Annotated in this window: 53 protein-coding genes and 2 riboswitches (2 of these 55 running past the window's edge); of the genes, 33 read left to right on the top strand and 20 right to left on the bottom strand. The window is 68.5% G+C overall.

The features are described from left to right. From asnB to DFJ65_RS14280, 3 genes are all read left to right on the top strand, one after another. On the top strand, nt 1-1,200 hold the final stretch of the coding sequence (gene asnB / locus DFJ65_RS14290) for an asparagine synthase (glutamine-hydrolyzing) (protein ID WP_115923594.1). 1,446 nt of this gene lie to the left of the window's left edge; only the last 1,200 of its 2,646 coding nucleotides appear in the window; its start codon lies beyond the left edge, outside the window; it ends in the stop codon at nt 1,198-1,200. A 136-nt stretch (nt 1,201-1,336) separates the two neighbouring features. After that, on the top strand, nt 1,337-1,612 hold the full coding sequence (locus tag DFJ65_RS14285) for a F0F1 ATP synthase subunit epsilon (RefSeq protein ID WP_115923593.1): 276 nt from the start codon (nt 1,337-1,339) through the stop codon (nt 1,610-1,612). A 7-nt stretch (nt 1,613-1,619) separates the two neighbouring features. After that, entirely contained in the window at nt 1,620-2,045 is a 426-nt protein-coding gene (locus DFJ65_RS14280; RefSeq protein WP_170144105.1) for a DUF2550 family protein, read from the top strand. A gap of 68 nt (nt 2,046-2,113) precedes the next feature. Here DFJ65_RS14280 and DFJ65_RS14275 read toward each other — a convergent pair whose 3' ends face one another. After that, nucleotides 2,114-2,812, bottom strand: coding sequence for a cob(I)yrinic acid a,c-diamide adenosyltransferase (locus DFJ65_RS14275; RefSeq protein ID WP_115923591.1), 699 nt, complete (start codon nt 2,810-2,812; stop codon nt 2,114-2,116). 207 nt (nt 2,813-3,019) lie between these two features. Between DFJ65_RS14275 and DFJ65_RS14270 the strand changes: the two genes are divergently transcribed. Beyond that, the gene (locus DFJ65_RS14270; protein ID WP_170144104.1) at nt 3,020-3,397 is read left to right on the top strand and encodes an STAS domain-containing protein; all 378 of its coding nucleotides are present in this window, start codon (nt 3,020-3,022) and stop codon (nt 3,395-3,397) included. Between the two features lie 107 nt (nt 3,398-3,504). On the opposite strand, the gene DFJ65_RS14265 is transcribed toward DFJ65_RS14270, so the two are convergent. Together DFJ65_RS14265 and nucS are read right to left on the bottom strand one after the other, a co-directional pair. After that, nucleotides 3,505-5,049 carry a gamma-glutamyltransferase gene (locus DFJ65_RS14265; RefSeq protein ID WP_115923589.1) on the bottom strand — a complete coding sequence of 515 codons (1,545 nt, stop codon included), beginning with the start codon at nt 5,047-5,049 and terminating at the stop codon, nt 3,505-3,507. Then, nucleotides 5,049-5,744, bottom strand: coding sequence for an endonuclease NucS (gene nucS / locus DFJ65_RS14260; protein WP_115923588.1), 696 nt, complete (start codon nt 5,742-5,744; stop codon nt 5,049-5,051). The genes DFJ65_RS14265 and nucS overlap by 1 nt, the downstream gene beginning before the upstream one ends. 99 nt (nt 5,745-5,843) lie before the next feature. On the opposite strand from nucS, the gene DFJ65_RS14255 reads away from it, so the two are divergent. Both DFJ65_RS14255 and DFJ65_RS14250 read left to right on the top strand, forming a co-directional pair. Further along, nucleotides 5,844-7,469: a 3-hydroxyacyl-CoA dehydrogenase family protein gene (locus DFJ65_RS14255; protein WP_115923587.1), complete on the top strand. Its 1,626-nt coding sequence runs from the start codon at nt 5,844-5,846 to the stop codon at nt 7,467-7,469. Between the two features lies 1 nt (nt 7,470). After that, nucleotides 7,471-7,770, top strand: a complete 300-nt coding sequence (locus DFJ65_RS14250) for a hypothetical protein (protein ID WP_115923586.1) — start codon at nt 7,471-7,473, stop codon at nt 7,768-7,770. 34 nt (nt 7,771-7,804) lie between these two features. Here the strand turns inward: DFJ65_RS14250 and DFJ65_RS14245 are convergent, their stop codons facing one another. Beyond that, entirely contained in the window at nt 7,805-8,506 is a 702-nt protein-coding gene (locus DFJ65_RS14245; protein WP_115923585.1) for a response regulator, read from the bottom strand. A 141-nt stretch (nt 8,507-8,647) separates the two neighbouring features. Next, nucleotides 8,648-9,100 (bottom strand): methylmalonyl-CoA epimerase, encoded by a 453-nt coding sequence (gene mce / locus DFJ65_RS14240; protein ID WP_115923584.1) that lies wholly within the window; start codon nt 9,098-9,100, stop codon nt 8,648-8,650. A 67-nt stretch (nt 9,101-9,167) separates the two neighbouring features. On the opposite strand from mce, the gene DFJ65_RS14235 reads away from it, so the two are divergent. From DFJ65_RS14235 to DFJ65_RS14225, 3 genes are read left to right on the top strand one after another with little or no spacing between them, the layout of a single operon-like run. Next, a complete protein-coding gene (locus DFJ65_RS14235; protein WP_115923583.1) occupies nt 9,168-10,370 on the top strand; it encodes an acetyl-CoA C-acetyltransferase in 1,203 nt (400 codons plus the stop codon). Between the two features lie 29 nt (nt 10,371-10,399). Next, the gene (gene meaB, locus DFJ65_RS14230) at nt 10,400-11,359 is read left to right on the top strand and encodes a methylmalonyl Co-A mutase-associated GTPase MeaB (RefSeq protein WP_115923582.1); all 960 of its coding nucleotides are present in this window, start codon (nt 10,400-10,402) and stop codon (nt 11,357-11,359) included. Between the two features lie 17 nt (nt 11,360-11,376). After that, nucleotides 11,377-13,140 carry an NAD(P)/FAD-dependent oxidoreductase gene (locus DFJ65_RS14225; protein WP_211308452.1) on the top strand — a complete coding sequence of 588 codons (1,764 nt, stop codon included), beginning with the start codon at nt 11,377-11,379 and terminating at the stop codon, nt 13,138-13,140. A 70-nt stretch (nt 13,141-13,210) separates the two neighbouring features. On the opposite strand, the gene DFJ65_RS14220 is transcribed toward DFJ65_RS14225, so the two are convergent. The 5 genes from DFJ65_RS14220 to DFJ65_RS14200 are packed head-to-tail and all read right to left on the bottom strand — an operon-like array spanning nt 13,211 to nt 17,977. After that, nucleotides 13,211-14,320: an LLM class flavin-dependent oxidoreductase gene (locus tag DFJ65_RS14220; RefSeq protein WP_115923580.1), complete on the bottom strand. Its 1,110-nt coding sequence runs from the start codon at nt 14,318-14,320 to the stop codon at nt 13,211-13,213. Next, a complete protein-coding gene (locus DFJ65_RS14215) occupies nt 14,317-15,123 on the bottom strand; it encodes a DUF1684 domain-containing protein (RefSeq protein ID WP_115923579.1) in 807 nt (268 codons plus the stop codon). Before DFJ65_RS14215 ends, DFJ65_RS14220 begins: the two co-directional genes overlap by 4 nt. 25 nt (nt 15,124-15,148) lie before the next feature. After that, nucleotides 15,149-16,135 carry a transporter substrate-binding domain-containing protein gene (locus tag DFJ65_RS14210; protein WP_115923578.1) on the bottom strand — a complete coding sequence of 329 codons (987 nt, stop codon included), beginning with the start codon at nt 16,133-16,135 and terminating at the stop codon, nt 15,149-15,151. A 25-nt stretch (nt 16,136-16,160) separates the two neighbouring features. Beyond that, the gene (locus DFJ65_RS14205; protein ID WP_115923577.1) at nt 16,161-16,919 is read right to left on the bottom strand and encodes an amino acid ABC transporter ATP-binding protein; all 759 of its coding nucleotides are present in this window, start codon (nt 16,917-16,919) and stop codon (nt 16,161-16,163) included. Further along, a complete protein-coding gene (locus tag DFJ65_RS14200; protein WP_115923576.1) occupies nt 16,916-17,977 on the bottom strand; it encodes an amino acid ABC transporter permease in 1,062 nt (353 codons plus the stop codon). Before DFJ65_RS14200 ends, DFJ65_RS14205 begins: the two co-directional genes overlap by 4 nt. Before the next feature lie 72 nt (nt 17,978-18,049). Beyond that, nucleotides 18,050-18,167: riboswitch (SAM riboswitch) on the bottom strand. 21 nt (nt 18,168-18,188) lie between these two features. Here DFJ65_RS14200 and DFJ65_RS14195 point away from each other — a divergent pair. From DFJ65_RS14195 to DFJ65_RS14130, 14 genes are all read left to right on the top strand, one after another. Beyond that, nucleotides 18,189-18,788: an RrF2 family transcriptional regulator gene (locus DFJ65_RS14195; RefSeq protein WP_245950289.1), complete on the top strand. Its 600-nt coding sequence runs from the start codon at nt 18,189-18,191 to the stop codon at nt 18,786-18,788. Between the two features lie 72 nt (nt 18,789-18,860). Then, nucleotides 18,861-18,971, top strand: a riboswitch (SAM riboswitch). A 74-nt stretch (nt 18,972-19,045) separates the two neighbouring features. Beyond that, the gene (locus DFJ65_RS14190) at nt 19,046-20,221 is read left to right on the top strand and encodes an LLM class flavin-dependent oxidoreductase (RefSeq protein WP_115924337.1); all 1,176 of its coding nucleotides are present in this window, start codon (nt 19,046-19,048) and stop codon (nt 20,219-20,221) included. Nucleotides 20,222-20,232: 11 nt separating this feature from the next. After that, nucleotides 20,233-21,606, top strand: coding sequence for an NtaA/DmoA family FMN-dependent monooxygenase (locus tag DFJ65_RS14185; RefSeq protein ID WP_115923574.1), 1,374 nt, complete (start codon nt 20,233-20,235; stop codon nt 21,604-21,606). Further along, entirely contained in the window at nt 21,603-22,712 is a 1,110-nt protein-coding gene (locus tag DFJ65_RS14180) for an LLM class flavin-dependent oxidoreductase (RefSeq protein ID WP_115923573.1), read from the top strand. Before DFJ65_RS14185 ends, DFJ65_RS14180 begins: the two co-directional genes overlap by 4 nt. Then, the gene (locus DFJ65_RS14175) at nt 22,709-23,215 is read left to right on the top strand and encodes a flavin reductase family protein (RefSeq protein WP_211308451.1); all 507 of its coding nucleotides are present in this window, start codon (nt 22,709-22,711) and stop codon (nt 23,213-23,215) included. The genes DFJ65_RS14180 and DFJ65_RS14175 overlap by 4 nt, the downstream gene beginning before the upstream one ends. Continuing rightward, nucleotides 23,212-23,742, top strand: a complete 531-nt coding sequence (locus tag DFJ65_RS14170; protein WP_115923571.1) for an NAD(P)H-dependent oxidoreductase — start codon at nt 23,212-23,214, stop codon at nt 23,740-23,742. Before DFJ65_RS14175 ends, DFJ65_RS14170 begins: the two co-directional genes overlap by 4 nt. 30 nt (nt 23,743-23,772) lie before the next feature. Further along, the gene (locus DFJ65_RS14165) at nt 23,773-24,078 is read left to right on the top strand and encodes a thiamine-binding protein (protein ID WP_115923570.1); all 306 of its coding nucleotides are present in this window, start codon (nt 23,773-23,775) and stop codon (nt 24,076-24,078) included. Then, complete coding sequence (locus tag DFJ65_RS14160; RefSeq protein WP_115923569.1) at nt 24,079-24,582, top strand: GNAT family N-acetyltransferase; 504 nt, start codon at nt 24,079-24,081, stop codon at nt 24,580-24,582. A 67-nt stretch (nt 24,583-24,649) separates the two neighbouring features. Continuing rightward, nucleotides 24,650-25,969 (top strand): cytochrome P450, encoded by a 1,320-nt coding sequence (locus tag DFJ65_RS14155; protein ID WP_115923568.1) that lies wholly within the window; start codon nt 24,650-24,652, stop codon nt 25,967-25,969. A gap of 61 nt (nt 25,970-26,030) precedes the next feature. After that, the gene (locus DFJ65_RS14150) at nt 26,031-26,969 is read left to right on the top strand and encodes a co-chaperone YbbN (protein WP_115923567.1); all 939 of its coding nucleotides are present in this window, start codon (nt 26,031-26,033) and stop codon (nt 26,967-26,969) included. Between the two features lie 20 nt (nt 26,970-26,989). Continuing rightward, a complete protein-coding gene (locus DFJ65_RS14145; protein WP_115923566.1) occupies nt 26,990-27,997 on the top strand; it encodes an alpha/beta hydrolase in 1,008 nt (335 codons plus the stop codon). Between the two features lie 5 nt (nt 27,998-28,002). Next, nucleotides 28,003-28,749 (top strand): esterase family protein, encoded by a 747-nt coding sequence (locus tag DFJ65_RS14140; RefSeq protein WP_425453000.1) that lies wholly within the window; start codon nt 28,003-28,005, stop codon nt 28,747-28,749. A 26-nt stretch (nt 28,750-28,775) separates the two neighbouring features. Beyond that, complete coding sequence (locus DFJ65_RS14135; RefSeq protein ID WP_115923564.1) at nt 28,776-30,014, top strand: hypothetical protein; 1,239 nt, start codon at nt 28,776-28,778, stop codon at nt 30,012-30,014. Next, complete coding sequence (locus DFJ65_RS14130) at nt 30,014-30,355, top strand: hypothetical protein (protein WP_115923563.1); 342 nt, start codon at nt 30,014-30,016, stop codon at nt 30,353-30,355. Before DFJ65_RS14135 ends, DFJ65_RS14130 begins: the two co-directional genes overlap by 1 nt. A gap of 5 nt (nt 30,356-30,360) precedes the next feature. Here the strand turns inward: DFJ65_RS14130 and DFJ65_RS14125 are convergent, their stop codons facing one another. From DFJ65_RS14125 to DFJ65_RS14090, 8 genes are all read right to left on the bottom strand, one after another. Beyond that, a complete protein-coding gene (locus tag DFJ65_RS14125; RefSeq protein WP_115923562.1) occupies nt 30,361-31,413 on the bottom strand; it encodes a hypothetical protein in 1,053 nt (350 codons plus the stop codon). Beyond that, on the bottom strand, nt 31,410-31,931 hold the full coding sequence (locus tag DFJ65_RS14120) for a SigE family RNA polymerase sigma factor (protein WP_115923561.1): 522 nt from the start codon (nt 31,929-31,931) through the stop codon (nt 31,410-31,412). Before DFJ65_RS14120 ends, DFJ65_RS14125 begins: the two co-directional genes overlap by 4 nt. A gap of 76 nt (nt 31,932-32,007) precedes the next feature. Next, the gene (locus tag DFJ65_RS14115) at nt 32,008-32,586 is read right to left on the bottom strand and encodes an AAA family ATPase (protein ID WP_115923560.1); all 579 of its coding nucleotides are present in this window, start codon (nt 32,584-32,586) and stop codon (nt 32,008-32,010) included. A gap of 264 nt (nt 32,587-32,850) precedes the next feature. Further along, entirely contained in the window at nt 32,851-34,485 is a 1,635-nt protein-coding gene (gene pgm, locus DFJ65_RS14110) for a phosphoglucomutase (alpha-D-glucose-1,6-bisphosphate-dependent) (RefSeq protein WP_115923559.1), read from the bottom strand. Further along, on the bottom strand, nt 34,482-38,480 hold the full coding sequence (gene glgB / locus DFJ65_RS14105; protein WP_170144103.1) for a 1,4-alpha-glucan branching protein GlgB: 3,999 nt from the start codon (nt 38,478-38,480) through the stop codon (nt 34,482-34,484). Before glgB ends, pgm begins: the two co-directional genes overlap by 4 nt. Nucleotides 38,481-38,487: 7 nt before the next feature. Then, complete coding sequence (gene treS / locus DFJ65_RS14100) at nt 38,488-40,209, bottom strand: maltose alpha-D-glucosyltransferase (protein WP_115923558.1); 1,722 nt, start codon at nt 40,207-40,209, stop codon at nt 38,488-38,490. Nucleotides 40,210-40,216: 7 nt separating this feature from the next. Then, nucleotides 40,217-42,223 carry an alpha-1,4-glucan--maltose-1-phosphate maltosyltransferase gene (locus DFJ65_RS14095; protein ID WP_115923557.1) on the bottom strand — a complete coding sequence of 669 codons (2,007 nt, stop codon included), beginning with the start codon at nt 42,221-42,223 and terminating at the stop codon, nt 40,217-40,219. A 57-nt stretch (nt 42,224-42,280) separates the two neighbouring features. Further along, on the bottom strand, nt 42,281-44,821 hold the full coding sequence (locus DFJ65_RS14090) for a glycogen/starch/alpha-glucan phosphorylase (protein ID WP_425452999.1): 2,541 nt from the start codon (nt 44,819-44,821) through the stop codon (nt 42,281-42,283). 227 nt (nt 44,822-45,048) lie between these two features. On the opposite strand from DFJ65_RS14090, the gene DFJ65_RS14085 reads away from it, so the two are divergent. Both DFJ65_RS14085 and DFJ65_RS14080 read left to right on the top strand, forming a co-directional pair. Then, on the top strand, nt 45,049-45,414 hold the full coding sequence (locus DFJ65_RS14085; protein WP_147301407.1) for a hypothetical protein: 366 nt from the start codon (nt 45,049-45,051) through the stop codon (nt 45,412-45,414). After that, nucleotides 45,411-45,845 carry a hypothetical protein gene (locus tag DFJ65_RS14080; protein WP_115923555.1) on the top strand — a complete coding sequence of 145 codons (435 nt, stop codon included), beginning with the start codon at nt 45,411-45,413 and terminating at the stop codon, nt 45,843-45,845. Before DFJ65_RS14085 ends, DFJ65_RS14080 begins: the two co-directional genes overlap by 4 nt. Nucleotides 45,846-45,867: 22 nt before the next feature. Here DFJ65_RS14080 and glgX read toward each other — a convergent pair whose 3' ends face one another. Beyond that, on the bottom strand, nt 45,868-48,060 hold the full coding sequence (gene glgX / locus DFJ65_RS14075) for a glycogen debranching protein GlgX (protein ID WP_115923554.1): 2,193 nt from the start codon (nt 48,058-48,060) through the stop codon (nt 45,868-45,870). A 34-nt stretch (nt 48,061-48,094) separates the two neighbouring features. Here glgX and DFJ65_RS14070 point away from each other — a divergent pair, with 34 nt between their 5' ends. The 6 genes from DFJ65_RS14070 (at nt 48,095) to DFJ65_RS14045 (ending at nt 53,362) form a co-directional block, all read left to right on the top strand. After that, the gene (locus DFJ65_RS14070) at nt 48,095-48,670 is read left to right on the top strand and encodes a hypothetical protein (protein WP_115923553.1); all 576 of its coding nucleotides are present in this window, start codon (nt 48,095-48,097) and stop codon (nt 48,668-48,670) included. Further along, nucleotides 48,670-49,458: an enoyl-CoA hydratase/isomerase family protein gene (locus DFJ65_RS14065; RefSeq protein ID WP_115923552.1), complete on the top strand. Its 789-nt coding sequence runs from the start codon at nt 48,670-48,672 to the stop codon at nt 49,456-49,458. Before DFJ65_RS14070 ends, DFJ65_RS14065 begins: the two co-directional genes overlap by 1 nt. A 137-nt stretch (nt 49,459-49,595) precedes the next feature. Further along, nucleotides 49,596-50,129, top strand: a complete 534-nt coding sequence (locus DFJ65_RS14060; protein WP_115923551.1) for a hypothetical protein — start codon at nt 49,596-49,598, stop codon at nt 50,127-50,129. 118 nt (nt 50,130-50,247) lie between these two features. Beyond that, entirely contained in the window at nt 50,248-51,027 is a 780-nt protein-coding gene (locus DFJ65_RS14055; protein WP_115923550.1) for an electron transfer flavoprotein subunit beta/FixA family protein, read from the top strand. 27 nt (nt 51,028-51,054) lie between these two features. Then, nucleotides 51,055-52,011: an electron transfer flavoprotein subunit alpha/FixB family protein gene (locus DFJ65_RS14050; protein WP_115923549.1), complete on the top strand. Its 957-nt coding sequence runs from the start codon at nt 51,055-51,057 to the stop codon at nt 52,009-52,011. A gap of 88 nt (nt 52,012-52,099) precedes the next feature. Next, nucleotides 52,100-53,362: an alpha/beta fold hydrolase gene (locus tag DFJ65_RS14045; protein WP_115923548.1), complete on the top strand. Its 1,263-nt coding sequence runs from the start codon at nt 52,100-52,102 to the stop codon at nt 53,360-53,362. Here the strand turns inward: DFJ65_RS14045 and DFJ65_RS14040 are convergent. Next, nucleotides 53,337-54,461 carry a hypothetical protein gene (locus DFJ65_RS14040; RefSeq protein ID WP_115923547.1) on the bottom strand — a complete coding sequence of 375 codons (1,125 nt, stop codon included), beginning with the start codon at nt 54,459-54,461 and terminating at the stop codon, nt 53,337-53,339. The genes DFJ65_RS14045 and DFJ65_RS14040 overlap by 26 nt on opposite strands. Before the next feature lie 97 nt (nt 54,462-54,558). On the opposite strand from DFJ65_RS14040, the gene DFJ65_RS14035 reads away from it, so the two are divergent. Beyond that, nucleotides 54,559-55,767, top strand: coding sequence for a cysteine desulfurase family protein (locus DFJ65_RS14035; protein ID WP_425453031.1), 1,209 nt, complete (start codon nt 54,559-54,561; stop codon nt 55,765-55,767). Continuing rightward, nucleotides 55,767-55,837, top strand: partial view of a tRNA 2-thiouridine(34) synthase MnmA gene (mnmA, locus tag DFJ65_RS14030; protein ID WP_115923545.1) — the 5' portion only. 1,009 nt of this gene lie beyond the right edge of the window; only the first 71 of its 1,080 coding nucleotides appear in the window; it begins with the start codon at nt 55,767-55,769; the stop codon falls past the right edge of the window. Before DFJ65_RS14035 ends, mnmA begins: the two co-directional genes overlap by 1 nt.

Genomic DNA, 55,837 nt, shown 5'->3' with positions numbered 1-55,837 from the left:
AACACGATGCGCTTCTCGCTCGAGGGACGCGTGCCGTTCCTCGACAAGGAGGTCGTGAAGTTCATCTTCAGCCTGTCCGACGAGGCGATCATCAAGGACGGCTGGAACAAGCGGGTGCTGCGGGACGCGACCCGCGGGCTGCTGCCCGACATGATCAACCGCCGCCGCAACAAGATCGGCTTCACCACCCCGCAGGGCGAGTGGTTCATGCGGTTGAAGAACTACTTCTACAGCATCTTCCTCTCCGAGGAATTCGCCAACAGGCCCTACTTCGACCAGAACGAGGTGCTCCACGCGTTCGAGGGTTGGATCAAGGGCACCAACGGTGTCGACTCGATGACCTTCTGGCGTCTGCTCAACGTCGAGCTGTGGCTGCGTGAGTTCTTCGACGAGAAGGTCGAGGTGTCGAGTGAGCCGGCGCGGATCAAGACCGACCTCGAGCCGAACGCCGACAAGCAGCTCGCACTCACGACCAGCCTCGGCGACCAGGTGACGCGCTACCCGCTGCGCAGCGAACTGGTCAGCAAGGACACCGACCTCGACCCGTTCGTGATGGAACACATCGACCGGTTCTTCGCCACGCTCGGCACCGACGAGCAGCACCGGCAGGCGGTCGCCGGCAAGCAGTGGTACTTCTTCATCTCCGAAAAGATCATCGCGATCACGCAGGGGCGTTCCTACTTCATCTGGGACATCAACGTCGGCCGTCCGGCGCGCATCCTGTCCAAGTACGTCACCCGCACGCCGGCGGGTATCGGCCTCGGCTCACCGTTCACGATGCAACTGGCGATCCAGGAAGCCGGCCTGCCGCGGGTGCTCTACGCGAGTGCCGGTGGCGCCGTCGGCAAGGTGCTCGGCAAGAAGGGGCTGTTCTACGAACTCGTCGGCAACGACATCCGCGCGATCGACGGTCCGACCGAGTACTCCGCCTACCCCTCGAACGTGTCGGCCAAGCTGGCGCCCAAGGACCCGGACGACGTCGCGGCCCGGCTCTCGGAGCAGATCCGCGCGCGGGTGCCCGAGCAGTACCGCGCCACCTTCGGCGGCACGGTGGTCATGGACGCCAACGACATCGGACGCAACGTGCTCGGCTCCGACGTCAAGGGTGTCGACAAGGCACGCTTCGAGGAGATGTTCGCCGACAACCCGCTCGGTCAGGGCTCGGAGCAGACCCCGATGGCGATCGTCGTGGTCGACTGACCTACTTCCGGTCGTCCGCCGTCCCGCCCGCAGTCTGCTCGCCGTCCGCTTGCACCGAACACCGTCAAGAGCACCGTGCGGGTGCCGGTAGACTCGTTCCAAGCCCGATGTACGTACTCGCCAGGAGATCGACCACGTGAGCAACCTCAACGTCCAGCTCGTCGCCGCCGACCGCAAGGTCTGGGAGGGCGAGGCAAAGGCGCTGTACGCGCGCACCGTCGAGGGTGAGCTCGGCATCCTGCCCGACCACACCCCGCTGCTCTCCGTGCTCGCCGAGTCGGCCGAGGTGCGCATCGACCCGGTGAACGGTTCGCGGCAGGTCGTGACGGTCGGCGGCGGCTTCATCTCGGTCGACCACAACACCGTCACCGTCGTGTCCGACGTCATCGACGCCTCCGGCCTGTCTGCCTGAGTCGACCTTGGGAGACGTCCTTCTCACCGCGGAGGTCGTCCTTGGCGCGCTCATCGCGCTCCTGCTGCTCACCATCGTCTGGATCGCGATCCGACGCTGGCTGATCACCCGCGATCAACTCATGATCCTCATGGCTCGCCGCCGTGGGGATTTTTGGGTGATGGGCATGGCCCGCACCAAGCCCGATGTCATCGAATGGTTCCCGATACTCGGGCTCGGCCTGCGCCCCAAATGGACGCTGGTGCGCGAGGAGGTCGAGTTCGGCCCGCCGATGCCGATGGACCGCCGTCCGGGTGTCATCCAGGAGCCGGTGCTCGTCGATTGCACCTGTGGTGACCAAGACCAGCAGATCGTCGTCGGTCGCCCGGACTACACCCAGCTGCGGTCGTGGTCGGAGTCGTCACCCCCAGGCTTCAACTCCAGTCGCTCCTGAGAACCCCGCGGCCACCCCGATACCCCGCATACACCCCGCAAACGCGCAGCGTTTGCGGGTTCTTGGGGTCAGCGTTCGCCGCCCGGCACCCAGAGCACGTCGCCGCCGGCCTCGACATTGGCCACCCGGGCGAGCACGAACAGCAGGTCGCTGAGCCGGTTCAGGTATGCAGCGGTCAACGGGTTGATGCCACCGGGGCGGGCCGCATCGCTCTGCTCGCCCTGCTCACCGTGCGCACTCCGCTCGGCGGACGGCTCGTCCACCGGCTCGGCGTCCTTCTTCGCGCCCTTGCGGGCGGCCGCCGGGGCCTCGTCCGTGCCGTAGGTCTCGATCGCCTCCCAGGTCGAGCGTTCCGCCCGCCGGACGACGGTGCGCGCGACGTGCAGGTGCGCGGCGCCCGGTGTGCCACCGGGAAGAATGAACGAACGCAGCTTCTCCAGGTCGTCGTTGTACCGGTCGATGTCGGCTTCGAGTTGATCGATCCACTCCTGCTGCACCCGCAACGGCGGATACTCCGGGTCGGCCACGAGCGGGGTGCACAGGTCGGCGCCGACGTCGAAGAGGTCGTTCTGCACGCGCACCAGGGTGCGACGGACGTCGTCCGTCAGGTCGCCGCAGGCGATCGCGACCCCGATCGTGCTGTTGGCCTCGTCGGTGTCGGCGTACGCGGCGAGCCGCGGGTCGGTCTTGGTGGTGCGGCTGAAGTCGCCGAGGGCGGTGCTTCCCTTGTCGCCGGTGCGGGTGTAGATGCGGCTCAGAATGACCATGGTCAGATCGTTGCACGACGGCCGGAAGATTGGTCGGATAGTCCCATTATCACCCAGGGCCGTTGAAGTGCAACGAAATTGGGGAAATGACGGCTTCGGACCGGCACATCTCTGTGACGAAAACGTGACCTCAACCTGGTGCGCGCTTTACCGAACGGATGGCTCAATGGATATGCATCCACCCGAACAATTGGAATGGGGGTTCCAATGTCGGACTTCGTCGCCCGATCGACCCGGCGCCATCGCTACAAGCCCGCACCCGAATTCGAGGTGCGGGAAGTGTGTGTCGGCTACGAGCTCGCCGTGCTCGGCGAGCTGAACGTTCACACCATCTCCGCGGCCCGCGATGTGCTCAGTGGCGCCATCGACGCCGGCGAGGGCGAACTCCGGCTGCAGATGCGCGGCGCCGAGGTCGCCGATGCGGCCGGGCTCGGGATGTTGGTCGGCGCCGACCGACGCGCCGCGCGAGCGGGACGGCAGCTGGTGCTGACCGAGGTGTCGCCGCGGCTCGACCGGGTGATCCGCAGCACGAAACTGAGCCGGTTGCTCACCTGGACCGCGGCGCCGCAGAGCGCCACTGCCTGATCGAACCTGAACGAACTGAACGAAGCAGTCCAGTGGGGTTGAACCGGCCGGGCCTGAGAAGTCGGGCCTGAGAACTCGGGCCTGAGAACTCGGGCCTGAGTATCGACTCAGCCGATCGCGGTCGCCGAAGCACGCCGCGGGTCTGCGGCAGCCTCGAGGTCACCGTCGGCCTTCCGCTTGGCGGCGCCGACCCCACCGAAGTACATCGCGTGGCGGCTGTGCGTCCGCACGGGTGCGTCCATCTGCCGGGCGGCGGCTTCCAACGCCTCGTCGGGTTCGGTCTCGATCGAGATGTCGCGGGTGGCGAAGTCGACCCCGATGTGCGCCCGGGGGGCGTTGATCGCGTCCTGAAGTGCGGCGCCCTCGAGACAATGCGCGGTAAGCACTTGCATCAGCGCGGTGGTGATGCGGTCTGCGCCCGGGCTGCCGATCGCGAGCATCGCGCCGTCGTCGGCGCGACCGGTCGTCGGCGCCATGTTCGACGCGAGCCGGGTGCCGGGGGCGACGGCGTGCAGGCCACGCCGGTTGAGTTCCGGTTCGCCGAGGCAGTTGTTGAGCACGAGGCCGGTGCCGGGCACGGTGACCCCTGAGGAGTAGCCGGCGGACGACGTGAGCGCGCAGGCATTGCCGTGGCTGTCGACGGTGCTGACATGCGCGGTGTCCTGGGAGGTGGGCAACGAGGTGAGTTCGTTCTGCTCCAGGGTGCGCAGCAGGTCGGCGCCGGCGGCCTCGAGGTCGGCGGCCGCGTCGAGGTGGGCGGCGCGGTAGGTGAGCACCTCGCGCTGCACCTGCAGGATCGTGCGCGCGTCGGTGCCGCGGCGCTGGAGCAGACGCAGCATGGTGGCCAGCACCGGCCCACCGATGGACGGCGGCGGGTTGGTGGCCAAACGCCACGCACCCACCCGGTCGACGGTCGCGGGGCGAACAGTCGCGCGGTAGGCCCGCAGATCGTCGAGCGTGATCAGCCCGCCTTGGCCGAGCACGTGATCGGCGACCCGGGCGCCGAGTTCTCCGCCGTAGAGCAGGTCGAAACCCTCGTCGTTGAGCGCCTGCAGCGAGTCGGCCAGGGGTACGTTGGTCAGCAACTGTCCGACGGCGACCGGCCGGTCGCCGTCGAAATGGGCGGCCCGGGTCTCGGGGTCGAAGCTGTAGAGGCCCTCGCCGGTCAGCTCGATGTAACTCGCGGCCGCGGCGCCGAGGCGGAAACCACGCCTGGCGATGTCGATGGCAGGGGCGGTGATGTCGGCCCACGAGGCGCGGCCGTAGCGCGCGTGGGATTCCTCGAACGCCTTGAACGCGCCCGGCGTCGCCGCCGAGCCGGCACCGGCGTAAATGGTGATGCCACCGCCGTATTCCAGGTGCACCTCGCGCAGCCCACCGCCGAAGCGCTCGGACGGCAGGCCGCGTCCGGGCATCTCGCAGTTGCCGTCGACGACGGCCGGATCGCCGTCAGCGGGCCAGACGTTGACGAACGCGCTCGCCAACGCCGACACGATGCCGGGCTCGCTGACGTAAGTGGCGAGCATCGAGGCGATTGCGGCGTCGACGGCGTTGCCGCCGAGGTGGATGAGGTCGAGCCCGGCCTGCGCGGCGAGGGCGTTGGGTGCGGCGACCGCACCGCCGTGTCCGCGGAAGAGCTCGTCCTCGGCCATCAGAAGAGCCTCGACTCCACGTCGTCGATGCCGCGCAGGGCGTCGTAATCGAGTGTCACGCAACGGATCCCGCGGTCTTGCGCCAGCGTGCGTGCCTGCGGCTTGATGAGCTGTGCCGCGAAGACGCCCTGCACGGGCGCAAGCACCGGGTCGCGGTTGAGCAGCTCGAGGTAGCGGGTGAGCTGCTCGACACCGTCGATGTCGCCGCGCCGCTTGATCTCGACCGCGACGGTCGCGCCGTCGGCGTCGCGACACATGATGTCGACCGGGCCGATCGCGGTCATGTATTCGCGGCGGATCAGCGTGTAGCCGGCGCCGAGCGTGGTGATGTGCTGGGCGAGCAGCTCCTGCAGCTGCGCCTCGACGCCGTCCTTCTGCAGTCCCGGGTCGATGCCGAGGTCGTGCGTGCTGTCGTGGAGCACCTCGAACAGGCGCACCCGCAGGTTGTCCTCGCTCTTGGAATGCTGCACGAACCACACGGCCTCGACGCCCTCGTCCGCCTCGTCGGCGGTGGGTTCGAGCTCGGTGAGGGTGCACGGGGGAGTCATCCAGTTGAGCGGCTTGTACGAGCCGCCGTCGCTGTGCACCAGCACCGACCCGTCGGCCTTCACCATCAACAGACGGGTCGCAGTGGGCAGGTGGGCGGTCAACCGTCCGCCGTAGTCGACGCTGCACCGGGCAATCACAACTCGCACCCGGGCAGCCTAATGGCCGGTCACGGACGGCGTCCGCCGGTCGTCCGCCGGTCGACGACCGGTCGTCGGCGCCCGGGCGGGGGATGGGAGGATTCGGGCATGACGAGCGAGATCAAATCTGTCGGTGTGATCGGGCTGGGCACCATGGGTGCCGGCATCGTGGAGGTCTTCCTCAAGGCCGGTATTCCGGTCGTTGCGGTCGACGGATCGACCGAACTGGCCGAGCGTGGCAAGGGCTTCCTGGTGGCCTCCCTCGACCGGCAGGTCAAGCGCGGACGCCTCGATGAGGCGGGTCGTGACGCCCTGGTGGGGCAGGCGACCTTCACCGACCAACTCGACGACCTGCACGACGTCGACCTCGTGATCGAGGCGGTGCCCGAGCGGCTGGAGATCAAGACGTCGATCTTCACCAAGCTCGACCTCATCGTGCGCGACGACTGTGTGCTCGCCACCAACACCTCGAGCCTGTCGGTGACGCAGATCGCCGCCGCCACCCGCCACCCCGAGCGGGTCATCGGCATGCACTTCTTCAACCCCGCGCCGGTGCTGGCGCTCGTCGAGGTCATCACGACGCTGTTCACCGACGACGCGTTGGTCGAGACGATTCGCTCCCTCGCGGTCGAGCTGGGCAAGAAGCCGGTGGTCGTCGGCGACCGTGCGGGCTTCGTCGCCAACGCGCTGTTGATCACCTACCTGGCCCGCGCCATCCGCATCTACGAGACCGGTCACGTGTCGCGCGAAGACCTCGACGACGCGGCGCGCATGGGCATCGGATTCCCGATGGGCCCGCTGACCCTCTCCGACCTCATCGGCCTCGACGTGGTCAAGGAGGTGTGCGACGTGATGTACGAGGCGACCAAGGAGCCGTCGTCGGCGCCGCCCGCGCTGCTGCAGCAGATGGTCGCCGCCGGTCGCCTGGGCCGCAAGACCGGTCGCGGTTTCTACGACTACGGCTCCGAGGCCGAGGCGCCGGCCGACCGTGACGCCGCCACGTTCGCGACGAAGGTCGCGGTGTTCACCGACACCGACGAGGGCCGCGCGCTCGCCGCCACTCTGAGTGAGGCCGGCATCGCGACGACCTTGTTCGACTCCCCGCAGGAGGGGTCGCTCGCCGACACCGAGCTGGTGCTGTGGGCGATCGCCGCCGACGACGCCGACGACTTCGACGACGATGCCGACGTCGAGCGCCGCACGCAGGAGAACGCCTGGCGCGGTGAGCTGCTCGCCACCTTGGCGCCGTCGGTGCCGGTCGCCATCCTCGACCCGAACGCCTACGTCGAGATCGGCAACGAACTGGCAGACGGCGCGCCGGTCGTCGCGCTGCGCCTGCACGCCGCGACGAAGGCGGGCCGGTTCGCCGAGATCGTGCGCGATCCCGAAGGCTCCGACACCGCCGAGGAACTCGTGGCGGCGACCCTGGCCAACGCCGGTATCCGTTCGGCACGGGTGCGCGCCCGCGCCGGGCTGCTCGTCGACGCGTTGCTGCTGCAGCACCTCAACGACGCGGCCAACATGGTCGAGTCGGGTTACGCGAGCGTCGACGACATCGACACCGCGATGACCGCCGGCTGCGGATACCCGCAGGGACCTTTCGCCTACATCGCCCAGCTGGGTCCGGAGTACGTCGCGGGCGGGCTGGCCGAGCTCTACGACGAGACCCGGCAGCCGGCGGTGTGGCCGTCGCCGTGGTTCGACGACGCCAACGCCGCAGAGCAGCTGGGCTGAGATGCCGCGGCGCAACCACCGACGGGATCGGCCCGAGCGGGCCGACCTGTCGCGGTTGCTCGATGTCGGCCTGCGCGTCGACTCCTATCAGGGGCAGCGGTGGAACGTGCGGTCGGTGCGCGGGAACGACGCCGGCCGCCAGTACGTCTGTCCGGGCTGCCAGCAGCAGTTGTCCAGCGCGATCGCGCACGTCGTCGTGTGGCCGGCCGAAGGACTGGGCGACCTGACCGACCGACGACATTGGCACACCCAATGCTGGGCGGCGCGCGACCGGCGTCCGCCCCGCGGGTCGTGGCGCTGAGCCGGTCACCCGGTCTCGACTCACGCGCCGCGGGTCACTCGTCCAGCAGGTCTCCCGGACGCAACCCGAACTCACGCTCGATGTCGGCCGGGCTGGCGTTGCGCAGGTAACCGGCGAACTTCTCGGTGACCGCGTCCATCCGATTGCGCGCCGACGCGACCGTGATGTAGTGCTTGCCGGCGATCTGCTGCCACGACAGCCCACGGGCGCGCTCGCGCAACACCTCCAACTGCTTGTCGGTGACCTCCGGCAGTTGTCCGTGGCGTTGCAGCACCTCCGCGACGCCGACCAGTCCGGGAGTGATGACGAACTGCCCGGCGGCGACGCGGGTGATCGCGTCGGTGGTGACCTCGGGGTCGTCGTACTTGTGGGTGATGCCGCTGGCGCCGGCGCGCAGGCATTGCGCGAGCACGAACGGACGGCTCTCCTCGGTGTAGATGCACACCCTCAGACCCTCGTCGGCCAGCGCCCGGATCGCCCGGCGTCCTTGCAGCACACCGGGATGGGTGGTGTTGGCCAGCTTCAGATCGGACACCACCGCGTCGACCTCGGGCGCATCCCGCAGGAACTGCTCGACGGTCGGGTAGGTCGCAACCACCTCCAGCCGGGGGTGGATGGCCGCGAATCCGGCGCGCACCACATGCAGGTCGTCGACCAACGCGACGCGGGGCCGGACGGCGCCCGCTGAGTTGTCGTCGGCCTCGGCCCGGGCGGCGAGGTCGGTGCCATCGGTCATGTGTTCGTCCTGTTCGGTGTCGATTGGCCCCTACAGTGCCCCACCGTGCCCGACACCCGCCGCCGGTTTCGACCCCGCGAAAGTTCGCACGATCGAGCACATCCGTCGCGTGTCGTGCAAACTTTCGGGGGCCGCCTCGCGTCAGTGGGCGGTGTCGGCCGCGTGCTCGACGAGTTCCACCAGCACCCCGCCGGCGTCCTTGGGGTGGATGAAGTTGATCCGCGAGCCGGCCGTGCCGCGCCTCGGCTCGTCGTAGAGCAGCCGAAGTCCCTTATCCCGCAACGCTTGCGAGACCGCCTCGACGTCGCTCACGGTGTAGGCCATCTGCTGGATGCCGGGGCCGGAACGGTCGAGGAACTTGCCGATGCTCGACTCGGGGGACAGCGGGGCGAGCAACTGGATGTGGGAGTGCGGGTGCTCGGGGTCGCCTACGGTCATCATCGCCTCGCGGACGCCCTGCTCGGGGTTGGTCTCCTCGTGCGCGAGGGTCATCCCGTACGTTTCGCGGTAGAACGCGATCGCTTCATCGAGGTCGGTCACCGCGATGCCGACGTGGTCGAGCGCTTCGAACAGATGCGTGGGAAGGGCGGTCATGGGCCAAGACTAGGCTGGTGCCAAACCGTGATGCGGATCGTATTCGCCGAAGCTGGAGGACAGATCGATGACCGACGACGCACGCACCCCCGTCCTGGTGGCCGGTGCCCGCACCCCGATGGGCCGGTTGCTCGGCTCGCTCAAGGACTTCTCGGGCACCGACCTCGGTGGCATCGCCATCAAGGGTGCCCTGGAGAAGGCCGGGGTCGCCGGTGACCAGGTGCAGTACGTGATCATGGGCCAGGTGCTGACCGCCGGCGCCGGTCAGATCCCGGCCCGTCAGGCCGCGGTCAAGGGCGGCATCCCGATGACCGTGCCGGCGCTCACCATCAACAAGGTGTGCCTGTCGGGTGTCGACGCCATCGCGCTCGCCGCCCAGCTGATCCGTGCGGGCGAGTTCGACACCGTGGTGGCGGGCGGCCAGGAGTCGATGAGCCAGGCGCCCCACCTGCTGACCAAGAGTCGCGAGGGCTTCAAGTACGGCGACGTGAAGATGACCGACCACATGGCCTACGACGGTCTGTGGGACGTGCTGACCGACCAGGCGATGGGCAACCTCACCGAGTCGGCGAACAAGGGCGACCAGGAGTTCACCCGCACCGAGCAGGACGAGTTCTCGGCGCGCAGCCACCAGTTGGCCGCGAAGGCGTGGAAGGACGGCCTGTTCGACGACGAGGTGCTCACCGTCAGCATCCCGCAGCGCAAGGGCGATCCGCTGGAGTTCAAGGCCGACGAGGGCATCCGCGCCGACACGACCGCCGAGTCGCTGTCCGGCCTGCGGCCGGCGTTCAGCAAGGACGGCACGATCACCGCGGGCTCGGCGTCGCAGATCTCGGACGGCGCCTGCGCGGTCGTGGTGATGAGCAAGGCCAAGGCGCAGGAGAAGGGGCTGAAGTGGCTGGCCGAGATCGGTGCCCACGGTGTCGTCGCCGGTCCCGACTCCACGCTGCAGTCGCAGCCGGCCAACGCGATCGAAGCCGCATGCGCCAAGGAAGGCATCGCGCCGTCCGACCTCGACCTCATCGAGATCAACGAGGCGTTCGCCGCGGTCGGTCTCGCGTCCACCAAGCAGCTCGGTCTGGACGCCGACAAGGTCAACGTCAACGGCGGCGCGATCGCCATGGGTCACCCGATCGGCATGTCCGGTGCCCGCATCACCCTGCACCTGGCGCTCGAGCTCGCCCGTCGTGGTGGCGGCGTCGGCGCGGCCGCTCTGTGCGGCGGTGGCGGTCAGGGCGACGCCCTGATCGTGCGCGTGCCGAAGGCCTGAAATTCGCTGCAACCCTTAAGGATTCATCGATGAGTCGTCGGGACGTCGACGTACCTTCGTTGGTCGAGGCGGCCCGGGGAGGATCCCCCCGGGCCGTCGCCCGTTTGATCAGCCTGGTCGAGAACGCCGACCCGCGGCTGCGTGAGGTCATGGCTGCGCTCGCGCCCCACACCGGTCGAGCCCGCATCATCGGGCTCACCGGCTCGCCCGGCGTCGGCAAGTCGACCACCACCAATGTGCTCGTGCGTGCCTTTCGCGAGCGTGGCTTGCGGGTCGGGGTGCTGGCCGTCGATCCCAGTTCGCCGTTCTCCGGCGGTGCGCTGCTCGGCGACCGCATCCGCCTGGTCGACCACGCACTCGACCCCGACGTCTACATGCGCTCGATGGCCAGCCGGGGTCATCTGGGCGGGTTGTCCTGGGCGACGCCGCAGGCGCTGCGGGTGCTCGATGCTGCCGGTTGCGACGTGATCTTCGTCGAGACGGTGGGCGTCGGGCAGAGCGAGGTCGAGGTCGCGGGCCTCGCCGACAGCGTGTTGGTGTTGCTCGCACCTGGCATGGGCGACGGGGTGCAGGCCGCGAAGGCGGGAATTCTGGAGATCGGCGACGTGTTTGTCGTCAACAGGGCCGACCGGGAGGGTGCCGATGCGACGGTGCGCGACCTGCGCCACATGATTACCCTCGGCGACCGCACCGAGCCGGGTTTGTGGCGTCCGTCGGTGGAGAAGTTGGTGGCCGAGAAGGGCACCGGTCTCGACGATTTGATGGCCGCGCTCGACAAGCACCTCGCGTGGTCGCAGAAAAGCGGAGAATTGGGGCGTCGTCGCACCGCGCGGGCGCGTTGGGAGATCGAGCAGATCGCCCTACGTCTGCTGCGGGCACGGATGGCGCGGCCTGGCGAGGGCGGCGATCTCGACGACCTCGCGGAGCAGGTGGTGGCCGGCACGACCGACCCTTATAACGCAGCCGATCGATTGATTGAGAACTTATGACTGACAACGGAATTCGTATGACCATCAAGCCAATGATCCTCGTGGTCGCAGCGCAGTACGCCGAGGTGATGGAGGGGGAGTTCTCCCGCTACAAGCGCGACTATGAGGTGGTGGTCGTGCCGACCCTCGCCGACGGGTTGCGGCAGGCACAGCGGGCGATTGCGTTCAACGGACAGATCGCACTCGTCGCCGCGGAGTCCTCTCTCGCCGACACCCCGGGGCTCGTCGCGCTCGACTGCATCCACGCGCTCAGCCCGACGGTGAAGCGCGTGCTGCTGCTCGGTTGGGGCGAGTTCCGACACACCCGCACGGTGGTGCGCGAGGCCATGGCCGCCGGACGCTTGGACACGCCGTTGACCGTGCCGCGCGGGGTGCGCGAAGAAGAGTTTCACACCGCGGTCACCGAGTTGCTGTCCGACTGGGCATGGACCTCCGCCGGCCCCGTGGTCGCGGCCGTCGAACTCGTCTCGCCGCCCGACATCGCGGCGCTCGGTCGGTTGCGTGACTTCTTCGATCGTCAAGGCGTGCCGACCCGCACCTCCAGCCCCGAAAGCGAGGTCGGGCTCGAGATCATCGAACAGCTGCGCAGCACCGGTCACGAGGGTGAGATCGATTACCCGCTGGTGAGCTCACCGTTCGGCGGGCTGGCGCAGAATCCCACCATCGCGCAGGTCTCGACCTACTTCACCGACACCTCGACCGACCTGTCCGCCGAGGTGTTCGACCTGGTGATCGTCGGCGGCGGCCCGGCCGGGCTGGCCGCCTCGGTCTACGGTGCGTCCGAGGGTTTGCGCACGGTCGTCCTCGACTCCGATGCCATTGGCGGACAAGCGGGTTCGAGCTCGATGATCCGCAACTACCTCGGCTTTCCGCGTGGCATTTCCGGCATGCGGCTGGCGCAGCGGGCCCGCACCCAGGCATCGCGCTTCGGCGCCGATCTGCGACCGGGTTGCCGGGTGACCGGCGTCGAGCTGGGCACCGACGGGTCGCCGCACGTGCTGCTCACTCCGAAGGGACGCGTGCGGGCGCGAGCCCTGCTGGTGGCCTCGGGTGTGAAGTATCGCCGGATGGGTGTGCCTTCAATCGACGAGCTCGTCGGGCTCGGTGTCCACTACGGTGCGGCCACGTCGGCGGCGCGGGAGTGCGCCGGCGGTCACGTGGTCGTAGTGGGCGGTGGCAACTCGGCCGGTCAGGCCGCGGTGCATCTTGCGAAGTTCGCCCGCGTGGTCACCATCGTGGTGCGTCGCGCCGACCTGACCGAGACGATGTCCGACTACCTCATCCGTGAGATCGAGGCCAACCCGCGCATCAAGGTCGCAGGCAACGCCGAGGTCGTCGGTGCCGGGGGATCGGGCCACCTGGAGTGGCTGCGCGTTCGCAACAACGTCACCGGCGAGGAGTTCACCAAGGAGGCTTGCGGGCTGTTCATCCTGATCGGGGCGCACCCCTGCACCGACTTCCTGCCCGACGAGGTGGCTCGCGACGGCGCCGGTTATGTGCTCACCGGACGCGACGTGCCGATGGATACCTGGCGAAACGGCTGCCCGCCGGCGCCACTGGAGACCACCGTTGCGGGTGTGTACGCCGTCGGTGATATCCGATCCGGTTCGATGAAGCGGGTCGCGTCGGCCAGCGGAGAGGGCGCGGCTGCGGTGCCGTTGGTGCACGAGTACATCGCGGCGGTGTCCGAGGGATTGATCTCCGGCGACACTTCTGTCGATGACACTGCCGACACTGCCGACACGGTCGGCGCGGTCGCAACGGTCGGAACCACCGCCTGACCAGAGCACGGTGTGCGCGTGCCGGCAGCAGCCGCGAGGTGCTGCCGGCACACGCACAGGTCCGGCTTGATCAGCCGGTCAGCGACAGATCCGCGGCGTCGGCGGAGCCCGCCACCGCGTCGTCGACCAGCGGTCCGGCGCCCCACGTCGGCGGCTCGGGGAACTGCGCCCGAAGCACCGGCTGCACCTCGCGCGCGTAGAGCTCGAGGCTGTCGCGGTGGTCGGATTCGCTGATGCCGATCGCCTGTGCGCTGACGTGCTGCACGCTGTGGCCGAACCGGTCGTGGTAGCGACCGATCTTGTCGAGCACCTCCTGCGGGCTGCCGATCAGCGCCGAACTTCGCGCGACGTAGTCGTCGAGGTCGGCGAACACCGGGTCGACACCGAGACGTCGCTGGGTGGCGAGGTATCCGGCGAACGCCGGCTCGAAGAGCGCGCGCGCATCCTGGGAGCGGGGGCGCACACTCAGGCCCGCGCTGCCGGCGCCGACGGTCAGTTGCGCCGGGTCGTGCCCGTAGTGCACCCAGCGTTCGCGGTAGTGCTCGATCAGTTCGGCGTACGGCTCGATCGGGTTCGTGACGTTCGCCGAGAACAACGGGTCGCCGTAGCGAGCGGCAAGGTCGACCGACTCGCGGCTGGTCGCGCTGCCGTGCCAGATGCGGATCGGCTGTTGGTACGGCCTGGGCCACACCTCGGCGTCGTTCAGCGGCGGTCTGAACCGGGTCGCCGCACTCACCTTGTCCTGGTGCCAGATCGACCGGAACACCTCGTACGACTCGGCATTGCGATCCCATTGGTCCTCGGGAGTCACCGCGAACAGTTCACGCTGCGCGCTGCCGTTGCCTTTGCCGATGATGAGTTCGAGTCGTCCCTGGCTCAGGTGGTCGAGCGTGGCGTAGTCCTCGTAGGCCCGCACCGGGTCGAGCAAGCTGAGCGTCGTCACCGCGGTGAACAGCCGGATGCGGCTCGTGCGTGCGGCGAGGTGCGCGAGCACCACCGTCGGGGCGGAGGAGATGAACGGTCGCTCGTGCCGTTCGCCGACCCCGAAACCGTCGAGGCCGATCGACTCGGCGTGCTCGGCGGCGCGCACCACCTGCTCGAACCGCTCATGGGTGGAGATCTGTGCACCGGTGACGGGGTCGGGCGCGTGGATGATCAGGCTGATCGCGATGGTTCTCATCCGGCGGCCCTCGCCAGGTGGTCGCTTTCGGGCAGCCGCTCGCCGGCGGTCACCGCGATCGGCAGCCGGTTCTCCAGCGGCGGGTAGGGGCAGGTCGCGTGCGGGGTGTAAGCGCACGGCAGGTTGACCGCCCGGTTGAAATCGAGCACCACCTCACCGCCGTCCGGCGCCGGCACCGCGATCGAACGAACTGCCGGATGCGTTGTCACACCTGCGGTTTCGTCGCTGAACAGCACCAGCAGGTCGCCGTCCCGGTGGCCGGGGAAGGCGGTCAGGGACAGCCGGCGTCCGGCGATTTCGAAGGTGATCTCGCCGACCGCGTCGTAGACGTGTTCCAGACCTTCGACGGCTGCCCCCACCGTTGTCGGTCGAGGCTTGACGAACGGGGAGTAGTAGCCGGTGACGACCCACTCCGGTGTCGGCTCGAAGGTCGAAGTGCCGGTGAACGAGGTGCGCAGCGCATTGTCGGGGTGACGCGGCCGCAGAATGTCGAAGCCGCCGCGCTTGGCCACCTCGAGGGCCACGTCGCCGCTACGAACGGTCACTCCGCCACGTTCGGGGAGCACCCCGAAGTCGTGGTGGCCGGTGATCGGGCGGTCGTCGAGTTCGAGTCTCTCATCGGGGTCGAGGTCAACGCTGACCCCAGCGGCGGTGCTGCGCCAGACGCCCGGCGCATCGGGGAAACGGGTGGGTTCGGGCCCGAGGAAGTTGAGGCTGGTGACTGCCAGGAATCCGTGTGGCGCAGCGAGATTCGCCTCGTGCCCGGCGTGCCAGTCGGTCCAGTCCTGGATGAAGGTACTCATGGGTGTCGTCTCCTGCTCATCCCCGTCAGAACGACGGGGAAGGGTTGATCTCGGACTTGGCGATGACGGAGTCGGCAACGTTCCACTTGGCGAACAACTTCGCGTAGGTGCCGTCCTTGATAAGGCTGTTCACCGCTGCGTTGAGCGCGGGTGCGAGGGGTGAACCCTTCGCCGTGACGAATCCGACCTTGGTGTGGGCGACCTCCCCGAGGTAGCGGGTGCCGGGGATCTTCGTGATCAGCACCTTCAGGCTGAGGGTGGGGCCGAAGTAGACGTCGACCTTGCCGTTCTGCAGGCCGAGGTAGATCGGTGCGGTGTCGGCGAAGTACTGCACCGTGTAGGGCTGCTTGCCCGCCTTGGCGCACTCCGCCTTGTTCGACTCGAGCAGCTTCTGGAAGGTCGTGCCGGGGGACGTGGCCACCTTGAGACCGCAGACGTCCAGGAGCGACTTCACCGAGTCGACCTTGACGTCCTTGCTGCCGACGAACGACTGACCGTCGACGAGGTAGGTGGCGAAGTCGACGACCTTCAGGCGGTCCTTGGTGACTCCGAAGTTGGCCTGTCCCACCTGGTACTTCCCGCTCTGCACACCGGGCACGATCGTCTGGAAGGTGCCGGTCTGGGGCTTGAAGGTGATGCCGAGCTTGCCCGCGACGGCGGCACGGATGTCGAGGTCGAGCCCGACCTCCTTGCCGTCCTGCACCCCGGCGTGCGGCAGACCGGACGTGCCGGTCACCTGGGTGACACCGAGCAGAATCTGGTTGCTGTCCTTGACCGACTGCGGCAGGAGAGCACGTGCCGCGGCGTCGGTCTGCACGCCGGTCACTGCGGCGGACGCTGAGGAGGATCCCGTCGACCCTCCTGCGGGGGTGGTGCTGGCGGCGTCCGAGCTGCCGCCGCACGCGCTCAGGGTGAGCGCGGTGGCGATGGCGGCGGCGGTGAGGCCGGGGGTGACGCCGGCGGACCGGCGAGTGACCGGGGAGTTGTCGGTGGTGTTGCGGGTGATGTTCATGGTGGTTCTCCTTGGCTGGTGGGTGTCACAGGACCGCGGCGACGAAGGCGCGGGCACGGTCGTTGGCGGAGTGGTCGAGGACCTCGTCGGGGGCACCGATCGCGGCCACCCGGCCCTCGTCGATGAAGACGAGCTGATCGGCGACCTCTCGGGCGAAGCCGATCTCGTGGGTGACGATGGCCATCGTGATGCCGGTGGTCGCGAGCTCCTTGATGACCGCGAGCACCTCCCCGACGAGTTCGGGGTCGAGCGCGCTGGTGGGTTCGTCGAACAGGATCAGCGCCGGGTCGGTGGCCAGTGCCCGGGCGATGGCCACCCGTTGTTGCTGCCCGCCGGAAAGGTGTGCCGGATAGGCGCCGTCGCGGCCCTCGAGGCCGACTCGGGCGAGCAATCGGGTCGCGGTGGCACGCGCAGTGGTGCTCGGGATGCCCGCGGCGAGCTGCCCTTCCATGATGTTCTGCGCGGCGGTGCGGTGACCGAACAGGTTGAACTGTTGGAACACCATTCCGATCCGGGCGCGTTGCCGGGCGATCTCCCGCGGCGAACGTTCTCGCAGCCGGTCGCCGTCGACGCGATAACCGATGACCTCACCGCCGACCTCGACGTAGCCCGCATCGGGACGCTCGAGGTGGTTGATGCACCGCAGCAGCGTCGACTTGCCCGACCCGGACGGGCCGATGATCGCGGTGACGCTGCCGGCCGGAAGGTCGAGGTCGATGCCGCGCAGCACCTCCCGTCCGCCGTACGTCTTGTGCAGGTTGCGGATTCGCACGCCGGCGCTCATGCCGCACCGCCCTTCGCCGAGGTGTGGACGCGGTGTGGGAACAACCGCAGGTTCGCGCGCCACAGGGACACCAACCCGCTGCCGCCCCCGGAGCGTCGGCCGCGGGTGAAGTGGCGCTCGAGCAGGAACTGGCCGACGGACAGCACGGAGGTGAGCACGAGGTACCACAGGGTCGCCACGAGCAGCAGCGGGATGACCTGGAAGTTGTCGTTGTAGATCAGCTCGGCGGCGCCGAGCAGGTCTTGGACGGCGATGACACTGACCAGCGAGGTGGCCTTCAGCATGCCGATCAGCAAGTTGCCCGACGCGGGGATGATCGCCGGCATCGCCTGCGGCAGCACGACCCGCCGGAAGGTGCGCCAACGGGAGAGTCCGAGTGACTGGGCAGCCTCGGTCTGTCCCTTGTCGACAGACAACAGACCGCCGCGCACGATCTCGGCGGCGAAGGCGCCGACGTCGATGGTGAGGGCCACGTATGCCGCGACGATCGCCGAGAACAGGTGTGCGGTCTGCACCGAGGCGAATTCCGGTCCGAACGGGATGCCGATCGACAGCCGCGGATAAAGCGAGGCGATCTCGAACCAGAACAACAGTTGCACCAGGGGCGGCACCGAGCGCACCAGCCAGACGAATCCGAAGCTCGCCGAGCTCAACACCGGGTTGTCGGACAACCGCAGGATGGCGACGGCGATGCCGAGCACGTATCCGCTGACCATCACCGCGGCGGTGAGCCAGATGGTGAGCACGAGCCCGTCGAGGATGGCCTTGCTGAAGAGGTGTTCGCCGACGATGTGCCATTGGAAGCGTGGGTTGGTGAACAGGGTGTTCACCAGCATCGCCAACAGCACCGCGGCGACACCGGCCGACGCCCAGCGCAGCGGACGGCGGCGCCCGAGCAGCGGGGCGCCGGCGAGATCGGCGGTCAGATCGGCGACGAGACCAGCGGCAAGTTCGCTTGCGGGAGCGGGGGATTGATCACCCTTGCTGACGTCGGGAGCGGGGCGGATCGCCGGCCCGCTCCGTGTCGCCGACCCTTGGTCGACGGTGAGTTGGGACATGGGTATTCCTCACGTTGATCGGGCGGGCGTCGTCAGCCCACGGCCGGCGCCTGCCGGGTGGGGTCTGTCGAGCCGTCGCGCTTATGGATCGCGCGGTTTCGCGACCCATCGGGTGGTCACCTGGAGCACCCCACCGCGGGAGGAGGGTTGCTGGGCAGCAAGCCAGGGCTTGTCACTGCCGCTCATCACCTGAGAGCTGGAACATAACCAGATGTTCTGGATTCCACAAGTTAACAGCATGCTCTATCTAAATGGTGGGATTTATTTCGCGTCGGCACCGTTTATCGTGGGCACCTCGGGCAACCATGCAGTGGGGGCGACACCGGGCGAGTGGCGGGACAACAGGAGGACATCCGTGCAGATCACGGCGCGCAGCGACTATGCGGTGCGGGCGGCGCTCGAGCTGGCGATCGCCTACCCGGAGCGGTTGACGATCGACCGCATCGTCAGCGAGCAGGATCTGCCCCGAAAGTTCGTCGAGGCCATCCTGAGTCAACTGCGACGCAGCGGCATCGTGGTGACCCAGCGTGGGTGTGCCGGCGGTTACGGGCTCGCACGATCGCCGAAGGAGATCACGATCGGCGACATCATCCGCAGTGTCGACGGCCCCCTCGCCGAGATCCACGGGGTGCGGCCGCACGAACTGAGTTACGAGGGCGTCGCCGAGCATGTTCCGGCGCTCTGGGTGGCGCTGCGGTCGAGCATGCGCGCAGTGCTCGACGTGGTCACTCTGCAGCAGTTGCTCGGCGGGAAGTTCCCTGCGTCGGTGCGGCGTCTCGGCGACGCCGATGACGCCTGGTTGCCTCGCTGACCCACCACTTCAATCCCTACTTTTGAGATAGGCATTAGACAAGACGGCGGTTCGTCGTCTAGCTTCGGCATCGGTCACGAGTGACAGCGTCAAGCCCTGGCTGGCTGTCCGGCAACCCTCCCTCGCGGCGGGGTGCTCCAGGTGATGACCCGGCGACGCCACCCGGCGTCGCAAGCGCGAATACCCTTTGCCGGCAAGGCTTTACGCCCTGAAGGCATCTCTTTCGCGACCTCGCATCTGACGAAAAGGTGATGCCGATGTCGGCCGAACAGTCAATTCATCTCGCCGTGGCGCTCGATGGCGCCGGATGGCACCCGGGCGCCTGGCGCTCCACACCCACACTCGCCGGTGGGCTCTTCGACCCTGGTTACTGGACCGACCTCGCCCAGGAGGCCGAGCGCGGGATGCTCGATCTGGTGACCTTCGAGGATCGCTTCGCACCCACCGACCCGGCGGACGGCGACCGCGACGATGTCGTCGTCGGCGCCCTCGATGCTGCGCTGGTCGCGTCCCGGGTTGCCACCCGCACCGAGCGCATCGGCCTGGTGCCGACGGTGCTCGCTCAGCACACCGAACCGTTCCACGTCTCGACCTCGATCGCCACGCTCGACTTCGTGAGCAACGGCCGGGCCGGCGTGCGACTGCGCGGCAGCTGGGACCCGCGGGAGTACGAGAACGTCGGCCGGCGTCCGGCACCGTCCGCCGAGCGACCCACGGGCGAACAGGTGCGCAGCCTGTTCGGTGAGGTCGCCGACCACATCGAGGTCTCGCGCCGGCTCTGGGACAGCTGGGAGGACGACGCCGAGATCCGGGATGTGGAGACCGGGCGCTTCATCGATCGGGATCGACTGCACTACATCGATTTCGAAGGTCCGGAGTACTCCGTGCGCGGCCCCTCGATCACTCCGCGGCCACCGCAGGGTCAACCGCCCGTGGTGGTGCTCGCGCACCAGGACGACGGCTACCGGCTGGCCGCACGCAGCGCCGACGTCGCTCTGGTGACACCGTCGGACGCGGCCGACGCCCGGCGCATCGCCGGGGTGGTGCGCGGGGAGGCAACGGCGGCCGGGCGCGCCGAACGCGAGGTGCGCGTGCTCGCCGACCTGGTCGTGGTGCTCGATGCGTCGACCTCGGCCGCCGAGGATCGCCTCGGCCGTCTCAACCGACTCGCGGGACGCGAATTCACCAGTGACGCAACTGTTTTCGTCGGCACTGCGGACAACCTCGCGGAGTTGATCCTCGACTGGACCGAGCACGGTGTCGATGGCTTCCGGCTGCGCCCGGCGGTGCACGGACACGACCTGCAGCAGGTCACCCGCACGCTCGTGCCCGCACTGCAGGACGCCGGCGCCTTTCGTCGTGACTACCGATCGACCACCCTGCGCGGCCACCTCGGACTCGACCGGCCGACCAGCCGCTACGCCGCGGCCTGAAAGGACAGGCAATGACCAAGCAACGCAAGCAGATCCGGCTCGGTGCGCACTTCCCGGGTGTCAACAACACCACCGTGTGGAGCGATCCGGAGGCGGGTAGTCAGATCTCGTTCGAGTCGTTCCGGAGGTTCGCACAGACCGCCGAACGCGGCAGGTTCGACTTCCTGTTTCTCGCCGAGGGGCTGCGTCTGCGCGAGCACCAGGGCAGGATTCACGACCTCGACGTCGTCGGCCGGCCCGACACCTTCACGGTGCTGGCGGCGCTCGCCGGGGTGACCGAACACATCGGACTCGCCGGCACGATCAACTCCACCTTCAACGAGCCCTACGACCTCGCCCGCAAGTTCGCCACCCTCGACCACCTGTCGGCCGGCAGGGCGGCATGGAATGTCGTCACGTCGTCGGATGCGTTCACCGGGGAGAACTTCCGGCGCGGGGGATACCTCGATCCGTCCGATCGCTACACCCGCGCGGCGGCGACCGTGGGCGCCGCGCGGCGGTTGTGGGACTCCTGGCTCGACGGTGACCTCATCGCCGACGCGCAGGAGGGAAGGTTCGTCGCCGACCCGCATGCGGGGGCGTATGCCTACCACGACAGGTTCTTCGACATCCGCGGGCGCTTCAACGTGCCGCGGTCGCCGCAGGGGCGACCGGTGATTCTGCAAGCAGGGGACTCGCCGGAGGGCCGTGACTTCGCGGCCGCCAACGCCGACGCCATCTTCACGAGGCACTCGACGCTCGAGGCGGGGCAGGAGTTCTACCGCGACGTGAAGCGGCGCCTGGGCCAATTCGGCCGGACCCCGGAGGAATTGCTGATCCTGCCCGGTGTCACCTTCGTCGTCGGTGACACCGACGAGGAAGCGCAGGAACAGGCACGCGTGATCCGGCGGCAGCAGGTCAGCGGTCGCACCGCGATCAACTTCCTGGAGCAGGTATGGAACCGCGACCTGTCCGCGTACGACCCCGACGGCCCGTTGCCCGACGTCGACCCGGTCGTCGGAACCGAACTGCTCACGCAGGGGCGGGCCAGCGTGCGCCGGGACGACGCGCTGCAGGTCGCGCGCCGCTGGCGCGAGCGGGCCGAGGCCGACAACCTGTCGATCAGGGAACTCGTCATCGAGACCACCGGACGACAGAGCTTCATCGGTTCGCCCCTGACCGTCGCATCGCAGCTCAACTACTTCGTGCAGAACGACGCCTGCGACGGTTTCATCCTGGTGCCGCACCTGACGCCGGGCGGTCTCGACCCGTTCGTCGACAAGGTGGTGCCGCTGCTGCAGGAGATCGGGGTGCTGCGCACCGAATACTCCGGCGGCACGCTGCGCGAAAACCTCGGCCTGCCGCCGCAGGCAGCAGCGGCCGAGGCGCGGGAGGAGGCGTCATGAGCGTCCCGCTCTCGGTGCTCGATCTGGTGCCGATCTCGTCGGGGGCGACGGCCGCCCAGGCAGTGCGCCACAGCGTCGATCTCGCCCGACGAGCAGAGGAATTCGGTTACGCCCGTTACTGGTTCGCCGAGCACCACCTGAACCCCGGCGTTGCCGGTGTGTCGCCCGCGGTGACCATCGCGTTGGCCGCCGCGGCGACGACGTCGATCAGGCTCGGCGCGGCGGCGGTGCAGATGGGTCACCGCACAGCGCTGTCGACCTTGGAGGAGTTCGGCCTGCTCGACGCCGCCTTCCCCGGACGGATCGATCTCGGGCTCGGCCGCTCCGGTGGGGCACCGCCCGCCGATGCGCCGCCGGCCCGGACCGCCAACGAGGTCTTGGCGAACGGCTTGGTGCTTCCGCCGCCGTTCTCCTTCGCTGCTCTCGCCGGGTCGCCGCGGTTCGCGGCGCAACGTGAGCTGCTGACCCAGCCCGACGCACGTCCCCAGGGATACCGGGAACAGATCGGTGTGCTGCTCGCGCTCCACGCCGGCACCTACCGGCACCCGAACGGCGAGTCGGTGCACGCCGGTGCGGGGGAGGGCGCCGACCTGGAGTTCTGGATCCACGGCAGCAGCGCCGGCGAAAGTGCCCGTCTGGCAGGCGAACTCGGTGTCCGGTTCGGATCCAACTACCACGTCGCGCCGTCCGCGGTGCTCGAAGCGGTCGCCGCCTACCGTGCCGCGTTCCGGCCGAGCGCCCGGCTCAGCCGTCCGCACGTGATCGTCTCGGCCGACGTGGTCGTCGCAGACGACTCCGAGACCGCACGCCGACTGGCCGCCGGATACGGGCAGTGGGTGCGCAGCATCCGCACCGGTGCGGGCGCGATCGCCTATCCGACGTCGGACGAAGCGGCCAGCACACCCTGGGGCGCGGCCGACGACGCGTTGGTCGCCGACCGCCTCGACACCCGATTCGTCGGCACCGCCGCGCAGGTCGCCGACCGGTTGGCGGCGCTCCAGGAAGCCACGTCAGCCGACGAACTGCTCGTCACCACGATCACCCACGACCACGGCGACCGGGTGCGGTCGTTCCAACTCTTGGCCAAGGAATGGAGCCAACGATGAGCCTTCCTGTGCAGCACCACGCGGCGCCCGACACCGATCACCTGCGGCGCGTGTTCGGCGCCTATCCGACGGGCGTCACCGCGCTCGCCGCGATCGTCGACGGCAAACCCGTTGGTATGGCGGCGAGTTCGTTCACTTCGGTCTCGCTCGCGCCGCCGATCGTCTCGGTCTGCATCGCGCACAGTTCGTCGACGTGGCCGGTGCTGCGTCGCACGCGGCGACTGGGTGTGAGTGTGCTGGCTGCCGATCAGGTCGACGCCTGTCGCGCCCTGTCGGCCCGCGACACCGACCGTTTCGCCGATCTGCGCTGGCGCGAGACCTTCGGGGGAGCGGTGCTGCTCGACGACGCCGGTGCGTGGATCGAGACGAGCATCCGTCAGGTGGTGCGCGCCGGTGATCACGACGTCGTGCTGCTCGACGTGCACGACCTCGACCGCGCCGACGAGGTGGCACCCCTGGTGTTCCACGGCAGTGCCTTCCGGCGGTTGGCGGAGGGCGAATGACCACGATCGCGCTCGTTGTCGGCAGCCCGCGCCGGGAGTCGGTGCACCGCAGGCTGGCGCTGCTCGCCGCCGATCTGGCGTCGCCCGACATCACCGTCGATCTCGTCGAGAGTCTCGACCGCGTGCCGCTCTACAACGAAGACGTCGACGTCGAGCCGGCGCTCGCGCCCGAGGTCACGGCGTTGCGGTCGCGCATCCGCGGCGCGGACGCGGTGTTGTTGTTCGCGCCGGCGAACAACGGCACGTTGAGCGCCGTGCTCAAGAACGCGCTCGACTGGTCCTCGCGGCCCTACGGGCGATCATCGTTGCAGGACAAGCCGATTGCTGTCGTTTCGGCGGCACACCGCACCGACACCGTCGCCCAGCACGCGCACCTGGTGGCGACCATCGCCGGCGGCGTCCCGGTCGAACCGTCCGCTCTGTTCGCGCTCAAGCAACTCGACCTCGACGATCCGGCAGTGGGCGAGGGGTTGCGGGCCACGCTGGTGGCGCTCGCCGGCGCAGTGCGGGAGGTTGCGGCCGCCTGACGTCGATGTGTCCCACCTACAGTGAGAGGCATGCTCTTCGCCTTCTCCGTCGCACCGTCCACCACCGACGACCCGAACGGGTCGGTCAGCGAGGCCGTCGCCGCGGCACTGAAGGTGGTGCAGGACTCCGGATTGCCGCACGAACTCGGCTCGATGTTCACCACCGTCGAGGGTGAGTGGGACGAGTGCATGGCGGTGATCAAGCACGCCACCGAGGCGGTCGCACGGTTCAGCCCGCGCGTGTCGCTGGTGATGAAGGCCGACATTCGCCCGGGCTACGACGGCCAGATCACGGCCAAGGTCGCGCGGGTGCGGGAGCACCTCAAGGAGAGCTGAATGTCGCTGTCGGACTATGAGATCCGGCCGGCCGATGTCGCCGATGCGCCGAGCCTCGGCCGTGCCCACGTGCGCATCTGGCAGGAGGCCTACGCAGGGTTGATGGACGCCGACTATCTCGCCGGCCTCGACCCGCGGGCCCGCGGCGAACGGTGGGCGACGATCATCGAGCAGATGCCGCCGGCCCAGCGCACTCGGGTGGCGGTGCATCGGGCGTCGGGTGAGGTGGTCGGCTTCGTCACGGTCGACACGGCCCGTGACGACGACCCGGCCACGCCGACCGAACTGTGGGCGATCAACGTGCTTGCCGATCATCACGGCACCGGCGTCGCGCAGGCCCTTCTCGATGCTGCGTTGGGCGAAGACGACGCCTACCTGTGGGTGGTCGAGGGCAACGAACGGGCTCAGTCGTTCTACCGGCGCAACGGGTTCGCCGTCGACGGCGGGCGCAAGCGGGACGAGCGGCTCGGCGTCGATGAGCTGCGAATGACCAGACGCGGGTGACTCGGCGGGGGTGACCGGGGTCACCGTTTTGCCACTACAGAAGTAGAAGCGCGCCTACGATCGAGCTATGCAGGCTGATCCGAAGGCAGTCACCCGGTGGTCGTTGGAACATGCACTCCCGCGCCAATTGGTGCGGGTCGCCCGGCGGCGAGGTGACCTGCAGGCCAGGCTCTTCTTCGCGGCCGAGAAACACGAGACGGCCGACCTGGTCGAGATCTTCCGTGAGGCGCAGGAGAAGGGCCCGCTGGTGCCGAGTCGGCTGGGCTATCTGACCGCCGACCATGCGGTCGTGCGCGAAGTGCTCGGCTCGCCCGACGTGCGCACGGGCTTCCCGCTGACGGCCGACAGTCCGGTCGGCCGCGCACTGACCTGGGCGAAGTTCGGTTACCTGCACCCGCTGCGTCCGCCGTCGTTGTTGGCCACCGAGCCGCCCGACCACACTCGTTATCGCAAGCTGGTCACCCGGGTGTTCAGCGTAAAGGCCGTCGATGCGTTGCGCCCGCGGATCCAGGGCATCGCCGACCGGCTGCTCGACGACCTCGCCGCTCGGCCCGGTGTGGTCGATCTCGCCGAGGACTACTGCGCCAAGCTGCCGGTGATCGTCATCTCGGAGATTCTCGGGGTGCCCGCCGAGGAACACGACTACGTGCTCCAGCTCGGCACCGGCGCGGCACCCAGCCTCGACTTCGGGCTGTCGTGGCGGGCCGCGCAGCACGTCGAGCAGTCGCTGCGTGACTTCGACGCCTGGCTCGACCACCACATCGAGCGGCTGCGTCGTGAGCCCGGTGACGACCTGATGAGCAAGCTCGTCGCGGCCCGCGACGAGCAGGGTGGCCTCAACGAGGTCGAGCTGAAATCGACCGCCGGACTCGTGCTCGCGGCGGGCTTCGAGACCACGGTCAACCTCATCGGCAACACGATCGCGTTGTTCAGCGACCACCCCGACCAGCTCGCGCTCGCGCAGGCCGATCCGGGTCTGTGGCCGAATGTCGTCGACGAGGCCCTGCGCATCGATCCACCGGTGCTGCTCACCGGTCGCAGCACGACCCGACAGAGCACGATCGCCGGCCAACCGGTGCGCGAAAACGCTTTGATCACAGCGGTGCTCGCCGCCGCGAACCGTGACCCGAAGGTGTTCGACGACCCCGACCGCTTCGACGTCACCCGGGCGAACGCCAAGGACCACCTGTCGTTCTCCTCCGGCCGACACTTCTGTCTGGGCGCCGCACTCGCCCGGATGGAAGCCGAGATCGGCCTGCGCTCGTTGTACGACCGGTTCCCCGACCTGCGCCTGCAACCAGGACGCCGGCGGCGCACGACGCGGGTACTGCGTGGCTTCGAGCACCTGCCGGCGCGGCTCGGCGCCGATCACGCCGCGCACGTCTGACCGGGCTCGACGCCACGCCCCTGACCCGGTTTCGCTCCGGCGGATCGGTCAGAATGGGGTCATGTCCAACAACCCGCTGAACGCGGCTGCCCTGCGTGGCGCAGTCGACCTGTCCGCTCTCGCGAAACCGGCCCGTCCGGCCGCGCCGCCCGCCGGCGCTCCCACCGGACAGGGTGGGGTGTCCTACGTCGTCGAGGTCGATGACCGCAGCTTCAACGAGGCGGCCCAGCAGTCGATGCAGGTGCCGGTGCTGCTCGCCCTCTGGTCTTCCAGCCAGCCGCAGAGCCGCGCTCATATCGACGCGCTCGCGGCGATCGTCAACTCCTACGACGGACGTCTCCTGCTGGCCGTCGCCGACATCACCCAGGCGTTGCAGTTGCGTCAGGCGCTGCAGGTGCAGCAGGTGCCGATGGTGCTCGCGATCATCGGCGGGCAGCCGCTGCCGCTCTACGCCGGTGACCAGAGCGACGACAACATCCGCGCCGTGCTCGACCAGGTGCTGCAGGCCGCGCAGCAGAACGGCATCACCGGCCGGGCACAGGGCTTCGGTGCCGCGCCGACGGAGCAGGAGACCGACGAGGAGCCCCTGAACGAGTACCACGAGCGGGCGTTCGACGCGATCGAGAAGGGTGACTACGAGGCCGCGATCGCCGCGTACAACGCTGCGCTGCAGGCAAATCCGGACGACGAGGATGCCCGCCTCGGCCTCGGTCAGGTGAACTTGCTGAAGCGCACCGAGGGCGTCGACCTGGCCGCGGCGCGTGCCGAGGCAGCAGCCGCCCCGACCGACGTCGCCAAGCAGACGACGGTCGCCGACCTCGACGTGCTCGGTGGCCACATCGACGACGCCTTCGCCCGCCTCATCGACCTGGTGAAGGCCACCGCCGGCGACGAGCGCAACCAGGCCCGCGAGCACCTCATCGACCTCTTCGACGTCGTCGGCGCCCACGACCCGCGGGTGAAGAAGGCACGCACCGCCCTGATGTCGGCGCTGTACTGACCTGCGGACGGAGGCGATCCATGGTCACCCTCCGGCTCGACGACCCCGATCGTCGATGGACGTCCGTCCGCCTCGACGCCGGCCCGTTCAGCGGGCCGGCGCGGCGGCGAGCCGGCGGGTGGGAGCGCACGGTCGACGAAACCCACCTCGTCCGGCTCGAGTACAACTTCGAAGTGACCGACCCGCGGGGTCGCAGGCGGTATCTGCTCGACCCGCACGCGCCGACGATCGGCAACCCGCCGTACGGCGACAAATCGGTCTGGCAGCGCGCTGACTACCGCGAACCGGGTTGGTTACGCGCTGCGGACCCCAAGGGCCGGCTGCGCCGCCTGGAGTTGCCGTCCCACCTTGCCCAGCCGTTGGCCGTCGACCTGTGGGTGCCCCGCGGGCTGTCCGACCGGCGTCCGGCGCCGTTGTTGTGGGTGCACGACGGCACCGACTATCGCGAACGGGCACAGCTGTCGCGGTGGGCGGCCCATCACGTCGGCACCGGTTTGCTCCCGCCGTTTCGGATCGTGTATGCCGACGCGCCGCGCCGGATGCAATGGTACTCGGGCTCGGAGCGGTACCCGCGGTCGGTGCGTTGCGCGCTGACCGCCCTGCAGGAGCAGTACCCGACGACTCCGCGTATCGCCGTGATGGGAGCGAGTCTCGGCGGGCTGACCTCGATGGTGCTCGGCGCTCGTGATCCACGGATCGGCGCGGTGTTCAGCCAGTCGGGCAGCTTCTTCACCCGGCTGGCGCACGACCGCGACAACAGCGGTTTCCGGTGGTACGCCCGCATCACCCGCCTCGTCGACGTGCTCGGCACCGCACCGGCCGCCCACCGTCCGCTCATCGGGATGAGGTGCGGTGAGGCCGAGGGCAACTACCGCAACAATCTGCGGCTGGCGCAGCGGTTGGAGGCGAACGGTGCCGACGTGCGGTTCGTGGGGCATCCCGACCTGCACAACTGGACCTGCTGGCGCGACAGTCTCGATCCGACCCTGTCGACCCTCTTGCGCGATACGTGGATTGCGGTTGGATGAGTCTCGTGTCAGGTCAACGTGTAGAGCTCCGGATCCCGGGCGCCGAGCACACCCTCGGTGTGTTGCGCCACGGCCATTTCGGACGTCCGGTGCTGGTCTTCCCGAGCGAGAACGGGCGGGCCGAGGATTTCGAGAGCAACGGCATGGTCGGCGCCGTCCAGGATCTCGTCGACGCCGGCCGGGTGTCGTTCTTCTGCGTCGACTCGCTCGACGGCTGGACGTGGTCGGCGAACGAGCAACCTACCGAGGAGCGTGCCAAACGCCACCTGCTCTACAACCGGTGGTTGGAGGAGGCGGTGCTGCCCTACATCGAGCAGGAACTCGGTGGGCGACTGCCGATCATCACCATGGGCGTCTCGATGGGGGCCTACCACGCGGTGCACTTTGCGCTGACCCACGCGCACGTCGTCAGCCTCGGCATCGGGATGTCGGGCAACTACGACGTGACCACCTGGCACGGGTGGGGTGAGACCGGTGACGCGACCTACTTCGCCAACCCGATGCACTACGTCGCCGGCATGGAGGGCGACCACCTCGACTGGATCCGACAGCACGCTGCCGTCCTGCTGGTCGTCGGCGAAGGCCCATTCGAATGGGAGCCCACCCGGTCGCTCCCCTCGACGCGCGATTTCGCGGCACTGTTGGAACGCAAGGGAATTCCGCACCAGCTCGACGTCTGGGGCAGTGACAGTGCCCACGACTGGCCGTGGTGGCGCAAGCAGTTGGCCCACCACCTGCCCCGGTTCTGCTGACCGTGGTCCCTTAGGAGGAGAACACCATGTCCGAACATCTCATCGGCCTGCTGCTCGGCGCCGAGGAGGACTGGCCCCAGGCCTTCGAGGAACTCGTCCGCAGGATGGGGCAGATCACGGCGCCCGACGGCACGAAGCACGACATCCGCTCCGAGCGGCTCACCATCGAGCCGTTCAACCTGCGTGATCGTCCGCGCACCGACCTGGTGATCGACCGGCTCGCGCACTGGTACTACCACCCGCGCGAGTGGCTGAAGAAGGTCGCGCTCATGGACGACGTCTACCTGCTGAACAGCCCCTTCACTTTCCAGGCGATGGAGAAGCACGCGGCTTACTGCGCGTTGATGCGGCTCGGGATGCACGTGCCGGAGACGGTGCTCGTGCCCTACAAGAACCCGGTCGACAACTCGCGCTGGGCCTACACGTCCACCAAGTACAACCGGTCGTTCGACCTCGACGCCGTCGCCGCCGAACTCGGCTACCCGATGTTCATGAAGCCGTTCGACGGTGGCGCCTGGCGCGGCGTCTCGATGATCAAGAACGAGCAGGATCTGCACCGTGCCTACGACGAGTCGGGCGAGATGCTCATGCACCTGCAGAAGGCGGTCGACGGGTTCGAGGTGTTCGCGCGAGCCCTGACCATCGGCCCCGAGACGATGGTGATGAAGTTCCGCCCGGACGAGCCGATGCACGATCGCTACGAGGTGGCCTACGACTTCCTCACCCCGGCGATGGGCGCCGAGACCCGCACCATCGCGCAGACCGTCAACGCGTTCTTCCGCTGGGAGTTCAACTCCTGCGAGATGCTCGTCAAGGACGGCACGGTCTACCCGATCGACTACGCCAACGCCTGCCCCGACGTCGCCGTCACCTCGCTGCACTACTACTTCCCGTGGGCGATCAAGTCGCTGCTGAAGTGGTCGGTTTTCTGCCTGGTCACCGGCCGCAAGGGCAGCACCCTGGTCGACGTCGACCCGTGGTTCGAGGTCGCGGACGCCGACAGCCCCTACGAGCGCAAGCTGGGGGAGTACCAGAAGCTCGCCGACGCCCACTTCGAAACCGAGAAGTACCGCGAGTTCTGCGCCACCAGCCTCGACCACGTCGACGAGATGGTGCTCGACTGGGTGCTGTCCGACGACTTCGACCGGTTGCTCGTCGAGACCGTGAAGTCGACCTACCCGCCGCACGAGCACGAGCGGTTCCTCGCGCACTTCCGTGGGCTCACCGGGCTCTGGGCCAAGGACGAGGAGAAGATTCTCGGCTGATGCCGGCGATGACCAAACCCACCCCCGACGGCTTGGCGCTGCTCGACGAACTCGCCGACGACCTCGAAGCCGCCGCAGTCGCCTTCGAACGCTCGCAGATGTTCGGCAGCCCGGGCTTCCGGCTGCCCGGCAAGGGCAAGTTCTTCGCGACGCTGGTGTCGGGCGAGGAGATGATCTTCAAGCTGGACGGCGCAATGCACGCGTCCGCGTTGGAGCTCGACGGTGCTTACTTGTTCGAGCCCATGCCGGGACGGCCGATGAAGCAGTGGGTGCAGGTGCCGTCGGTGCATCGCGGGAAGTACCCCGAATTGGCCTCTGCAGCAGCGCAGTCCGTCGGCTGAGCAGGTCACTCGATAATTTCGCCGGGGCGCCACGTGTGTGCTTTCCCGTCGGGCGTCGTCCAGTTGACCTGGGCGACGGAGCTCCCGTTCTCGCCACCGCCGGTTCGGACGATGATGGCCGAGTATCCGCTGCCGGGGATCGGGACGACCTCGGTGACCTGAGCATCGCCCACCGCGTCGGTGGCGACCTGGTCGCTGGATTTGTACGGGCGGAAGCTGGCCGTGTGGCTTCCTGCGGGCACGAGCAACACGGTCCGGTTGTCCGGTTCTGACAAGAACAACGGTTGTACGGAACCGGCCTTCGTCCACAGGTTGGGTGCTTCGGAGTCGGTGGAGTCGATCGACGCGGTGCCTCGTGTGACGTTCACACTGATCCGTATTCCGTCCCGGCGCACCGTACGGATGTCGTCGCCGTCGCTGTTCACCACCGATCCGTCGGTGGTCGTCCAATACGCCGTCACCGGTGGGCGGAGGTTCTCCTCGAAAGCGACTCCCACGACGAGTGGAGCGCCTTGCGCGTCAATCACCGGACCGTAGATGGTGAAGCCACCGGTGAGAGCGACGCTCTCTGCGTCCGGGCTGACCGGTGCGACCGCGTAACGGTAGTTCTTGTCGGCGAAGAAGGTCAGGCCACAGCGTCCGCCGCCGACCTCTTCGAGATCGTGGAACGTGGTGCCGTCTGCTGCGCTGGCCATTCGGTAACTCCCGTCGGCACCCTGGGAAACCCGGATCGTGGTGTTCGGCGAGGCGGGACCAAGCAGGTGCGTCTCGTTCGCGTGGCCACCGGTCATGATTCCACCCAGAGGCACCGAATGACGCTGACTCACAACACAATCCGCGGCGACGGGTTGTGGTCCGGCGGGTGTCGGACCGGCCAGCCGGCCGTACGCGCTCCAACCGATCACGGTCGCCGCCAGCACCCCGGCGGCGACACCGGCGCCGATCGCGTACGCACGCCGCCGCCGACGGCGGTCGGTGCGGGCGATCACCACGCCAGGATCGATCGGCCGGATCTTGGGTTCGGTGGTGCGCAGCAGAGTCTCGAAGTCTGTGCTCATCGCGCACTCTCCTCCCGGTCGGCGACATCGGATTGTTCGGCCAGGCGGGCACGTAACGTGGCGAGGCCGCGCGATGCTGCACTCTTGACGGTGCCGACGCTGACACCGAGCAGGTCGGCCACCTCGCGTTCGGGAAGGTCGCTGTAGTGACGCAGGACGACGATCTGGCGTTCGCGAGGTGGCAGCGACTGGAGTAGCGAGGTCAGCAGCGCCCGATCTTCCACCGATGACACCGCCCGCCCGTCGACGCGTTCCGGAAGAGTGCCGTCCGCCGTGATCTGTTCACGCCGCCGACGTCGGCTCTCGTCGGTGTGCAGGTTGACCACGATGCGCCGCGCGTACGCGTGGGGCTGTTGGTCGCGCAGCCGAGACCAGCGGGCGCAGACACGTTCGAGGGCGTCCTGGACGAGGTCGTGCGCGCGCTGCTCGTCGCCGCACAACAGCCAGGCGAGGTGCGTCAACCGCGGCGCGGACGCGTTCACGAACTCGGTGAACTCGGCCGCTGCCGCGGGCTTCACCCGTGCCCCCTGATCTTCATGGACTCCCTAACGGAATTGGCCCCGCAAAGGTTGAGAGGTTCCGGCAGGAATCGTGTCAGTCGGCGGCGTCGGTGTCTGCGTTTTCGCGCGAGTCGTCGGCCGGCTCTATGAGCGCGTCGTCCAGACCCCGCAGAATCGTGAGCACCGTCATCGGCACCGTTGTCACCGAGTTGTCGATCCACAGGCCGATCCGCGGTGTGTGGTGTTCGATGAGGTTGTGCAATCCGGTTGCGGTGCCGATGTCGAGGCGGTCGCCGCGTTCGGCGAGGGTTTCTGCCGACGGGTGCAACACGACCAGGTGGATCGGTTCGGGGTCGGCGAGTTCGAGGAAGTCCTCCAATCGCTCGTCGATCAGGTCGTCGGCGATGACGACGTCGAACCCGCCGGTCCGGTAGACATCGGCGAGCGTGAGCGCAGCGGCATAGCGCAGCAGCACCTGCTCGATCTGCTCGACGCTCGGCGGCTCCTCCATCTGCGCCTGCCCGGTGACGACGAACTGTTCGAGCGTCGGCCCGTCGATGAACACCGCCTTCGGCAGCGCCTCGGCCAACGCCCGGCCGGTCGAGGTCTTGCCCGACGACGGCGCACCGGTGACGACGAAGATGCGGCCCGCGGGGCCGTCGGTCTCACTCATCGGTGCAACCTACCCACCCACGAAGCGCAGGCAAAATGTCGCTTCGGGGGCCGGGTGGGCATCGCGCGGTTCGCGTACCTGTTGGACGTTTCGTCCTGCCGTCTACACGCGGATCGACCTGGGTCAGCGAGGACGCCGATTTCGGTCGCTATCGCGGACTTCGCTGGGAACGTCCCGAACTTCCCTGGCCGGCTCGGGGTCACGCGGCAGACGACGAACGGGACGCCCGCGCCGGCGGGCGTCCCGTTCGGTGCGTGCGGCGGATCAGCCGCCGAGCGCGGCGTCGACGATCTGCTTGGCTTCCGACTGAACTTGCTTGAGGTGGTCTTCGCCGCGGAACGACTCGGCGTAGATCTTGTAGACGTCCTCGGTGCCGGACGGGCGGGCGGCGAACCACGCGCTCTCGGTGACGACCTTCAGCCCACCGATCGCGGCGCCGTTGCCCGGTGCCTCGGTGAGTTTGGCCGTGATCGCCTCTCCGGCAAGGGAATCGGCGGGCACGTCGTCGGGGGAGAGGGCGCCGAGCTTGGCTTTCTGTTCGCGGTTCGCCGGTGCGTCGATCCGCTCGTAGGCCGGTGCTCCGAACTGCTCGGCGAGGTCGGCATAGTGCGCGCTCGGGGTCTTGCCGGTGGCCGCGAGGATCTCCGAGGCGAGCAACGCGAGCAGGATGCCGTCCTTGTCGGTCGACCAGACGCTGCCGTCCATCCGCAGGAACGACGCGCCGGCCGACTCCTCACCGCCGAAACCGACCGAGCCGTCGAGCAGCCCGGGCACGAACCACTTGAAGCCGACCGGCACCTCCCACAGGGTGGCCCCGATCGAGGAGACGACCCGGTCGATCATCGAACTCGACACGAGCGTCTTGCCGACGCGGTCGCTCTTCCAGTTCGGGCGCGCGCCGCCGTAGAGGTACTGGATGGCGACGGCGAGGTAGTGGTTCGGGTTCATCAGCCCGGCGTCGGGCGTGACGATGCCGTGGCGGTCGGAGTCGGCGTCGTTGCCGGTCGCGATGTCGTACTTTTCGCGCTGCGCGATGAGCGAGGCCATGGCGTACGGCGAGGAGCAGTCCATCCGGATCTTGCCGTCCCAGTCGAGCGTCATGAACGGCCAGGCCGGGTCGACCTGCGGGTTCACCACGGTGAGGTCGAGACCGTGCCGCTCGGCGATCTCACCCCAGTAGGCCACCGATGCGCCACCCAGCGGGTCGGCACCGATGCGCACCCCGGCGTCCTTGATCTTGGCGAGGTCGACGGCATTCGGCAGGTCGTCGACGTAGGTGCCGAGGAAGTCGTAGCCCTTCGCCGCGGCACGACCGTCGGCCGTGCGCCGCACACCCGACAGACCCGCCTTCAGGTAGGCGTTCGCGGCGGCCGCGATGACCTTCGTCGCGTCGCTGTCGGCGGGCCCGCCGTGCGGCGGGTTGTACTTGAAACCGCCGTCGGCCGGCGGGTTGTGCGACGGCGTCACGACGATGCCGTCGGCGAGACCCGAGCCGGTGGTGCGGCCGCCGTTCGCGCGCAGGATCGCGTGCGAGACCGCCGGCGTCGGGGTGAACCCGTCGCGCGCGTCGACCAGCACCTCGACGTCGTTCGCGGCGAGCACCTCGAGCGCCGTCAGCCAGGCCGGCTCCGAGAGGCCGTGGGTGTCGCGCCCGATGAAAAGCGGTCCGTCGTAACCCTGTTCGCGCCGATAGTCGACGATCGCCTGCGTCGTCGCGAGGATGTGCGCCTCGTTGAACGCGCTGTTGAACGCCGAGCCGCGGTGACCGGAGGTGCCGAACACCACCTGCTGGTCGAGGTTGTCCGGGTCGGGCGACAACTCGTAGTACGCCTTGACCAGAGCATCGATGTCGGTGAGATCGGACGGCTGGGCCGGTTGGCCCGCACGCTCGTGCGTCACGGCTGCTTCCCTTCATCAGGTGCCGACGGGTCGCCGGCGGTCTCTTGGGTGGACGAATCGGTCGCGGGCTCCGGGGCGGGCGCGTCGGGTGCGGCAGGCGTGCTCGGCGCTGCGCCGACAACCTGTCCGGACGCCGCCTGTGCGCCCTCGGCCGACGACGCGAGCTCGGCTTCCTCGTCCGCCTGCTGGGTGGTGCCCTGCTCGTCGGCGTCCGGCTCGTCGGCCACGTAGTCGGGAGCGAGGAACCACACCGTCGACAGCGGCGGCAGGGTGATCGAGGCGGAGTAGGGCTGACCGTCCGCCGGCTGCGCCGTCGCCTCGACGGCGCCGAGGTTGCCCACGCCCGAACCGCCGTAGCCCGACGCGTCGGTGTTGAGCACTTCCTTCCAAATTCCCTTGCGGGGCAAACCGATTCGCACGTCGGCGCGCTCGATACCGCTGAGGTTGCTCACCGCGAGCAGCACGTCGCGCTCGTTCTCCGCACCCGCGCCGAAGCGCAGGTAGGAGTAGGTGTTGCCGGCCTCGTCGTTGGCGTTGACCCACTGGAAACCGGACGCGTCGTTGTCCAACTCCCACAGCGCGGGGTGCTCGCGGTAGCGGCGGTTGAGGTCCTTGACCAGCGCGTGCACGCCCCAGTGCGCCGGTTGGTCGAGCAGCCACCAGTCGAGGCTGCGGCCGTCGGCCCACTCCGACTCCTGGGCGAACTCCGAACCCATGAACAACAGTTGCTTGCCCGGATGCGACCACATGTGAGCCAGCAGGGCGCGCAGGTTGGCCAACTGCTGCCACCGGTCGCCCGGCATCTTGCGCAGCAGCGACCCCTTGCCGTGCACGACCTCGTCGTGGCTGATCGGCAGCACGAACTGCTCGCTGAACGCGTAGACCAGACCGAAGGTCAGCTTGTGGTGGTGGAACTGCCGGTGCTCGGGGCGCTCGGCGAAGTAGTCGAGCGTGTCGTGCATCCAGCCCATGTTCCACTTGAAGCCGAAGCCGAGTCCGTCGGCGCTCGTCGGCTTCGTGACACCGGGCCACGACGTCGACTCCTCGGCGATCATCACCGTTCCCGGCACCCGCCGGTATGCCGTCGCGTTCGTCTCCTGCAACAACTGGACGGCTTCGAGGTTCTCCCGGCCGCCGTACTTGTTGGGCACCCACTCGCCGGCGTTGCGGGCGTAGTCGAGGTAGAGCATCGAGGCCACGCCGTCGACGCGCAGGCCGTCGGCGTGGAACTCCTGCAGCCAGTAGATCGCGTTGGCCACCAGGAAGTTGCGCACCTGCGGTCGGCCGTAGTCGAAGATGTACGACCCCCACTGCGGGTGCCAGCCCTTGCGCGGGTCGGGGTGCTCGTAGAGCGCGGTGCCGTCGAACTTCGCCAATGCCCATTCGTCGGTGGCGAAGTGTCCGGGCACCCAGTCGAGGATGACCCCGATGCCGGCCTGGTGCAGCCGGTCGACGAGGTACTTGAAGTCGTCGGGGGAGCCGAACCGGGAGTTCACCGCGTAGTAGCCGGTGACGTGGTAGCCCCAGGACGGCGGGTACGGGTGCTCCATCACGGGCATGAACTCGACGTGGGTGAAGCCGAGGTCGCGCACGTAGTTGACCAGATGTTCGGCCAGGTCGCGGTAGCTCTGACCCTGACGCCACGATCCGAGGTGCACCTCGTAGATGCTCATCGGACGACCGTGCGGGTCGTTCGCTGAACGGTCGGCGAGCCACTCGTCGTCGCCCCATTCGTACTGCGACTGGTCGACGATCGACGCCGTCGCGGGCGCGGTCTCCGAACGGCGTGCCATCGGGTCGGCCTTGCTGCGCCACACCCGGTCGGCGCACAGCACCGAGAACTTGTACCGGGTGCCGGCACCGACGCCTGGCACGAAGATCTCCCACACACCGGTGCTGCCGAGCCGGCGCATCGGGTGGGCGAAACCGTCCCATTGGTTGAAGTCGCCGATGACGCGCACGCCGAGTGCGTTGGGTGCCCACACGGCGAACGAGGTGCCGGTGACGTCTCCGGCCGGCCCCGCGTAGGTGTGCAGGTGGGCGCCGAGGATCTCCCAGAGGTTCTCGTGCCGGCCCTCACCGAGCAGGTGCAGGTCGATCTGCCCGAGGGTGGGCAGGAACCGGAACGGGTCGTCGGCGATGTGCTCGACGCCGTCGTCGTAGACGGTGACCAGTCGGTAGTCGGGCTCGTCGGCGGAGTCGATGCGGGCCGCCCAGACGCCGTCGGCGTCATGCTCCATCGGCACCCGGGTGCCGTCGGCCAGTTGCACCGCAACGGATTTCGCGAGCGGACGCAGCGCACGGATGTACGGCCCGTGCTCGTCACGCTGACCGCCGAGCACGGTGTGCGGGTCGGTGTGCACGCCGCGCAGCACGGCCGCCGCAGCGGCCGGGTCGACACGCGGGGCAGCGGGCAGATCGGTGGCTCCGTTGCTCACGACGGACTCCTTCGTGTTCGGGTCGTTCGGGTTCGCTGACGGGGTCGAAAAGCCCGCGGTCGACGTGCCCGCGGTGTGGGGCGCAGCACTCGTAACGGTCCCCGCGGGTGCGGTCTGCGCGTGCGCCGAGCCACCCAACAACCGATCGAGGGCACCCAGCGGGATCGGCAGCCAGGTCGGGCGGTTCTGTGCCTCGTACAGCACCTCGTAGGCGGCCTTGTCGGCCTCGAACACGGTGACCAGCGGTTCGTGGTCGGCCAGGTGCACCCCGGAGGTCTGCTCGTAACCCTCGAGGAAGGCCGAGCGGCAGGAGGCCGCCCAGGCGGTGTGATCGCCCTCGACCGACGCCGCGGCGTAGTCGAACGACCGCAGCATTCCGGCGACGTCGCGCAGCGGGCAGTCGAGGGTGTTGCGGTCGCGCATCGGCCGCAGCGGCTCGCCCTCGAAGTCGAGCAGCACCCAGCCGCGGCCGGGCACATCGAGCACTTGGCCGAGGTGGTAGTCGCCGTGAATCCGTTGCATGGCAGGCCAATTCGCGTGAGACCCGCTGTTCAGCAGCGCTTCGAACGCGGCACGGTACTGGTTGATCGCCGGGTGCACCCGGGCGGCGACGTCATACCGGCGACGCATCTCGCCGAGCACCGAGTCGGCCCGCGCCGGCGTGACCTCGGCGGTCGGCAACGCCTGCGCGAGCACCCCGTGCACCTCCGCGGTGGCGACCCCGAGTTCGCGCGCCTTCGCCGTCCAGTCGGTGTCGGCGCGGGCGGCCTCGAGCGCTTCGCGCCAGGCGTCGCTCACGTCGGGCAGGAACTCCTGCACGAACGCGAGGTGCCCGGCCGCGTGACCGGTGCCGATGCTGGAGTCGGGCCACTGGCCGATGAGGTAGCCGACCGTTGCCGGCACCCGGGTCGAGCCGGTCGCCGAGATGGCCGACTGCAGCACGACGTCGGGGTTGAGGCCGTCCTGGACCACCCGGAACAGCTTCACGATGACGGTGCGCTGCTCGCCGTCACGCGCCTGCGTGTCGATGATCATCGAGGTGTTCGACTGCTCACCCGACAGCACCCGGGTGGCCAACACCGTCGGCATACGCCGTCCGCGGGTGCCGCTGCCCTGCACCCGAACCGTCGCCGGCAGCACGCCCTCGGGGCGGTCCTGCGTGCCCTCCTCGAACGACACGTCGGCGTGCCGCCCGCCGGTCAGGATCGTCTCGAGCAGCGCGGTCACGAAGACCGGGTCGTGGCAGCCGTCGTAGACCCAACGGGTGCCCAACGCGGAGTGCTCGGTGGTGCCGACGAGTGCGCGCTCCGCACCCTCCAGGGGTGCACCGCGGTAGGTCAACGGCACCTGGAAAAGCACCGGTGTCGCACCCGAGGTGTCCATCAGCAGGAGCACCTCGATGCCGACCTCGCCGTCCGGGTCGTCGAACCGGTAGGAACCCACCTGAGTCAGCGACGGAACACCGGATTTGCCTGTGTACCAGCGTTGCCCACCGATCCACGCCTCGACGAGCGCCTTCTTCGAAGGTTCCAGGGTCGCCTTGTGCAGGATGGCCATCGTCAGATCACTTGCTTTCGTCGGGTCGCACGGACAACCAGAAGAAGTCACGCGAACCCAGGGTGAAGGTGGACTTGCCGTCATCGGCCACGGCCGGGAAGTGGGCTCCGCCGAAAAGGTCGCGCAGCCGCGCACCGGCGAACTCCGGTGGCAACTGGACGGTGACCGACTGCGGGCTCGAGGAGAGGTTGTTCAGACACAGCACCGTGCGGACGTCGATCTGGTCGTCCTCGTCGTCGCCCGGGTCGATGGTGCGGGTGAAGGCCAGCACCGAGTCGTTGTCGGCCTCGCGCATCACGAAGTCGCCCAACCCGAACACGGGGTAGTTGGCCCGGATCGCGAGCATCTCGCGCACCCAGTGCAACAGCGAGGAGGAGTGCGCCATCTGCGCCTCCACGTTGACGTTGTTGTGGTGGTAGACGAGCGAGGAGATCACCGGCAGGTAGAGCTTGCCCGGATCGGCACTGGAGAAGCCGGCGTTGCGGTCGGGCGTCCACTGCATCGGGGTGCGCACCGCGTCGCGGTCGTCGAGCCAGATGTTGTCGCCCATGCCGATCTCGTCGCCGTAGTACAGGCAGGGCGAGCCGGGCAGCGAGAGCAGGAGCGCGTGGATCAACTCGGTCTCGGCGCGGCTGTTGTCGAGCAGCGTCGCCAGCCGCCGCCGGATGCCGACGTTGGCCCGCATCCGCGGGTCGGGGGCGTACCAGCCGTACATCGCGGCACGTTCCTCCGGCGTGACCATCTCCAGCGTCAACTCGTCGTGGTTGCGCAGGAAGGTGCCCCACTGGGTGCCCTTCGGGATCGGCGGGGTCTCCTGGAGCACCTTGATGATCGGGGTCGCCTTCTCCTCGCGCAGCGCGTAGTACAGCCGCGGCATCACCGGGAAGTGGAAGCACATGTGGCATTCCGGCTTCTCCTCGGTGCCGAAGTAGTCGACGACCTCGTGCGGCATCTGGTTCGCCTCGGCGAGCAGCACGCGTCCGGGGTACTCGGTGTCGACCATCTTGCGCAGCTCGACGAGGAAGTCGTGCGTCTTCGGGTGGTTCTCGCCGTTGTGCCCCTCCTCCTCGAACAGGTAGGGCACGGCGTCGAGACGGAACCCGTCGATGCCGAGGTCCATCCAGAACCGCACGATGTCGAACATCTCCTCCTGCACCTTCGGGTTCTCGAAGTTGAGGTCCGGCTGGTGGGAGAAGAAGCGGTGCCAGAAGAACTGGCGGCGCACCGGGTCGAAGGTCCAGTTCGACACCTCGGTGTCGACGAAGATGATGCGGGCCTCGTTGTACTTGTCGTCGGTGTCGGACCACACGTAGTAGTCGCCGTACGGCCCCTCGGGGTCGCTGCGCGACGCCTGGAACCACGGGTGCTGGTCACTGGTGTGGTTCATCACGAAGTCGGTGATGATCCGGATGCCGCGGGCGTGCGCCTGCGAGACGAGTTCGGTGAACTCCGGCAGTGTGCCGAACTCGGGCAGCACCGCCTTGTAGTCGGCGATGTCGTAGCCGCCGTCGCGCAGCGGTGAGGCGTAGAACGGCGGCAGCCACAGGCAGTCGACACCCAGCCACTGCAGGTAGTCGAGGCGGTTGATGAGGCCGGTGAAGTCGCCCGAGCCGTTGCCGGTCGAGTCACCGAAGGCGCGCACCAGCACCTCGTAGAAGACCGCCTTGCGGAACCACTGCGGGTCGTGCTTCAGGCCGGGCTGTTGCAGGTTGAATCCCTGGACGCTCATGGTGGTTTCAGTCCCTGCGCAGCTCGATGATGTGCAACGGTTCGCCGTCGACACCGAGGCGCACGAAGTTGTGCTCGCTCCAGTGCCAGGAGGCGTCGGTGATCAGGTCGTGCGCCACGAACCACTCGCCCGGGTGCAGCCCGAGCGCCTCGAGGTCGAGGTGCACCCAGCTCTCCCGGGTGGAGTGAGGGTCGAGGTTCGCCACGACGATGACGACGTCGTCGCCGCGCTTCTTGGAGAAGACGATGAGGGCGCCGTCGTCGACCTTGTGGAAGGTGATGTTGCGCAACCACATCAGGCTCGGGTGGCTGCGACGGATCTCGTTCAACCGGGTCAGGTACGGCGCGAGGGTCTGTCCCTCCTTCGCCCCACCGGGCTCGTAGTCGGCCCAGCGGCGGTCCTTGAACTCGTACTTCTCGTTGTCGATCTGCTCCTCCGCGCCCGGGCGCGCGACGTGCTCGACGAGTTCGTAGCCGGCGTAGATGCCGTACGTCGGCACCAGGGTTGCCGCGAGCGCCGCCCGCAGCTTCCACGCGGTCGGTCCGCCGAACTGCATGTACGGCGTGAGGATGTCGTGGGTGGTCGGCCAGAACGACGGACGCATGTATGCGGCGGCGTCACCGGCGAGTTCCTCGACGTACTCCTGAAGCTCTTCCGCCTCGTTGCGCCACGCGTAGTAGGTGTAGCTCTGCTGGAAGCCCACCTTCGCGAGGGTGTGCATCATCGCCGGACGGGTGAACGCCTCGGCCAACCAGATGACGTCCGGGTGTTCCTTGGCCACGTCGGCGATGAGCCACTGCCAGAACTCCACCGGCTTGGTGTGCGGGTTGTCGACGCGGAAGATCTTCACGCCGTGGTCGATCCACACCTGTATCACCCGACGCACCTCGGCGTAGATGCCGGCCGGGTCGTTGTCGAAGTTGAGCGGGTAGATGTCCTGGTACTTCTTCGGTGGGTTCTCGGCGTAGGCGATCGTGCCGTCGGCGCGGGTGGTGAACCACTCCGGGTGTTCGGTGACCCACGGGTGATCGGGTGCGCACTGCAGGGCGAGGTCGATCGCGACCTCGAGGCCGAGCGAGTCGGCCCGTGCCACAAAGGCATCGAAGTCTTCCCAGGTGCCCAGCTCGGGGTGCAGGGCGTCGTGACCGCCGTCCTTGCTGCCGATCGCGTAGGGCGAGCCCGGGTCGTCCGGGCCGGCGGTCAGGGTGTTGTTCGGGCCCTTGCGGTTGATCGACCCGATCGGGTGGACGGGGGTGAGGTAGACGACGTCGAAGCCCATACCGGCGATCGCCGGCAACCGGTCCATCGCGGTGCGGAACGTGCCGGTGCGCCACTTGCCGGTGGTCTCGTCGAAGTGGGCGCCCTCGGAGCGCGGGAAGATCTCGTACCACGCCCCGGCGAGCGCGCGCTCGCGCTCGACCCACCACGCGTACTCGCGGCTGGGGGAGACGGCCTCGCGCAACGGGGTGCGGTGCATCGCGTCGACGACGGCCGGGTCGGTGCCGGCGGCGAGGCGCTCGCCGGGCGCCTTCGCCTCGTCGCGCAGGGTGGCGATCGCGGCGCGCAGCAACGCGGCGTCCTGCTCGTCGTGGTCGAGGGCGGCCGCGCGCTCAAGTACGCGGGCGCCCTCCTCGAGCATCAGCTCGACGTCGACGCCGGCCGCGACCTTGATCGTGGCGTCGTGCTCCCAGGTGCCGAACGGGTCGCTCCACCCCTCGACGCGGTAGCTCCACCGACCGGGTCGGTCGGCGCTGACGGTGCACACCCAGTGGTCGAGACCGGGGTTGGTGCACCGCATCGGGACGAGGGTCGTCGCGCCGTCCGGATCGGTGAGGATCACCGACGCGTTGACCGCGTCGTGACCCTCCCGGAAGACGGTCGCCTCGATGTCGAAGTGTTCGTCGACGACCGATTTCGTCGGGAAAGCTCCGCAGTCCACGGCGGGCTTCACGGCGACGACCGGGATGCGGCCGACGGGGGACTGGGGCTGGGTTGTCTTAGGTGCCGAAGTCACCCGTCAGACGCTATCGGACGGCGGCATCCGGATGCACCGGTTGGGGGTGATGGACCCTCAGGCGTTCCAGATTCGGTCGAGGTAATCGCGCATCGACCGGTCGCTGGAGAAGAAGCCCGAGCGAGCGACGTTCAGGATCGCCGAGCGGGTCCAGGCGTCGGTGTCGCGGTACACCGCGTCGACCCGATCCTGGGCGTCGAGGTAGCCCTGGAAGTCGGCCAGCGCCATGAACGGGTCCTGGGTGAGCAGGTTGTCGACCACCTGCGCCGACGCCGCGCGGTCACCCCGGGTGAAGTGACCACCGGCGAGCAGGTCGATCGTCGCCCGCAACCGGTCGTTCGAGCGGTAGTACGACGTCGGCTGGTAGCCCTCGGCGCGCAACTGCTCGACCTCCGGTTCGGTCATGCCGAACAGGAAGAAGTTGTCGTCGCCGACCAGCTGACGGATCTCTACGTTGGCGCCGTCGTCGGTGCCGATCGTGAGAGCGCCGTTGAGCGCGAACTTCATGTTGCCGGTGCCCGACGCTTCCTTGCCGGCCAGCGAGATCTGCTCCGACAGGTCGGCCGCCGGGATGAGCTTCTCGGCGAGCGTCACGTTGTAGTTGGCCGGGAACGCTACGCTGAGCACATCCTTGACGCGCTCATCGGCATTGATCGTCGCGGCCACCGAGTTGATCAGGAAGATCGTCTCCTTGGCCATGTGATAGCCCGGCGCCGCCTTCGCGCCGAACACGAAGGTGCGCGGCACGGCGTCCTCGGCACGCATGCGTCCGGAGATGATCGACTCGTAGGTCGACACGATGTGCAGCAGCTTCAACGACTGGCGCTTGTACTCGTGCAACCGCTTGACCATCACGTCGAGCATCGCGTGCTCGGGCAACTCGATGCCGTCGCGCGCCTGGAGCACCTTGAACAGCCGCTCCTTGTTCGCCTGCTTCACGGCCGCGAACTCGGCACGGAAGTCGGCGTCGTCGGCGTACGGCTCGAGGTCGCGCAGGCGCTCCAGGTCGGTCACCCAGCCCGAACCGATCTTGTCGGTGATCAGGTCGGACAGGCGCCGGTTGGCCAGGAAGACGAAGCGGCGTGGGGTGATGCCGTTGGTGACGTTGGTGAACTTCTCGGTCCAGTACTGCGAGAACTCCGGCAGCACCTTGTCGCGCAGAAGCTGCGAGTGCAGTTCGGCGACACCGTTGACCTTCGAGCTGCCGATGGTTGCGAGGTAGGCCATCCGCACCGAACGCTCGGGGTGCTCGGCGATGATCGACATGCTGCGGATGCGCATCTCGTCGCCTGGGAAGGTCTCGCGGACCTCCTCGAGGAACTCCTTGTTGATGCGGTAGATGATCTCGAGGTGGCGCGGCAGCAGTCTGCCGAGCAGTTCGGCCGACCACACCTCCAAGGCCTCCGGCAGCAGGGTGTGGCACGTGTAGGCGAAGCACTGGCGGGTGATGTCCCACGCCTCGTCCCAGTCGAATCCCTTGCGGTCGACCAGGATTCGCATCAACTCGGGGATGGCTATCACCGGGTGGGTGTCGTTCAGCTGGAAGATGATGCGCTCGGGCAGGCGGCGCAGATCGAAGTCCTGCGGCAGCGTGTTCTGGATGAAGTCGTGCAGCGAACACGCGACGAAGAAGTACTGCTGCTGCAGGCGCAGCTCCTTGCCCTGCGGGGTGGAGTCCTCCGGGTAGAGCACCTTGGAGATGTTCTCGGCGAAGGTCTGCGCGCGCACCGCGGCGGCGTAGTCACCGGAGTTGAAGATCTGCAGGTCGAACGCCTGGGTCGCTTTGGCGCTCCACAGGCGCAGCGTGTTGACGGTGCCGTTGCGGAAACCCGGAACCATGTGGTGGTAGGGGATACCCAGCACGTTCCAGTCCGGGATCCACCGGCTGCGCTCACGGCCCTGGTCGTCGGTGTACGTCTCGGTGCGGCCGCCGAAGTCGACGCGCACCTGGCGCTCGGGGTGCGGGAACTCCCACGGGCTGCCGAGCGACAGCCAGGAGTCGGGCACCTCGACCTGCCGGTTGTCCTCGAAGGTCTGGCGGAAGATGCCGTACTCGTAGCGGATGCCGTAGCCGATGCACGGAACGTCCATCGTCGCCAACGAGTCGACGAAGCAGGCCGCGAGGCGGCCGAGGCCGCCGTTGCCGAGTCCCGGCTCGATCTCCTGTGCCCGCAGCGCCGCGATGTCGATGCCGCACTGCTTCATCGCCTCGTCGGCGATGTCCTGCAGGTCGGTGGCCAGCAGGGCGTTGCTCAGCTGACGGCCCAGCAGGTATTCGGCCGACAGGTAACCGATCGTCTTGCGGCCGCTCTCCCGGCGCTGCACGCCGGTCTCCAACCAGCCCGCCATGAGGTACTGGCGCACGGTGCGCGCCAGCGCGAGGTACTGGTCGTTGATGGTCGAGCGCGACAGCAGCACACCCTGACCGAAGTTGAGCTCGTTGAGGAAGGCGGCGACGAATTCCTCGACCGTCTTGTCGGGAGCCTCGACCGGGCCCGACGCGCGCTCGCTGCTCATCGGCATGGTGGGGCCGATGCGATGGACGTCGGTGGTCTGCAGTTCGTCGCTGGCGTACTCGCCGCGGCTGGTGTCGGTCATTCGAAAGGCTCCGTCGAATTCGGGCGGTTGTCCGGTGGGCATGCGCTCGGATGTGGGTCGTGCGGCGACTCACCCGTTCGGGCGAGTCGCGCCAAGCCTGCCGTGTCGGGTGGCCCGATGGAAAGTCCCGCGCCTATGACGTTGCTTACCCGACCTCGCGAATGTTCGGGCGACACGCGTGGCAGGCGCGCGGGGTTGCAAACTTTCGCGAACGTACGATGTGCGGCGTGTTCCTGCCGATCGCCTATCTGCTCGGGGCGGCGCTGGTGGTGCTGGCCGGCTATGCCGCCTGGTTGACCGTCCGCGGCCGATCCATCGACAACCCGTTGTTCTACCTGTTGTGCGCGGCCGAACTCATCATGGTCGTGGCGCTCGTCGCCGGGCTGGTCACTTGGAACGACGCCGACTCACACATGAACAAGGGCGTTTTCGCGGCGTACCTGATCGGCATGGTGATCGCCACCCCCATCGCCGCCTTCTGGGGATTCGCCGATCGCGAGACCCGTTGGGGCACAGGCGTGCTCGCCGTCACCGGGCTGGGGCTGCTGGTCATGACGGTGCGACTGGTGCAGTTGTGGGGCGGTCACGCATGACGAACACAACCCAGAACACGGCCAACAGCACAGCCACGAACGCCGGACCCGGCCGCATCCTGGTCGCCGTCTACGGAGTCTTCGCGCTGGCCGCCACCGGTCGCTCGATCATGCAGGTCGCGCAGAGCTGGCCCCACCCGCCGCTGCCGTACTTGTTGTCGGCGCTGGCTGCCGTCGTCTACATCGTGGCGACGGTCGCGTTGGCCTTGGGCGACCGCGCCCGCCTGGCACTCGCGACCATCGGCTTCGAACTGTTCGGAGTGCTCGCCGTCGGCGTCTGGAGCTACGCCGACACCGCACGCTTCCACGACAAGACGGTGTGGTCGCACTTCGGGCAGGGCTACGGCTACATACCGCTGGTGCTGCCGATCGTGGGCCTCTGGTGGTTGCTGCGCCGCGACCGCGCCGACCGCGCCGACCGCTCGGCCTGAACCGGACGGACGCCCGGCGCCGTCAGGGTTCCTCGCGCGACGGCGACTTGAACACCGCCATCGACACCGCTCGCATCGCGTACTCCGACCCGGGCTGGACCGTGCTCGACGGCACGTCGGCAGGTTTCTCGACGGCGCTGTCCCACAACAGTTCCCACGAGTAACCGTTCTCGGCCCTCGGGAGCACGACGGGCGCCGGGTTCGCCGAACCGTGCAGCACCACCAGCACCAGGTCGTCGCCGACGTCGGCGCCGTCGAAGATCACCTGCATGGTGCGCACCGAGCCGTCGTTCCACTGGTGCTCGGTCATCAGCTCGCCGTCGATGCCGTGCCAGTGCAAGGCGGCGAGTTCGTCACCCCGGATCGCGTCGCCGGGGAAGAACTCGCGCTGTCGCAGCACCGGGTGGGCGGCCCGCAGCGCCGACAGGAAAGCGGTCGTGTCGATCAGGTCGCGCTGCCAGGGCTGCAGACGCCAGTCGAACCAGCTGATCTCGTTGTCCTGGCAGTAGGCGTTGTTGTTGCCGCCCTGACTGCGGCCGAACTCGTCGCCGCCGAGCAGCATCGGCACACCCGAGCTGAGCAGCAGCGTCGCCAGCAGGTTGCGGACGGCGCGGCGCCGCAGCGCCTCGAGGTCGTCGCCGGCCGCGGAGTGCCCTTCGACGCCGAAGTTCCACGACAGGTTGTTGTCGGAGCCGTCGCGGTTTCCTTCGCCGTTGGTGCCGTTGTGTTTGCGGTCGTAGGCGGTGAGGTCGGCCAGCGGGAAGCCGTCGTGCGCGGTGACGTAGTTGACGGACGCCATCGGGCAGCGGCTGCCGAAGACGTCGCGCGACCCGCTGATGCGGGTGGCGAGCTCAGCCACGCCGTGACCGGGGTGGCCGGCGCTGTCGGCGCCCACGTCGCGCAACCAGAAAGTGCGCGCAGCGTCCCGGAATTTGTCGTTCCAGTCGGCCATCGGCGCGGGGAACTCGCCGGTGTGCCAGCCGTGCGCCCCGATGTCCCACGGCTCGGCGATGAGCTTCACCCCGCTGAGCACCGGGTCGGTGCGCAATGCGAGCAGGAACGGATGATCGGGGTGGAACGCGTCGTCGCGCTCCCGACCGAGGGCCACGGCCAGGTCGAACCGGAAACCGTCCACGTGCATCTCGCTGACCCAGTAGCGCAGCGAGTCGAGCGCCATCCGGTAGGGCGTTTCGTGGGTCATGTCGAGGGTGTTGCCACAGCCGGTGACGTCGACGTCCTGGCCGCGGGCGTCGAGCCGGTAGTACGACGCCTGGTCGAGGCCACGCCACGACAACGTCGCCCCGCTGGCAGCGCCCTGCTCCGCGGTGTGGTTGTAGACGACGTCGAGAATCACCTCGATGCCGGCGCGGTGCAGCAGCTTCACCATGCCCTTGAACTCGTCGATGACACCTTGCGGATCGGACGCCGCGGCATAGCCGGGCTGCGGCGCGAAGAACCCGAGCGTGTTGTAACCCCAGTAGTTAGACAGCCCCAGCTGCACCAGATGCGGCTCGGAGGTCGACGCGTGTACCGGAAGCAGCTCGATCGCCGTCACGCCGAGCCGCTGCAGGTGCGTGATCGTGGCCGGGTGCGCGACCCCCGCGTAGGTGCCGCGCAGGTGCGGCGGCACGTCCGGATTGGTCATCGTCAGGCCGCGCACATGGGCCTCGTAGATGAGCGTGCGGTCCCACGGCACGTACGGGTGTCGGTCGTCCTCCCAATCGAACCCGTCGTCGATCACGACATTGCGCGGCATCGACGGGGCGCTGTCGCGCGGGTCGCGCACGGTGCCGTCGCCGCCGAACCGTTCATCGACTGTGTGGCCGAAAACCGTTGGTTTCCAGTGCACCTCGCCCTCGATCGAGCGCGCGTACGGGTCCATCAACAGCTTGGCGGGGTTGAACCGCAACCCCTGCTCGGGCGACCACGGGCCGTTCGCCCGATACGCATACCGCTGCCCGGGGCCGACGCCGTCGACGCGTCCGCACCAGGTGCCGCCCCGGTGGCGCACCAGCGGCAGCCGGGTCTCCACGCCGCGGTCGTCGAACAGGCACAACTCGACCGAACTCGCCCGGTCGGAGACGACCGAGAAGACGGCGCCACCGGGCACGAGGGTGACGCCTGGGGCGGCTGGGGCATCGAGCGAGCGCAGCGCGACCGCGTGCGGCCTGGTGGGGGACGGGGTGGTGTCGCCGATCGGCTCGCGGGTGGGCATGGCGCTCAGCCTACGGTCGACTACCGTGGCGGCTATGACTGATCCCACAGCACTCCCGAACTTCCCGACGCCCGGAAACCAGCCGGAGCAGGCCGGACTGAACGGCGACCAGCAGGACCCGGCGGTGGGTGTGCCCACCTTTGCCGGCCCGGACGACGAGTCGCCGGCCCGCGACCGTGTGGTCGAGGCCCTGCGCGGGCTCGGTCTCGAGGCCACCGTCGACGAGGACGGCGACGTGAGCTACCTGGTGCCGGTCACCGAAGAGGCTCCCGAGGGCGCCGTACCGCAGCAGTTGTTCGTCCGCGCCATCGACGGCGAGCCGGCGATGATCCGCGTCTTCGGCCAGTGGCAGATCGGCGACGACGTCCCGGCCGACCTGACCGAGCGTCTGCTGGCTGCCAACGACATCACGCTGAGCCTCAACATCATCAAGGCCGGCATCGCCAACGGCAATCTCGTCGTCACCGGCGAGCACCTCATCATCCCCGAGTCCGACCTGAGCATGCTGCTGCAGTCGACCACCCAGATGGTCGTGCAGGCGGTGCAGATGTGGCACCAGGCCGCCACCACCGACGGACCGCACGCGGCCACCGGGCCCGAGGGCGCCTGATGACGCAGTACGGCGAGTTCGTCAGCACCGAGATCGCCGACGGCATCGCGGTGCTGCGCATCGAGCGGCCCAAGATGAACGCGCTCAACGAAGAGGTGCAGGAAGGCCTGGCCGCGGCGGCGCTCGACCTTTCCCGTGACGACGGGGTGCGCGCGGTTATCGTCTACGGCGGCGAGAAGGTGTTCGCGGCCGGTGCCGACATCAAGGAGATGCGCACCGCCGGTTACGCCGAGATGGTCAAGCGCGCCGGACGGCTGCAGGACTGCTTCGCGGCGGTCGCGGCCATCCCGGTGCCGACCGTTGCGGCCGTGGCCGGTTACGCGCTCGGCGGCGGCTGCGAGCTGTCGATGACCTGCGACTTCCGCGTCGCCGCCAGCGACGCGAAGCTCGGTCAGCCGGAGATCCTGCTCGGGATCATTCCGGGCGCCGGCGGCACGCAGCGCCTGACGCGTCTGGTCGGCCCGGCGAAGGCCAAGGACCTTGTGTTCACCGGTCGGATGATCGACGCTCAGGAGGCGCTTGCGATCGGCCTCGTCGACGAACTGTGCGAGCCGGGGGCGGTGCTGGAAGCGGCCAAGAAGAAGGTCGCCCCGTTCGTCAACGGTCCGCGGCTGGCGCTGCGCGCGGCGAAGGCCTCGATCGACCAGGGTCTGCAGGTCGACCTGGCGACGGCGCTGCGCATCGAGAGCACCCAGTTCGCAGGGCTTTTCGCCACCAAGGACCAGCAGATCGGGATGGATTCGTTCGTCGAGAACGGCCCCGGTAAGGCCCAGTTCAGCGGCGAGTGACGTCGACCGTGGCGCCGTGGTCACCCCACGAGCGCTGCACGGTCACTGCAATGTCACCGAAGGGTGGTGCCGTCTGCGCCGCGAAGGCGCGGTTCGGCACTACCCTTCGTCTTGTTCGGGCCAGAAAGGAACCTGAAGTGACGATCAAGCAATGGAACATCCCCTCGCAGTGGCAGGAGCCCTTCGTTGCGAAGCTGACCGAGCGGGGCGCGACCGGAGCGGTCGTCAACGCGGCGCTCGAGGCGATCGACGACAAGTGCAAGGCGGAGGGCGAGAAGCCGCTGGCGCTGTTCGGTGAGCCGGTGCCCTACGCGGAGAGCGTGATCCTGCCGAACACCAAGGCGGCCGCGCAGTCTCGGGTGCGTGCGATCGCGCTGGCGGTCATCGGTCTCATCGGCATGTTCCTCGCCCTGTGGGGCTGGGCCGAGATGCGGCAGGACACCGACGAGGTGCTCGGCATGGCACCGGCCATCCCGTTCGCGGTGGGTCTGCTGCTGGTGCTCGGCGCGGCCATCGCCGACGCCGTGCTCGGCAACAAGGCCGACGTGATCACGTCGGCTCCGGGCACGGGCCAGAAGGGTATGGCGTTGCTGCTGAACAAGCTGGCGCCGTGGATCATCGTGCTGCTGACCGGTATTGGGATGCTGCTGCTCTACATCCGCAACAACTGAGCCGATAGGCCGACCCCGGGCGTTACTGGCGAGTAACAAAAAGGTACGCTGAACCCAGTCCAAATTTGCGGTCCGCCGCGCCCGGCGGTGGTCGCTCCACAACGACAGAAGGACGCGCATGAACATCGTCGTATGCGTCAAGTACGTGCCGGACGCCCAAGGCGACCGCACGTTCGAGGACGACAACACCACCGACCGCGAGGGTGTCGACGGCCTGCTCTCCGAACTGGATGAGTACGCGGTCGAGCAGGCCCTGCGCATCGTCGAGGCGGGGGAGGGTGAAGTCACCGTGCTCACCGTCGGTCCCGACGCTGCCGCAGACGCGCTGAAGAAGGCCCTGCAGATGGGCGCCGACAAGGGTGTCCACGTCGTCGACGACGCGATCGCCGGCTCCGATGCCGTCGCCACCTCGCTGGTGCTCGCCGAGGCGATCAAGAAGATCGGCACCCCCGACATCGTGATGACCGGTGTCGCCTCGACCGACGGCGTGATGGCCGTCGTGCCGGCGATGCTCGCCGAGCGCCTGGGCCTGCCGCAGGTCACCCAGCTGTCCGAGGTCAAGGTCGAGGGCGGCACCGTCACCGGCCGTCGTGACGGCGACGTCGCCAGCGAGACCCTCGAGGCCTCGCTGCCGGCCCTCATCGGCGTCACCGACCAGACCGACGAGGCGCGCTACCCCTCGTTCAAGGGCATCATGGCCGCCAAGAAGAAGCCGGTCGAGACCTGGTCGCTGGCCGACCTCGGTGTCGACGCCGGGCAGGTGGGCCTGGAGAACTCGTGGACCAAGGTCGTCACGGCCGACAAGCGTCCGCCGCGCGAGCAGGGCACGATCGTCACCGACGAGGGTGACGGCGGCAAGAAGCTCGCCGAGTTCCTGTCCGCTCAGAAGTTCGTCTGATCCGGTTACGAGACAAGGAGATTCGTAATGGCTGAAGTTCTCGTTCTGGTCGACCACACCGACGGCACCGTCAAGAAGACGACCGCCGAACTGCTCACCATCGCCCGCCAGATCGGCACCCCGTCGGCGGTCTTCGTCGGCAAGAACGTCGAGGCCGCGCGTCCGCGCCTCGCGCAGTTCGGTGCCGAGAAGGTCTACGTCATCGACAACGACGACGTGCAGAACTACCTGGTGGCCCCGCTGGCCGAGGCGCTGTACGCCGTCGTCCAGCAGGCTTCGCCGGCTGCCGTGCTGCTGCCGTCGACGCCGCACAACAAGGAAGCCGCTGCGCGCCTGGCGATCAAGGCCGAAGCCGGTCTGATCACCGACGCGTCGGCCGTCGAGGTCGACGGCGACAGCGTCACCGCGACCCAGTCGGTCTTCGCCGGTTCGTACACCACCAAGTCGCAGGTGACCAAGGGCTTCCCGATCATCACCGTGAAGCCGAACGTCCTGCCGCCGACCGCTTCGCAGGCCGGCGCGACCGTCGTCGACGTCGACGTGCAGGTCTCCGACGCCGCCAAGGGCGCCAAGATCACCGACCGTCAGCCGAAGCAGAAGTCGGGTCGCCCCGAGCTCACCGAGGCCGCGATCGTGGTCTCCGGCGGTCGCGGCACCGGCGGCGACTTCGGCCCGGTCGAGGAGTTCGCCGACACCCTCGGTGCCGCTGTCGGTGCGTCGCGCGCCGCGGTCGACGCCGGTTGGTACCCGCACTCCAACCAGGTCGGCCAGACCGGCAAGCAGGTCTCGCCGCAGCTGTACGTCGCGGCGGGCATCTCCGGTGCGATCCAGCACCGCGCCGGCATGCAGACGTCCAAGACGATCGTCGCGATCAACAAGGACGAGGAAGCGCCGATCTTCGAGCTGGTCGACTTCGGTGTCGTCGGCGACCTCTTCGAGGTGCTGCCGCAGGCCACCGAGGCGGTCAAGCAGACGAAGGCCTGATCCCGCTCCGACGCACCAACGCACGACGCCCGTCCCGGTTCACCGGGGCGGGCGTCGCCGCGTCCGGGCGCCGAATACGGTGGGGCACATGGCTGATGTCACTGCTGCTGCCGCACCCGTCGTCGAGCGTCGGGGCGGGCTCGTCCTGACTGGGCATCGCATCATGGTGCCGCTCGACCACGATCACCCGTCCGGGGAGACGATCGAGGTCTACGCCCGCGAGGTCGCGTCGGCCGACGGCGGCGACAAGCCCTACCTGGTGTTCCTGCAGGGCGGCCCGGGCGGGGAGAGCCCGCGTCCGTCGACCGCGCCGATCGGGCCGGGCTGGATCGCGCGTGCGGTGCGTGACTACCGGGTGCTGCTGCTCGACCAAAGGGGCACGGGCCTGTCGACTCCGGTCAGCAGCAGTGACAGTCGCACCGCGCAGGAGTATGCCGAATATCTCGCCAACTTCCGCGCCGATTCGATCGTGCGTGACTGCGAGTTGCTGCGCGAGCACCTCGGCGTCGAGCGGTGGAGCCTGCTGGGGCAGTCCTTCGGTGGCTTCTGCGCGCTCAACTACCTCAGTCGTTTTCCGGACAGCCTCGCCGAAGTGATGTTCACCGGCGGGGTGCCGCCGGTCGGGCTGTCCGTCGACGAGATCTACGCCGCCACCTACGAGCGCACCGCCGAACTGGTCGAGCGGCACTACGCACGTTTTCCCGGTGACCGTGACGCCGTCCGGCGCATCGTCGATCTGTTGGAAGGACCGACCGGAAGGGTCGAGCTCCCGGATCGGACCCCGCTGTCCACCAGGCGTTTTCGGCAACTCGGAGCAGGCCTCGGCATGTCGTACGGCTCGGAGCAGTTGCACTACCTGCTCGAGCGCGACCCGCAGTCGCCGATGTTCGCGGCGGCTGTCGGCGGGCTGCTGCCGTTCCCGGCGTCCACGCCGATCTACACGGTGCTGCACGAGGCGTGTTACGCGGACGGGGGAGTGACCGGCTGGTCCTGCGACCGGGTGATGCCCAGCTCGTTCCGCGACGACCCGACCATGCTCACCGCCGAGCATCCCTTCCCGTGGCTGCTCGATGAGGTGTGGGGGCTGCACAGGCTGAGGAAGGTGGCCGACCTGCTCGCCGCGCGTGACTGGCCGAAGTTGTACGACGCGCAGGTGCTGGCCCGCAACGAGGTGCCGTGCGCCGCAGCCGTCTACTACGACGACCCCTACGTGCTGCGCCAACACTCCATGGCAACCGCCGAACTGCTGGGCGGGATGCGCCCCTGGATCACCAACGAGTTCCTGCACGACGGCCTGCGGGCCGACGCGCGGGTGCTCGACCGGCTCATTTCGTCGGTGCGGGAGCGCTGACCGACGAGCTGGTCGCCGGCGAACTGGTGGCCGGCGAGCTGGTCGCCGGTGAGGACGCGGTCGGTGAGGTGGCGCTGCGGTTGACCGTCCAGGTGGCGACGACCTTCTTGTCGGACGGCTCGGGCAGGTACAGCAGCTTCCAGCCGGCGACCTCCGAACCCTTCGGCGTCCAGAACACCAAGTAGAACCGGCGCGGCTTGCCCGGGTCGACGAGCGTGCTGGTGAGGGTCTCGCCGTCACTGCCCAGCTCGTTGTAACGGCACAGGTTGCCCTTGTCGTCGAGCAACTGGAACTGGTTGCGCTCGACGAAGCCGACCGCACCCTTCGCCGTCACGTCGAGTCCGACGACGACGCCGCTGACGTCGTTGGGTTGGTTCTGTCCGGGCTCCAGCGCGCGGCCCCACGGGGTGCTCGGGGTGACCTCCAACGAGATCGTGTTGTCACCGGTGCTGAACGGCTTGCCGAACGGTTGGTCCTTCGCGCCGTCCAGCTTGATGCCGGAGCGGTTCGCGGAGCAGGTGGTTGTGGCTGCGGCCGTGGACGGGGCCGAACCCTCGCCCGACCAAGCCGCGACCGCCTTCGGGGCACCCGGCTGCGCCAGGTAGTAGACGGTGTAGTTGGACAGGTTGGCTTCGGCGGGCACGACGAACGCCAAAGTGCCTACGGCGGAGTGGGATTCGTCGACCTGTGCGACCTGCAGCCCATCCCGGAGCGGGTTCTTGGCAGGCTGCGGGCAGAGGGCGCCCGAGGGGTCGGCGAGCACGAACGCCTCCGGATGCATCGCGAACACACCGTTGGTGACCACGCGTGCGTTGACCTTGACCTGCGCGATGCGCAGCCCTTCGGCAGGCGCCGGCGCGGAGCTGAGGGTCGGCTCGGACACCTGAGCTGTCAGCGCCGAGGTGCTCTCCACCGGCACCGGTGAGTCGAACGCCGCGGTGTCACCGCCGTACGACGGCGCCTTGCCCGACGAACACGTGACCTCGGGTGCGCGGCTCGTGCTGCTGGTCGACGGTGTCGCCGTGCCGGCCGAGGAGCATCCGACGAGGGTCAGTGCCGCCGCGAGGGGCGCTGCGATCAGGCGAAGCCGTGCGGTCATTCGGGTGTTTCCTCGGGTTCGAGATGGTGGCTGTGCAAAGTCTCCCAAACACCCGGTGCTGTGCGGGCGTCGGGACCACTGGGCAAACAGTCGTAAAATCGAGCGAGTGAGCTCCCACGTCTATGCCGACCACGCCGCGACGACGAATGTTCGTCCCGAGGTGATCGAGGCGATGGCCGAACAACTCGGTGTCGTCGGCAATGCGTCGTCCCTGCACACGGCGGGACGGTCGGCGCGGCGCGTCGTCGAGGAGTCGCGCGAGCAGATCGCCGAGGCGCTCGGCGCCGCGCCGTCGGAGGTCGTCTTCACCAGCGGCGGCACCGAGAGCAACAACATCGCGATCAAGGGTTCGTACCGGTACGCCGTCGGCCATGACGCGAACCGCCGCGGTCTCGTCGTCGGCACCACCGAGCACCACGCCTCGCTCGACCCGGTCGAGTACCTCGTGAAGTCCGAGGGCGCCACGGTGTCCTGGCTCGAGGTCGACGCCGAAGCAGTGCCGAGCGCGCAGGCCCTGCGCGAACTGCTGGCGGACGACGGCGACGGCTACGCGATCGTCACCTCGATGTGGGCCAACAACGAGGTCGGCGCGATCGCGCCGATCGCCGAGATCGCCTCGGTGGCAAGGGAATTCGGTGTCCCGTTCCACACCGACGCGGTGCAGGCCGTGGGCCACGTCCCGGTCGACTTCGCCGCCAGCGGAGCCGACCTGTTGAGCCTGTCCGGCCACAAGTTCGGCGGGCCGCAGGGTGTCGGAGCCCTACTCGCCCGGCGCGACGTCAAGCTCGTCCCGCTCACGCACGGCGGCGGGCAGGAGCGGCAATTGCGGTCGGGCACCCTCGACGTCGCCTCCATCCGCGGACTCGCGGTCGCTCTCACAGCGGCCGTCGCGGAGCTCGACGTGGAGTCGCGCCGCATCGCCGGTCTGCGCGACCGGTTGGTGAAGGGCGCGCTCGACCTCGGTTTCGACATCTCCGTGAGCGGGCCCTACACCGAAGGCGACATCGAGCGCCGACTCGCGGGCAACGTCCACCTGCGGGTGCCCGGGTGTGACGGCGACTCGCTGCTGTACCTGCTCGACGCGGCCGGCATCGAGTGCTCGACCGGGTCGGCCTGCCAGGCCGGGGTGCCGCAGCCGAGCCACGTGCTGCTCGCGATGGGGCTCACCGAGCAGGAGGCGCGCGGCGCGCTCCGGCTCACCTTCGGCCGCACCAGCACCGAGTCGGACGTCGACGCGATTCTCGCCGCATTGCCGGCGGCGATCGAACGCGCCCGGCGGGCGCACCACGCAGGGAGGGGCAACTGATGCGCGTTGTCGCAGCGATGAGTGGCGGCGTCGACTCGGCGGTCAGCGCCGCCCGCATGCTCGACGCCGG

The organism is Calidifontibacter indicus, from assembly GCF_003386865.1.
Classification (GTDB): Bacteria; Actinomycetota; Actinomycetes; order Actinomycetales; family Dermatophilaceae; genus Yimella; species Yimella indica.
The sequence above is the reverse complement of the archived record's forward strand: the minus strand, read 5'-3'. Positions and strand labels throughout refer to the sequence as shown.

What these genes read in the sequence shown, in the direction of transcription:
- DFJ65_RS14185 (WP_115923574.1), top strand. Translation starts at nt 20,233, where the DNA reads ATGACCAAGCAACGCAAGCAGATCCGGCTCGGTGCGCACTTCCCGGGT.
- DFJ65_RS14135 (WP_115923564.1), top strand. Translation starts at nt 28,776, where the DNA reads ATGTCCGAACATCTCATCGGCCTGCTGCTCGGCGCCGAGGAGGACTGG.
- DFJ65_RS14180 (WP_115923573.1), top strand. Translation starts at nt 21,603, where the DNA reads ATGAGCGTCCCGCTCTCGGTGCTCGATCTGGTGCCGATCTCGTCGGGG.
- DFJ65_RS14245 (WP_115923585.1), bottom strand. Translation starts at nt 8,506, where the DNA reads ATGACCGATGGCACCGACCTCGCCGCCCGGGCCGAGGCCGACGACAAC.
- DFJ65_RS14220 (WP_115923580.1), bottom strand. Translation starts at nt 14,320, where the DNA reads ATGAGAACCATCGCGATCAGCCTGATCATCCACGCGCCCGACCCCGTC.
- DFJ65_RS14155 (WP_115923568.1), top strand. Translation starts at nt 24,650, where the DNA reads ATGCAGGCTGATCCGAAGGCAGTCACCCGGTGGTCGTTGGAACATGCA.
- DFJ65_RS14250 (WP_115923586.1), top strand. Translation starts at nt 7,471, where the DNA reads ATGCCGCGGCGCAACCACCGACGGGATCGGCCCGAGCGGGCCGACCTG.
- DFJ65_RS14050 (WP_115923549.1), top strand. Translation starts at nt 51,055, where the DNA reads ATGGCTGAAGTTCTCGTTCTGGTCGACCACACCGACGGCACCGTCAAG.
- DFJ65_RS14055 (WP_115923550.1), top strand. Translation starts at nt 50,248, where the DNA reads ATGAACATCGTCGTATGCGTCAAGTACGTGCCGGACGCCCAAGGCGAC.
- DFJ65_RS14195 (WP_245950289.1), top strand. Translation starts at nt 18,189, where the DNA reads ATGTTCTGGATTCCACAAGTTAACAGCATGCTCTATCTAAATGGTGGG.
- glgB (WP_170144103.1), bottom strand. Translation starts at nt 38,480, where the DNA reads ATGGCCATCCTGCACAAGGCGACCCTGGAACCTTCGAAGAAGGCGCTC.
- DFJ65_RS14065 (WP_115923552.1), top strand. Translation starts at nt 48,670, where the DNA reads ATGACGCAGTACGGCGAGTTCGTCAGCACCGAGATCGCCGACGGCATC.
- DFJ65_RS14215 (WP_115923579.1), bottom strand. Translation starts at nt 15,123, where the DNA reads ATGAGTACCTTCATCCAGGACTGGACCGACTGGCACGCCGGGCACGAG.
- DFJ65_RS14175 (WP_211308451.1), top strand. Translation starts at nt 22,709, where the DNA reads ATGAGCCTTCCTGTGCAGCACCACGCGGCGCCCGACACCGATCACCTG.
- DFJ65_RS14090 (WP_425452999.1), bottom strand. Translation starts at nt 44,821, where the DNA reads ATGACCGACACCAGCCGCGGCGAGTACGCCAGCGACGAACTGCAGACC.
- DFJ65_RS14190 (WP_115924337.1), top strand. Translation starts at nt 19,046, where the DNA reads ATGTCGGCCGAACAGTCAATTCATCTCGCCGTGGCGCTCGATGGCGCC.
- DFJ65_RS14165 (WP_115923570.1), top strand. Translation starts at nt 23,773, where the DNA reads ATGCTCTTCGCCTTCTCCGTCGCACCGTCCACCACCGACGACCCGAAC.
- DFJ65_RS14040 (WP_115923547.1), bottom strand. Translation starts at nt 54,461, where the DNA reads ATGACCGCACGGCTTCGCCTGATCGCAGCGCCCCTCGCGGCGGCACTG.
- glgX (WP_115923554.1), bottom strand. Translation starts at nt 48,060, where the DNA reads ATGCCCACCCGCGAGCCGATCGGCGACACCACCCCGTCCCCCACCAGG.
- DFJ65_RS14080 (WP_115923555.1), top strand. Translation starts at nt 45,411, where the DNA reads ATGACGAACACAACCCAGAACACGGCCAACAGCACAGCCACGAACGCC.
- DFJ65_RS14205 (WP_115923577.1), bottom strand. Translation starts at nt 16,919, where the DNA reads ATGAGCGCCGGCGTGCGAATCCGCAACCTGCACAAGACGTACGGCGGA.
- DFJ65_RS14150 (WP_115923567.1), top strand. Translation starts at nt 26,031, where the DNA reads ATGTCCAACAACCCGCTGAACGCGGCTGCCCTGCGTGGCGCAGTCGAC.
- DFJ65_RS14160 (WP_115923569.1), top strand. Translation starts at nt 24,079, where the DNA reads ATGTCGCTGTCGGACTATGAGATCCGGCCGGCCGATGTCGCCGATGCG.
- DFJ65_RS14235 (WP_115923583.1), top strand. Translation starts at nt 9,168, where the DNA reads ATGACCGACGACGCACGCACCCCCGTCCTGGTGGCCGGTGCCCGCACC.
- DFJ65_RS14270 (WP_170144104.1), top strand. Translation starts at nt 3,020, where the DNA reads ATGTCGGACTTCGTCGCCCGATCGACCCGGCGCCATCGCTACAAGCCC.
- treS (WP_115923558.1), bottom strand. Translation starts at nt 40,209, where the DNA reads ATGAGCGTCCAGGGATTCAACCTGCAACAGCCCGGCCTGAAGCACGAC.
- DFJ65_RS14125 (WP_115923562.1), bottom strand. Translation starts at nt 31,413, where the DNA reads ATGAGCACAGACTTCGAGACTCTGCTGCGCACCACCGAACCCAAGATC.
- DFJ65_RS14170 (WP_115923571.1), top strand. Translation starts at nt 23,212, where the DNA reads ATGACCACGATCGCGCTCGTTGTCGGCAGCCCGCGCCGGGAGTCGGTG.
- DFJ65_RS14255 (WP_115923587.1), top strand. Translation starts at nt 5,844, where the DNA reads ATGACGAGCGAGATCAAATCTGTCGGTGTGATCGGGCTGGGCACCATG.
- DFJ65_RS14045 (WP_115923548.1), top strand. Translation starts at nt 52,100, where the DNA reads ATGGCTGATGTCACTGCTGCTGCCGCACCCGTCGTCGAGCGTCGGGGC.
- mce (WP_115923584.1), bottom strand. Translation starts at nt 9,100, where the DNA reads ATGACCGCCCTTCCCACGCATCTGTTCGAAGCGCTCGACCACGTCGGC.
- DFJ65_RS14275 (WP_115923591.1), bottom strand. Translation starts at nt 2,812, where the DNA reads ATGGTCATTCTGAGCCGCATCTACACCCGCACCGGCGACAAGGGAAGC.
- DFJ65_RS14145 (WP_115923566.1), top strand. Translation starts at nt 26,990, where the DNA reads ATGGTCACCCTCCGGCTCGACGACCCCGATCGTCGATGGACGTCCGTC.
- DFJ65_RS14225 (WP_211308452.1), top strand. Translation starts at nt 11,377, where the DNA reads ATGACCATCAAGCCAATGATCCTCGTGGTCGCAGCGCAGTACGCCGAG.
- DFJ65_RS14130 (WP_115923563.1), top strand. Translation starts at nt 30,014, where the DNA reads ATGCCGGCGATGACCAAACCCACCCCCGACGGCTTGGCGCTGCTCGAC.
- DFJ65_RS14200 (WP_115923576.1), bottom strand. Translation starts at nt 17,977, where the DNA reads ATGTCCCAACTCACCGTCGACCAAGGGTCGGCGACACGGAGCGGGCCG.
- DFJ65_RS14210 (WP_115923578.1), bottom strand. Translation starts at nt 16,135, where the DNA reads ATGAACATCACCCGCAACACCACCGACAACTCCCCGGTCACTCGCCGG.
- DFJ65_RS14115 (WP_115923560.1), bottom strand. Translation starts at nt 32,586, where the DNA reads ATGAGTGAGACCGACGGCCCCGCGGGCCGCATCTTCGTCGTCACCGGT.
- meaB (WP_115923582.1), top strand. Translation starts at nt 10,400, where the DNA reads ATGAGTCGTCGGGACGTCGACGTACCTTCGTTGGTCGAGGCGGCCCGG.
- DFJ65_RS14265 (WP_115923589.1), bottom strand. Translation starts at nt 5,049, where the DNA reads ATGGCCGAGGACGAGCTCTTCCGCGGACACGGCGGTGCGGTCGCCGCA.
- DFJ65_RS14070 (WP_115923553.1), top strand. Translation starts at nt 48,095, where the DNA reads ATGACTGATCCCACAGCACTCCCGAACTTCCCGACGCCCGGAAACCAG.